Here is a 57,671-nt window from a genome sequence, read left to right as displayed (position 1 = left end):
GGAAATCGGCCGGGTGCTCGGTGGTCTCGGTTTTGCGGAAAAAGACTGGCAAAAACCCTGCGAAGCGTTTTCCGGCGGTTGGCAGATGCGCATTGCGACGGCCAAGCTGCTGTTGCAGCGCCCCAATCTGCTGCTGCTTGACGAGCCGACCAATCACCTCGACCTGCCGGCACGGGACTGGCTTGAAACTTATCTGGCCGAGTATCCCTTTGCCGTGGTTCTGGTATCCCATGACCGGTTTTTTCTTGATCGGGTGGTCAACCGCATTGTGGAATTATGGAATGGCGCCTTGACGGAGTATTCCGGCAATTACAGTTCTTACGTGGTCGAGCGAGAGCAGCGCATCGGTGCCTTGCGTGCCGCCCGCCAGCGCCAGGATGAGGAAATCGCCCGCATTCAGTCTTTTATCAACCGGTTCCGCTATCAGGCCAACAAGGCGTCCCAGGTGCAGAGCCGCGTCAAACAGCTTGAAAAGATAGTGCGTATCGAAGTGCCTCCCGAGCGCAAGCGCATCACCTTCAGGTTTCCCGCGCCTCCCAAAGGAGGCCGCTCGGTTATGGAGCTGGAAGGCATCGAACATGGTTACGGCGACCTCCGCGTGTTGCGGCAGGTCGATCTGAGCATCGAACGCGGTGAGCGCATCGCGCTGGTCGGGGCCAACGGCGCCGGCAAGTCGACCCTTATGCGCCTGCTTGCGGGGGTGGAAACACCCCGCAGCGGAATTCGACGCGAGGGGCATCAATTGCACCTGGCCTACTTCGCTCAGGACCAGGCAAAGGTCCTGACCCCTGGCCGAACCGTGCTGGAGGAATTGACAGCCGCCGCGCCTTTTGACATGGTGCCCCGGGTGAGGGATATTCTCGGGGCGTTTCTGTTCTCCGGTGACGATGTGCATAAACCGGTGTCGGTTCTGTCGGGCGGTGAGCGCAATCGGTTGGCTCTGGCCATTTTGCTGCTGCGTCCGGCCAATCTGCTGTTGCTGGACGAACCGACCAATCATCTCGATCTTCAATCCAAGGATGTGCTGTTACAATCCCTGAAGGCTTATGAGGGTACGCTGGTATTTGTCTCCCATGACCGCTATTTCGTCGACGCCCTGGCGACCCGGATCATAGAGGTCGGCGGCGAGCGGGCCGTTTCGTACCTCGGTAATTACGAGGACTTTCTGCGGTGCAGGGCTGCGGTCGGGGATGACAGCCATTGCGCTGAAAGGGTTGAACAGCGGCGGGCGGCTGTTGCCGCCGGAAATGAAAAACCGCTTGAGCCGGCGGCGGGGTCTTACGAAGAACGTAAAGCCGTGCGGCGCGAGGAGCGTCGGCGGCAGAAGTTGCTGGCTGAAATTGAGGCTGTTATCGAATCATCGGAAGAGAACCTGGCCCGGATGGAGTCGGCTCTGGTCGATCCCGGCTTGTACGACGACCCGAAAAGGGCCAGGCAGGTAGCCGAGGAATACCAGATGCTGCAGGGAGATATTGCCGAGCTTTACCGGCGCTGGGAAGCACTGCAGTTGGAAGAGACAGCCTAAGCCGTCTGCGGGCGGCGAGGGAGTTGATGTTGGATCATGTTTTTTGGAGGGGGTATGATTGTCTTGCCGCGGGGAAAGCCGGTTAAGGAAGATGTCGCTACCGCCGGGATGAACTGGCGGGAAGTTCTGCAGAAATTGCATGATGGCCGGTTTACCGGCTATCTGAATTTTGTCTGTGATGCCAACCGCGGCCTGCTGCTGTTTTATCACGGTCAGCTTGCGGCGATAAGATATGGCCGCGGCGCAGAGTTTGTCGGCGGCGAAAATGCCATGCAGCATATCCTGTCGGCGTCACGGACAAGCGGGGCGTATCTCGATATCTACCGGCTTGAAGCCGATCTGGCGCTCGCAATCTGCAACCTGGTCGAGGGTCAGCCCTTCTGCAGGGAACAACACCTTGCCCTGCTTGATCTTCCACATCTGCTCGCTTTGCTGAAACAGGAAGGTTTCAGCGGCGGGCTGCATGTTTATGACGACCGGAAGGCGACGGTCATACTGATGGAAAATGGTTCGTATCTCGGTTTTTTCCACGATGGACAGGCCGGGATTGTGACATCTGCCGACCCTTCCGCGTCCGTGGCCCGTAACGCCGGGGCCCGCCTCGATGTTATCGGTTCTGCGAAAATCCCCGCATCAAACGTGCCGGATTATCTGGAACAGGCCGATCTGTTTGCTCTGTGGGAAAAGGAAACGGTGACTGCCGTCGAGGGCCTTTGATGAAACATTCCGGAAAGGAGACTGCCATGCAGGAGAAATTCGGCCGGATCGAGTTGCTGTTGGGGGATATTACCCGGGTCGAGGTTGATGCTGTCGTCAATGCGGCCAATCGCAGTCTTCTCGGTGGCGGCGGCGTCGATGGCGCCATCCATCGCGCCGCCGGACCGTCGCTGCTTGAAGAGTGCCGTGCGCTTGGCGGTTGCGAAACCGGCGATGCCCGTATCACCGCGGGTTACCGTCTCCCCGCGCGGCATGTCATTCATACTGTCGGTCCCGTCTATCATGGTCGTCCCGATGATCCGGTACTGCTGGCTTCCTGCTATCGCCGCAGCCTGGAACTCGCCCGCCAGCACGGACTGGCCAGCATCGCTTTTCCCGCCATCAGCTGCGGCATCTACGGTTACCCCATTGAGGAGGGCAGCCGCATCGCCATCGACACGGTTCGCGATTTTCTCGATACCAACCCTTTGCCTGAAAGGGTCTTGTTTGTGCTTTTTTCCAACGAATTTTTCCGGGTTTATCGGGAATATCTGCAGCGGGTAACGGCCTGAAGTCTGTTGCCGGCCTTGTCTTTTCATCGGGCCGGGGTGTCAGCGATCTGCTGGTTACCCTGTCCTGATCCAGCTCGTTCCATTGCAGATGGCGCAGAGCCATTTATTGCCTTGCCGCCGCCAGGGCGGATGCGGCGTTCTTTCACTTTTCGAGCACATATCGCATGGCTGCTCATATCATCGCGGGGAGTGTCGCCATCATGTAAAAACGCCCCTGTGTCCCGGTAAAGCTGCTATAATAGGCTGTCTTGCGAAATAACTGACAGAACGGTTTGCCATTGGAGCAGCAATGAACGACGAATTCGACGAATTTTTCTATGAGTCCGGCGACGAGCAGGATCCTTTGGAAATGGCGCAGATCGCCTTCCAGCGGAATGAACTGGCCGAGGCGGTTGAATATGCGGAAGCCTGGCTGGAGGAGCATCCTCTGGATGTGGAGGCGCTGCATGTCTGTGCCCTGGCCTGCGCTGGCCTGGGGGATGATGCCAAGGCCCTGGCGCTGTACCGCAAGGCCCTGAGTCTGGCCCCCGGCCACGGTCTGCTGCATCATAACATCGGAGCCTTGCTTGAAAAGCGAAAGCACTACGACCAGTCGTTGCATCATTTGCGGCAGGCCATGGCTTTGCAGCCGGATTTCCCCGAGACCTACATCAATCTTGGCAATGTGCTTGACGCCATGGGGCAGGGGGAAGAGGCGCTTCGCATGTATCGCGAGGCATTGCGGCGCCTGCCGGATACGGCCGATGTCTATTTCAATCTGGGCTGTACGCTCAATCGTCTCGGGCGCTTCCAGGAGGCTCTGGCCAGCTTCCGAACGGTACTGACAAGCGAACCGGGCAGTGCTGCCGCACTGAACGGGCAGGGACTGGCCCTTGCCGGCCTGGGGCGCGGGGACGAAGCTGTAGCCGCATTGTCGGCCGCTGTTGAAGTCGCCCCGGAAGCTCCACTTTACCGGTATAACCGGGCATTGGCGCTGCGCTCGCGAAACCGTTTACAGGACGCGCTTGACGATCTGGATGAAGTGTTGCGGATCGATCCCTGTTTTCTCGAGGCGTTTTTGCAGAAGGCTGAGATATTCCAGATACTTGAGCGTTGGCAGGAAAGCCGGCGGATGCTGGCGGCCGCCGAGGAGTGTTATCCCGCGCACCCGGATATTTTGTGCTGCCGGGGTCTTCTTCTTAAAAATCAGGGTAGCGTCGATGACGCTCTGGCGGCGTTGAATCAAAGCCTTGAGAAAGCGCCGGATCATCGCAAGGCCCTGTCGCTCAAAGGCCTGCTCCTGATGGAAATGGGGTCCCTGGAGGAAGCGGTGTCCTGTTTCAACAGGGTTCTCGAACAGGGCGACAATCCCGATATTGCCTACCGTCGTGCCTGTATCTATGCCCGGCAGGGCCAGATACGCAAAGCCGCGCAATCCCTTGGGCAGGCTGCCGCCCGCGATCCGGGAAAGCTGTTGGCGGCCAAGACCGATGAAGCTTTCGATGCGGTACGCGAAACGCCTTCATTCCGACGTCTGTTTAAAAAGTTCCATCTTTTGTGAGGGTGCGGAGGTTTTTTCATGTCACAGGACAGCACGGGTCTGACGAGGACCAGTTTTGGGGTGCGGGGCATGCACTGCACTACCTGCGCCCGTACCCTGGAAAAGGCGTTGTCCCGGCTTGATGGCGTTCAGTCCGTGCGGGTCAATTTTGCCGCGGAAAAAGCGTCGGTGCACTATCTTGCCGATCGGCTGGAAAAAAGACAGATATTCGACGCCGTGCGTGCCGCGGGTTTTCGCCCTCTCGCCGCCCGAAGCGCCGCCGACGAGGCGCGTCAGGAGAAGTCCGACCGTTTCTGGCTGCTGCTGGCAGCGGCCCTGACCCTGCCCATCATGCCGCTCATGTGGTGGCACCCTTTCGGGTCGCGGACCCTTTATGTCATCGTGCTTCTGGCGACGGCGGTGCAGTTCAGTGCCGGACTTACGTTTTACCGCGGCGCCTGGCAGGCCATCCGCAATCGTTCTGCAAATATGGATGTGCTGGTGGCCCTCGGCATCACAGCTGCCTGGGGATATTCGATGCTGGCCGGATTTCATCTGTTCGGAATGACCGGCGAAGTGTTTTTCGAGACCGGCGCCATGCTTGTCACCTTTATCCGTTTCGGAAAATGGCTGGAAGCCCGGGCGCGGGGCCGTGCCGGTCAAGCTTTGCAGAAACTGCTGCAACTGCAGGCCGACCGTGCCCTGCTGCTGACCGATTCGGGCGAGCGGCAGGTGCCCGCCAGCCAGCTGCAACCCGGGGACCTGGTGGTGGTGCTTCCGGGTGAAAGCGTTCCGGTTGACGGGGTGGTCGAAACCGGTCATTCGGCAGTCGACGAGTCGATGGTAACCGGCGAATCCCTGCCGGTTGAAAAACAACCGGGCAGTCCCGTGACCGGGGCAACCATAAATCGTGGCGGCAGGCTGGTGGTGCGTGTCCAGCGGGTTGGCGAGGAGACGGTGCTTGCCCAGATCGTGCGTCTGGTGGAAGACGCCCAGGCCGACCGTGCCCCGATTCAGCGGCTGGCGGATGCCGTGGCCAATGTCTTTGTGCCGGTTATTGTGGCCGTGGCGGGGTTGACTCTGGTGCTGTGGTATTTCTGGGCCCATGCGGATTTTGTTTTTGCGTTTCGCATGGCCATCGCTGTGCTGGTTATCGCCTGCCCCTGTTCGCTTGGCCTCGCGACGCCGACCGCCATCATGGTGGGCAGTGCCGAGGGGCTTTCTCTCGGCATTCTGTTCAAAAGACCTTCGGTGCTGGAGAATATCGCGCGCCTCCAGGTGTTGCTGCTGGACAAAACCGGCACCCTCACGACCGGGGATTTCAGCGTTGTGGATCAGGTGCCGCTGGTGCCGGACAATGAGGAATGGCTGCGGGTCGCCGCTGCCGCGGGAGCTTCCAGCAGTCATCCCCTGGCGCGGGCCGTTTACCGTTTTGCAAAGGGCATGTCGTACGACATGCCGGCCCTGGAAGGCGTGGAGGAAATCGGCGGACACGGCCTTGCCGGGCGGTTTGGTGAACAAAAAGTTCTGTTCGGCAATGCGCGCCTGATGGCGCGCGAAAACGTCGATATCGCTGCTGTGGCCGGACGGGCTGATCAGCTCGCCTCAGCGGGGAAGTCACTGCTGTACGTCGCCGTGGACGGGCGGTTGCGCGGTCTTCTGGCCCTGGCCGACACCCTCAAGGATTCGGCTGCCACTGCCATCACCCGATTGCGCGGTCTGGGCTTGACCACCGTGATTATCAGCGGAGACCGGCGGGAGGTTGCCGAGGCGGTGGCTTCCAGTCTTGGCGTGGACGGCGTCGAAGCTGAAGTTCTGCCCGACCAGAAGCAGGCCGTGGTGCGGCGTTACCAGGCCGATGGCCACAAAGTGGGCATGGTCGGGGACGGAATCAACGATGCTCCGGCGCTTGCGGCCGCCGATGTTGGCATTGCCATCGGCAGCGGCACGGACGTGGCCAAGGAAACCGGTGACGTGATTCTGGTAAGAGGAGATGTCCTCGATGTGGCGCGAGGCATTCTTCTGGGACGCAAGACCCTGTCGAAAATCCGGCAGAATCTGTTCTGGGCTTTTTTTTACAATCTCATCGGCATCCCTGTCGCGGCCGGGCTTTTTTATCCGTCCTTCGGCCTGTTTCTGAAGCCCGAGTACGCGGGGCTGGCGATGGCCTTGTCCAGTGTGTCGGTGGTAACCAACAGTTTGTTGCTGCGTGGGTGCGGTGAGCGTCTACGCCGTCACTCTGGTTGAGGTGAAAGCATGCGTCAACGGATGATCGGGGTTATCGGCGCAGGTCAGGCCGGTTGCGCTGCCTGTGAAACCGCCCGACAGGTCGGCAGGCTGATTGCCGCGTCGGGAGCGGTTCTGATTTGCGGTGGCCTCGGCGGCATCATGGAAGCCGCCTGCCGCGGGGCCCGGGAAGCGGGCGGTCACACCCTTGGTATCCTGCCCGGCGCGGATGCCGAGCAGGCCAATCCCTGGGTGAGCCTGGCGATTCCGACCAACCTCGGGCATGCGCGCAATATGATCATTGCCCATGCCGCCGAAGCGCTTATTGCCGTTGCTGGGGAGTTCGGCACTCTGTCGGAAATGGCCATCGGCCTCAAGCTTGGAAAACCGGTGATCGCCCTGGGCAGCTGGCCGGGCCTGCCCGATGTTGTGTATGTCGATACCCCGGAAGAGGCCGTGGCTGCCGTTATGGCCGAGCTGAAATGATGTCGCTGTTTTCGAAAGGGTGGCCATGATTGCGGAAACCACGGTGGATCTGGCGCGAACTTTGGATTTCACCGATAAATTTCTCGGGTGGATGCGTGGTCGCGGTGCGGTACTGATCGTTACCCACGATCACCCGGATCCAGACTCTCTGGCCGCCGCCATGGCACTCAAACACCTGATTACCGTGAAAACCGGCCAGCCGGCCACGGTGGCTTTCGGTGGCATGATCGGCCGGGGAGAGAACCGGGTCATGGTGCGGAAACTGGAGATCGACCTGGTACCATTGAACACCCTGGATCTGGATCGTTTCCCCGTGGTCTGCATGGTCGACAGCCAGCCCGGCACGGGCAACAACTCTTATCCATTTGATCGGCGTGTCGATCTGGTCATCGATCACCACCCGCTTCGGGAATCCTGCCGGAATGTCCGGTGGGTCGATGTACGGGAAGAGTACGGTGCCACCGCCACCATGCTGTTCGAATACCTCGAAGCGCAAAAGGTTTCCTATGGGACCAAACTCGCCACCATTCTGTATTACGCCATCAAATCAGAAACCCAGGATCTCGGCCGGGACTGGATTCGTGCCGACCGCCGCGCCTATCTGCATCTCTTGCCCCTGGTGAACAACAGCATTCTGTTCGATATTCTCCATGCGGAAGTGCCTCGCGCCTATTTTGCCCACTTCAGCCATGCGATTCGTAATGCAATGATCTACAACGAGGTGCTGGTGTTCAATCTGTTTGAGATCGATACCCCGGACATGGTCGCCGAACTCGCCGATTTTCTGTTACGGGTTGACGAGGTGAAGATCGTTCTCGGCATGGGGCATTACAAAGATGGCGTGGCTCTGTCGTTTCGCACGCTGCGTAACGACCTCAATAGCGGCGAAATCATGCAAACCCTGGTTGCCGGTTTCGGTACCGGCGGCGGTCATGACATGATTGCCGGCGGCCAGATTCCGGATACCCCGGCAGACCGGGATACGTTGGTGCGCCTCGAGCAGACCCTGACGCAGCGCCTGTTGCAGACCCTTGGCTGTTACCCCGTTCCCGGCCTGCCGCTGGTGGCCGAGTAGGTCGGACCGGTGTGCCACGGGTCCGGACCACCGGATCGGGAGTAACGGATTGCACCATGGAGGAATTCCAAATGCGTTTTTTCGTCATTTTGTGGATGATTGTACTGCCTGCCTCGGGTTTTGCCGCCGTGGAGATTACCCCGGACGGGAAAACACCCATGCGCATCGAGGAGGTCTATCACCGCAACGGCACCGCCTATCTTGCGGTTGACGATGTATTGGCGACAGTGGGGCTGCGCGGGAGCTGGCAGCCGGTCGAGCATGTTTACGAGATTATCACCTTGCAGGGTAAAGCCATTATTTCGCCCGGCAGTCATTTTCTGCGTTCCGGCGGCCAGATCATGCCTCTCGACCAGCCGCCGAAATTCATCGATGGCCGTCTGCGCGTTACGGAGAGCTTTGTGCAAAAAACCCTTGCGGCATTAACAGGCCGGTCTATTGGATTCCACAATCTGAACCCCGGCGATACACGCGATCCCCAGCCCGGCTCGGATCTGGATCGCCTGTTTGCCTTCTTGCTGCGGCGCGGTTCCGGGCAAGCACCGGGTTTGGAGGCTGTTTCCAGGATTGCCATCGATCCGGGGCATGGCGGCCAGGATCCGGGAGCCATCGGTGTTGAGGGGGCCAAGGAAAAAAATGTGACCCTGGAGGTTGCCCGGAGGCTGGAAAAACAGATCAAGATGCAGCTCGGCATTCCCGTAACGCTTGCCCGCAACGCCGATTATGCCCTTGACGCCGAACAGCGGCTGCAGCATCTTTCCCGATCCCATGCCGATCTCTTGCTGGTGCTGCATGCCCAGGCATCACTGAGCTCCGCCGTACATGGTGTCGTGCTTTTTGTGCGGCCATCGGAACGGGCGGCCGGGGAGAGGGCTTCCGGCAAGGATGACAGCATGCGGCTGGCCATGACGCTGCAATCTTCCCTGCGCTCCATGGGGGTGCCGGTTGCCGGCATCGTGCAGGCGCCGCTGCTGCCGTTGGGGCGTGGAGATCTTCCGACCGTTCTGGTGGAAATGGGGTATTTGAGCCATGTCGGGGATCAGGCCCGGCTTTCCCTTGCAAAGGGACAGCAGGCCATGGCCTCTGCCCTGTTTGAAGGGCTGAATTCATTTATTGAACAAAAGCAGGAGGAAGTGCTGTGAGTGATCCCGTTTTGCGTCGTGCCGACGGCCGGACACCTTGTGAATTGCGCCCCGTTTATTTCAGCCGGGGTTTTACCCGCTATGCCGAAGGGTCGGTGCTGATGTCTTTCGGCGAAACCCGGGTGCTGTGCAATGCGACGGTCGAAGAAGGTGTGCCCGCCTTTCTTCGCGGGCAGGGGCAGGGCTGGATTACCGCCGAGTACTCCATGCTGCCGCGCGCAACCCAGGTGCGCTCGCCACGTGAAGCGGCACGGGGCAAGCTCAGTGGCCGCACCAGCGAAATTCAGCGACTCATCGGCCGTTCGCTGCGCGCCATATGTGATCTCGAAGCTCTTGGGGAGCGCACCATCCTTATCGACTGCGATGTTCTGCAGGCCGATGGCGGCACCCGTACCGCCGCTATAACGGGAGCCTATGTCGCTTTGCACGATGCCGTCTTTGGACTGATTCGCCAGGGCCAGCTGAACGCTTCGCCCCTGCGCGACAGCGTCTCCGCTGTAAGCGTCGGGCTGGTGGACAATCACCCGATGCTCGATCTGGACTACGCCGAGGACTTTCGTGCCGCCGTGGATATGAATTTTGTCGTTACCGGTTCCGGGCTGTTTGTCGAAGTGCAGGGCACCGCGGAAGAACGGCCTTTTTCCATGCAGGAACTCGATGATTTGCGCAATCTGGCGCTGACCGGGTGCCGCGAACTGCATCGCATGCAAATGCGAACCCTGGAGGCCTGAGCATGGAGCTGCTGGTCGCCACGCGTAATCAGGGAAAATTGAAGGAAATCGCGAACCTTCTCGGCGATGCAGGGATCCTTGTCAAAGGACTTGACGCTTTTGAGTCTTTGCCCGAGGTGATAGAAGATGGGGACAGCTTTTCTGCCAATGCCCGGAAAAAAGCCGAAACCGTCGCCCGGTTGACCGGATGTGTTACCCTGGCGGATGATTCAGGGCTGGTGGTCGAGGCGCTTGGCGGGCGGCCGGGCATTCACTCGGCCCGGTATGCCGGGCCTGCCGCGACGGATGCTGACAATAATCGCACATTGCTCCAGGAAATGGCGTCACTTCGCGCCGATCAGCGTCAGGCTGCTTTCGTCTGTGTGATGGCACTGTGCAGGCCTGATGGAACCTGCCGGTTTTTTGAAGGCCGTCTCGAAGGCATCATTCTGACGGAAGGCAGGGGGAGCGGCGGTTTTGGATACGATCCGCTGTTCCTGGTACCCGAATACGGCATGACTCTGGCGGAGTTGCCGATGCAGATTAAAAACCGCATCAGCCATCGCGGGCAGGCCCTCAGGCAACTTGCCGACAGTCTCCGCTGCTTTGGCGCGCCCTTGTCAGCATAGATCTATAGCCCGTGGTGTTTCGCTGCCTGCCCGCTGTGATGGTTATCCGCCGTAGCGTCCCGTGTTGCATTGCTGGCTGTATGCTGCATAATTAAGACCATGGCCGTACCTTCGGAAAGTTCGGGTTATGCTGCGAAATATCATCATAGTGTTAATTGCCATGACTGTGGCCGGATGCAGATTTCCAACGGATTCTCCCCGTGTCGTCGCCAATGTGGACCTGCATCGCTACGTCGGAACCTGGTACGAAATAGCCCGTTATCCCAATCGTTTCCAAAAGGGCTGCAGTCATGTTACCGCCACCTACAGGATGCTTGACGATGGGCATCTGGAGGTTGTAAATCGCTGCCGGCGCGACGATCGGGAACAGGCGGTGGCTGAAATTACCGGCCGCGCCAGAGCTGCCGGAGACTCGGGTGACGGCAAGCTGAAAGTTACTTTTTTCTGGCCGTTTTATGGACACTACTGGATCATCGACCTGGCTGAAGACTACAGCTGGGCCGTTGTGGGACATCCTCGCCGGAAGTATTTATGGATTCTCGCCCGTCAGCCGTACCTGGCCGGAGAGGTGCTCGAACAACTTCTTCGGCGTCTTGAGGGGCAGGGCTATGATGCCTCGCGCCTGATATTTACCGACCAGGGTACCTCGTCGGGACCGTTTGACAAACACAGGTAGTCATGCTTAATTAAACACTCTAACCCAAAGGAGGTGGAACGATGCAAAAATGGCAGATCGTGCTGGGTGGCGCCGCTTTGTCGGTTATGGTATTGAGCGGCTGTTCGGCTCAGATGAGCGCAACCGACCGGGAACTCCTCAATCAGGCCGTGCAGTCGGGGCAGATGGCTGCTGAACAGGCCCAGAAAGCCCAGGTATCCGCCGGAATGGCAAGCGATGCGGCCGCGCGTGCCGAGGACTCGGCCCAGCGCGCCGAAGCCGCTGCCGCTCAGGCCGCGCAAAGTGCCGCCGATGCCCAGGCCAGCGCTCAGAAAGCTGAGCGCGCTTTTGAAATGTGTCAGAAAAAATAACCATTGGTGGTTTTCATCACAGCCCTGCAGTATCTGCTGCAGGGCTTTTTTTGCCGGTTGGCCTGATTCGCTGGCGTTATTCCCCGCCCACCAGGGTCGGCACGCCCCGTCCCAGCGCAATTTCCCGCCGAATGGCCTCCAGATTTATCGTGCCTCGCCAGGGCATTCGGGCTACCTGTTCGAGAGCCTCCCTATACAAGGCCTCGCTGTCCGCCTCCTGCGGGCGGTGAACTTCCATGAACAGGCGGTTGTCCCGGTGTGCGAACTTGAGGGGACGGTTGATGATATACACGGCGGTGCCCGTCTCGACACGTGCAAACAGGTCCCGGATATCCGCAGGGTAAAGGCGCAGGCATCCGTGACTGATGCGCCGTCCAACTCCATAGGGTTTGTTGGTGCCGTGGATACCATAACCGTCCCTTGAAAGACCGAGCCAGTATTCTCCCAGGGGATTGTCAGCTCCGGGAGGGATGCGCGACGGCAGCTGAGGGTTTTCACGGCGCAGGGAGGCGGGCGGATTCCATGCCGGGTCAACGATTTTCCGGGTGATTTCAAATTTCCCTTCGGGGGTATCCCATCCGGATCTGCCGATGCCGACAGGATATACCCGCACGTGCGTGCCATGCGTTTCCCGCCACAGGTAGTACAGGCGCATTTCGGCCAGGTTGACGGTTATTCCGGGTTGAATACCTGGCGGCAGCAAAAAGGCATAGGGCAAAAGGACGGTTCCTCCTGTCGGAAGCAGCCAGGGGTCGGCGCCGGGGTTGGCACGGAGCAGGGCAAGAAAACCCAGGCCCGCCTTTGGGGCCAGTTCGACCAGGGTGTCTCCGGCACGCACCTTGTAAAGCTGGTTCTGGCCGATAACCGGATCGGCAGACGTGCCGGGTAGTCGGCTCTGCGTGGGATAAGGCGGATACCAGGCGTAAGCCGGGGTACAGGTCAGAATAGTCACGGTGATCAGATATAACGTCATATATTTCATGGGAAACGTTATACATCAACCCGCCAGAGAGGAAAAGGGCCGTGCTCCTCAAATCGGTCCGGATACCGGTTCCTGCCATCAACTGGAGTATGTTGTGCAATTTTATTTTTTTTAAAAAAAAGATGACCACCTCAGAAAATTGTTTTTTTTTCTGTTAGTATGGGTAGTTGATTTATTGTGAATCGCATGCCGTGTTGAGAGGGATGCCGCCTGTTTCATTTCGACCTTCAGGTTTTCTTCTTTTCCCAACTGCCACCCGGAGTCCCATTCTTCACGCATACAATACTTCCGGCCGTTGATGCTTCAGGTCAGCGCGCGATCTCCGGTTTTTTCAGACGGAGGTTTGGCGGCTGGTGGACGGCCAGGGAAGACAGTGTACTGAACAGCGGCGTTGTTGCGCGTGGCACTCTTTCCGGTGGGTCAAATGGACAGCAATTTCCATCAGAATCTTTCATTGCATAAATTTCAGGCCCTGTCCCAGGCTTTCGACGGCGTTGTCTATGAATTGCACCACCCGGGGGGCAAGCTTGACTGGTCCGATCAATGCAGCCGGCTGTTCGGTTTTTCGCGGGATGAAATGGGCAGCGACCTGCAAAGCTGGGCGGCTCGCATCCACCCGCAGGATCGTGGCGATGCCCTGCAGGCAATGTACCGCATTCTGCGTTCGGACCAACCGGTGCGGATTGAATACCGCGTATGCCATCGGCAAGGACACTACCTTTGGGTCCGGGATTACAGCTATATCTGCGGCCGGGGGGCGGACGGTTCCTGTCACATCATTGGTTTTCTGCAGAATATTGACGAAAGCCGGCAGCGTCAAAAGGACCTCGAACTGGCCCGGCGCGCCATAGACTCTTCCATCAACGGCATTGCCTTCACCGATATGGGAGGGTTGCTGACTTATGTCAATCAATCCTTTATCGACCTTGTGGGATATCAACACCCCGAGGAGCTGCTCGGCCGCCAGGTTGGAAGCCTTTGGAAAAACCCCAAAAAAGCTCGGGTAGTGTTGCGGAGTTTACAGAAATTCGGGGACTGGAGTGGCGAGGTTGCGGCGGTTCGACCCGATGGGCAGCCGGCTTATTTTGAGGTCTCGGCGCATGTTGTGGAAAATCCCGAAGGCGAGGCGCATTGCTACATGGCTTCGTTTGTCGACGTGACCGAACATAAGCAGGCTGTGCAGGAAGTGCTGGAATCCGAAGAAAAATACCGGCTTTTGTTTTCTTCTTCTTCGGATGCGATCGTGATTTTCGAGTCGGCATCCTATCGTATTCTCGATGTCAACCGGGCGGCGCTCGATCTCTATGGCTATACGCGGGAAGAGTTTTTGTCTCTCGACATGCTGGATCTCGGCGAAGAGATCGAGCAGAGCCGGTTTCGCATGCAGCAGGTCATATCCGGCGACCTTCGACATTTTCCGCAGGTCAGGCATCGCCGGAAAAATGGCGATGCTTTGGATATCGAGGTGTCCATCGGATGCTTCAACTGGAAAAAACACCGGGTGTTTGCCGCCTTTTTGCGGGATGTCAGCGATCGCAACCGTATCGAGCAGCTCAAGGACGATATGCTGTCGGCGGTCAGTCACGAAATGCGCACGCCCCTGACGGCGATTCTGGGGTTCACCGACTATCTCCTCAAGTCGGAGGAAGTTCTGGCGGGGCAAAAAGATTTCCTGCAAATCATCCATCAGCAAAGTGAACGCCTCAAGGATCTGGTGGAAAATCATCTCAACCTCCAGCGTCTCAGAGCCGGCTGCGGCGTCGGTTCCATTCACCCCGTCGAGGTTTTTCCCCTGCTGCACGGAGCTGTGAGCATGTTTTCCTCCGATCGCGGCCGGGATCGCATACATATTCAGTGCAATCAGGCTTTGCCCGCCGTCCGGGGCGATGAAAACCAGCTGTACCGCGCGCTGTACAACCTGCTGTCCAATGCCATCAAGTATTCTCTCGACAATGAAGCGATTGTTGTGGGTGCCTATGGGGAGGTCGACGGCGTTGTGCTTTATGTGAAGGACCAGGGGGTAGGAATCCCCGCCGAACACCAGGAGTCGATTTTCGATCGTTTTTTTCGTGTGCCGTCCGATTATCACACCATGAGAGGTACCGGTCTCGGGCTATCTCTGGTGCGGGAAATCGTCAAGGCCCACAACGGTCGGGTCTGGCTTGAGAGCAAACCTGGCTGCGGGAGCTGTTTCTATATGAAGTTGCCCCTGTACCGTTGACGACGAGCAGTGCCTTTCCCGGTTTATCCATATGTTTTTCCGGCATGTTACAGCAGGTGTTTGTTGCAGGCAGATCGGGGAAACGGTTGACAGTCCGGTTTTCGCGTTGTATTAAGGATCAGGCTGTTTTGCGTTTGTTGCAGGATGATCCGATCTGTCGGGAGGCAAAGATGATCAAGATCGACTTTGAAAAGATGGGCGGCCTGGTGCCGGCCATTATTCAGGACTATCAGACCAACGAGGTTCTGATGGTGGCATTTCTGGATGAGAAAGCCCTCAATCTGACCCTGGAAACCGGCAAGACATGGTTTTTCAGTCGCAGTCGCAACAAGTACTGGATGAAAGGCGAACAATCCGGAAATACCCAGGAAGTCAGGGAAGTTTTTACCGATTGCGATGCCGATGCTTTGGTCATCAAGGTCAAGCAGAACGGTGGTGCCGCCTGCCATACCGGCAACCGCAGCTGTTTTTATGTCCACTGGGAAAACGGAGCATGGGTGGAGCACTCCGAACCGCTGTTCGACCCCGATGAAGTCTACAAAAAATGAGCCGGCTACTTAAACTGGGCATCCCCAAAGGCAGCCTGGAGCAGGCTACCGTCGATCTTTTTCGCAAGGCCGGATGGGATATCCGCATTGCCTCCCGCAATTATTTTCCTGCAATCGACGACGATGAAATCAGTTGCAGCCTGATCCGCAGCCAGGAAATGAGTAAATATGTGGAGCGGGGCACCATCGACGTCGGCATCGCCGGGAGGGACTGGGTCGTGGAGAACGACTCGGATGTCGAAATCATCAGCGACCTGGTGTATTCCAAGGTTTCCCGACGCCCGGCCCGCTGGGTACTGGTGGTGACGAACGACTCGCCGGTACGGAAACTGGAGGATCTCGGGGGGAAGACCATTTCCACCGAGTTGGTCGGCTTTACCCGACGCTATTTCGCCGACAGGGGCATCGACGTTAATGTAGAGTTTTCCTGGGGGGCTACCGAGGCCAAGGTCGTCGAGGGTTTGTGCGATGCCATCGTCGAGGTAACCGAAACCGGTTCGACCATCCGGGCCAACAATCTGCGGATTGTTGAAACGCTCATGGAGTCGACGCCTGTGATACTGGCCAACAGGCAATCCTGGCAGGATCCCTGGAAGCGCTGCAAGATCGAGCAGTTGCATACCCTGCTAGAGGCCGCCTTGCGTGCTGAAAAGATGGTGGGCCTGAAAATGAATGTTCCCCACGATCGGGTGGAAGACATCATCCGTATTCTGCCGAGCCTCAATCGGCCCACGGTGGCCAATCTTTATCGTTCGGAATGGGTTTCTGTTGAAACGGTCCTGCACGAAAAAGAAGTGCGGTGCATCATTCCCGAACTCGTCAGGCTGGGTGCTCAGGGGGTTATCGAATATCCCTTGACAAAGATTATCTGAAACCTCTGCATTTTGCTTCAAGGGCACGGGGATTGTCTGTGCCGGATTTCAGTCTCACGGAGATTACCATGGAAAGAACCCTGGCTATCATCAAACCCGATGCCTTTGCCGCCGGTCACGCCGGACATATTCTTGCGCGAATTTACGAGGAGGATTTTCAGGTTGTCGGCCTGAAAAAACTGCATCTCTCCGAGCAGCAGGCTGCCGGGTTTTACCACGTGCATGCCGATAAGCCTTTTTTTGACGATCTGAAAGGATTCATGAGCAGCGGACCCTGCATTGTCATGGTGCTGGAAGCCGAGGCTGCGATTCGCAGATGGCGGGATCTGATGGGGGCTACAAACCCCACCACAGCTCCTGCCGGGACGCTGCGCAACCAGTTTGGAACTTCGCTCGGGCGCAATGCGGTGCATGGTTCCGATGCGCCGGAAACCGCCCTCTTCGAGGTTGGCTATTTCTTTTCCGGCATGGAACTGCTGTAGAGCTGTTTGGCCCGATGCGGGCCTCGCAGGATAGGATAGTTCAGGATAGGGCCTTGTGCCCGGGGAGCCCTTCGGATACAATCTGGAGGGTTTTTTATTGAGAATCTGCTGGCTTGCGTAGCCGTTTGGAATACAGCATGAACAACGCTTCCCTGATTGATCTGAAGAATCTCACCCTTGAGGAACTGACAGAATTTCTTGCCGGCATGGGCAAGGAGCGTTTCCGTGCCCGCCAAATCATGCGCTGGATGTATGGCCGTCTGGCTCAGGATTTCGAGGCCATGAGCGATCTGTCCAAAGAGTTGCGGTCCCAGTTGAGCCAGCGTGCGCGTATATCGCATCTGGTGCCCGAAACCGTTGAAGAAAGCCAGGACGGCACCCGAAAATATCTGTTTCGCCTGGAAGATGGCGAAACCGTCGAAACGGTGCGTATTCCCATGGAGGATCATCGCTGCACACTGTGCATTTCGACGCAGGTGGGATGTGCCATGGGCTGCGTATTTTGTCACACCGGCAGCTTCGGGCTGGTGCGCCATCTCGCGCCGGCGGAAATCGTCAATCAGGTGTGTGCCGCCATGGCCGAAGCTCCTGTCAACAACATCGTGCTCATGGGAATGGGTGAACCACTGCATAACCTCGACAATGTCGTCAAAGCCCTACAGATCCTCTATACCCCCGAAGGGTTTGATTTCAGTCCCAGAAAAGTCACCTTGTCGACAGCCGGCCTGGTGCCCGAAATGCTGGAGCTGGGACGCCGTATTCGCGTCAATCTGGCGGTGTCGCTCAATGCTACCACCGACGAGGTGCGCAACCGTCTGATGCCGATAAACCGCCGCTATCCTCTCGCTGAACTGATGAAGGCCTGTCGGGAATATCCTCTGCAGCCCAGGCAACGCATCACCTTTGAATATATTCTCATCCGGGACACCAACGATTCGGAGCAGGATGCCCGCCGACTGGTAAAGCTTTTGCATGGTATAAAGGCCAAGGTCAACCTCATTCCTTATAACGAGCATCCTGCGTCTCCCTTCAAGGCGCCCGCGGAGGAGTCTGTTTCCCGGTTCCAGGGGTATCTGCTGGACCGCGGTATGGTGGCGGTGCGCCGGGCCAGCAAGGGGCAGGATATCGCCGCAGCCTGCGGCCAGCTCAAGGGAAAACTGACGGCGGCACAATCGCGGCAATCCAGCGTTGATTCGTCATCGCCGGAGCATTCCTCAAAGAGAGGTAACAGATGAAGCAGACCATCATAGGGGTTATCGGCGGCAGTGGTCTTTACGATATGGAAGGGCTCAGCGACCTTCGCGAAGTTGCGGTTTCCACGCCTTTTGGTAAACCATCCGATGTATTTGTAGTCGGTGAACTGCAAGACGTGCAGCTGGTTTTTCTGCCGCGTCACGGCCGTGGCCATCGCCTGATGCCCTCGGAAGTGCCCTATCGCGCCAACATCCATGGCATGAAGCAGCTCGGAGTCGAGCGCATCATTTCCGTGTCGGCAGTCGGCAGCATGCAAGAGCACATAGCGCCGGGGCATATCGTCGTTCCTGACCAGTTTTTCGACCGCACCCAGGGCCGGCGCGTTTCCTCTTTTTTCGGAGAAGGCATTGTCGGGCATGTGCAATTTGCCGATCCGGTATGCCGCGACCTTTCCCGAACCCTGGCGGAAGCGGGCCGCAAAGCCGGTGCCACGGTACATGAGGGGGGCACCTACCTCTGTATCGAGGGCCCCAATTTTTCCACCCGCGCCGAATCGAAGATTTATCGCAGCTGGGGTGTGGATATTATCGGCATGACCAACATTCCTGAAGCGCGACTGGCGCGCGAAGCCGAGATCTGTTACGGTACCATCGCCCTGGCAACCGATTACGACTGTTGGCACGAAGGGCACGACGATGTTTCCGTTGATGCGGTGGTGGCCATGGTAAGGCAGAATGTCGCCATGGCACGTCTTATCATTCGCCACGCGGCGGAAATTCTGGCCACCAGTCACGATAGGGCCTGCGCCTGCAAAGAAGCGTTGCGTTACGCCATCATGAACGATCCCGCAGTGATCCCGCCGGCGACGCGCGCCAGGCTCGAACTGCTGCTTGGCAAATATCTCCAATAATCCGTTGATCTGCTCAATGGGGGGCTTCAAGGTGCGTATATCTGGAAAAATCAAGTTTCTGAAATGGTGCCTGCTGATACTGCCGTTGCTGGCAAGCGGCTGCGCGCCTGCCGGCGGCAAGGGTTTGAGTATGTCCGACAATGCGCAGGTACAGTACACTCTCGGCGTGGCCGAGCTGAAAAACAACAACCCGACCTCGGCGTTGGCCAGTTTTCTGGAAGCGGAAAAACTGGACAGGCGAAATCCCGATATCCAGGAAGGACTGGCCCAGGCCTATCACCGGAAAAAAGCTTATGCCGAAGCGGAAAAACATTACCTGAACGCCATTCGGATGCGACCGGATGAACCACGGTTTCATAACAATATCGGCACCTTGTATCTGGATATGCAACGACCGGACGAGGCTCTGACGTACCTGGAAAAGGCAGTGAACAATCTGTTGTTCCCCAGCCCGGAGATCCCCCTGACGGGGATCGGCATCGCGCGCTTTCTTAAAAGCGATTATCTGGGAGCGGTGTCGGCCTACCGGGAAGCCCTGGGCAAGAATCCGCAGTATGTTGAAGCCTACCTGCGTCTTGGAGAGGTACTGAGCGTGTTGGGACAGGTGGACCGGGCGTTGGTTGAGTATCGCAAGGCGCTGGTTTTGTCTCCGCAATACGGCCGCCTGCACTTTCTTATGGGACTGGCTTTTATGAAAAACGGCGATATGCAAAAGGCCCGGCAATCTTTTACCAGAGTGACGGAACTGATTCCCGAGTCTGAACTGGGGCTGCGCGCCGGTGATTATCTCGATATGCTGCAGTGAGGTGAAAGACCATGGATGAAACCACTCAGAAAACTGTTTCCGCTGAAATGCCCGCCTTTCCGGACTTTGGCACGCAGTTGCGCATGGCGCGCGAGGCCCGCGGCCTGACCTTGCATGCGATGGCGGAGCAGAGCCGCATCCGCCAGACTTATCTGCAAGCATTTGAAAACGGCGACTTGGAGAAATTGCCCCCAGCTCCCTATGCGGTTGGCTTTTTGAGACAGTATGCGGTGTTGCTGCAGCTCGACCCTGCGCCGCTGGTCGCTGCCTACCGGCAGGTTCGTCCGGCTTCACAGGCGGATGACGGTCCATCCGAGCCGGATGCTTTGCTCTCGGACCGACGTTTCAGATACCGCGGCACAGGCCGGTTCTGGTGGTATCTTGCGATCGGCGCGCTGCTTTCGGTGGTTATCGGATTGCTGATTATCGGCATCGCCGGCAAGTTTGCTCCAAAAGTCGAGAAATCCGACGGCGCAGAAGCTTCCATTGAAGAAACTGCCGATGAGGCAAGCGGCCAGACCAGCACAAATGTTTCCGTACCGGCCGCGCCGGTTGTTGCCGGCCCCGTGCCGGCCCAACCCCTGATCAGCCCATCCCGCGCAGAGCTGGCCCTGGATTCGCGGATGATCACTTTTCCCCTGGCCGATGGCGGCAGCATTTTCCGCCTGGCCGCGAAGGGCGCCGGATGGTTGGAGATCGAAGCCGATCAACGGCCCCTGCAAAGCTACGATATGCAGGATGGCACTCTTGTCGAGTGGACGATCCGCGAGTCTGCCATCATTCGGCTCGACATTGCCGGTGGCATGCAGGCCTGGGTCGATGGTCGTGAAGTATCTCTGCCAGGCGCATGTACAGTGGTTTTCGCGCGATTGTCGGCTACGGCCGATGCCCCTTCACCGACGGCTGGTTCCGCGGACGTTGAAGGCATGAGCGATGCACCATGAGGAAAACCTTGCTTCCGCGGTTGCGGCGGTGCATTCCGGTTTCGGGGACGAACCGCTTGACCTGGCCATCATTTTGGGGTCGGGCCTTGGCGCGGCAGCGGAGCATGTGGCCGTAACAGGCCTGTGGGATTACCGGGACTTCGATTGTTTTCCCCGCGGTGCCGTAGCCGGACATGCCGGGCGGCTGGTTGCCGGGACCCTGCATGGACGCAGAGTGCTGCTATTTCAGGGGCGTTTCCACCTTTACCAGGGTTTTTCAGCCTGGCAGTCGGCCATGCCTGTAAGGCTTGCTCATGCTCTGGGCTGCCGGCGCCTGCTCTTGACCAATGCCGTTGGCGGCATCCATTCTGACCTGCAGCCCGGCCGCTTCATGTTTGTCCAGGACCATATCAACCTGTCGGGAGACAATCCTCTTCGAGGGATGCCGGGCGATATCTTTATCGATCTCTGCCACCTCTACCGCGGTGATCTTTATCCGGATCTGCACCAGCAGGCCCTGGCGCGGGGCATGACTCTTTACCAGGGGGTGCTGGCAGCCGTAGCCGGGCCGAGTTACGAGACCCCGGCCGAAGTGCGCGCTCTGGGACGACTGGGTGCCGATGCCGTTTCCATGTCGCTGGTGGCGGAGGCCATCATGGCCGGTTATTTCGGCATGGAACTCGTCGGATTGAGTTTCGTAACCAACCGGGCGGCGGGGCTGGCAACCAGAACCCTTCGACATGACGATGTTCTTGCTGTTGGTCAAACGGGCGTCCGACAGCTTGCGGTTTTGCTTGAACTGCTGTGCCGGTTGTGGTGGCGATGATCTTTGCGCCGCGATTTGACTGCTGCTTTTGCCGTTTGTCTCCACATACCCGCAAGTGCCAGCAACCTATTGAAAAAACTGAATAATCCACGATTTGTAAAGATTCAGCAAGCACTTGACAGCCCCTGCGGCGGTGATATGCTTTAGGCAAAAATAAGGAAGGGGGGTGGCACTGGTGCAGAGTCATGAGAAGGTTCTGGTCGTGGATGATGAGGAAAATGCCCGGATCGCCTTGCGCGCCATTCTGCAGGAAGAAGGATACGAGGTTGACAGTGTCGCCAATGGCTATGAAGCTCTGGAATTTCTTCGTCAGCATAAGGTCAATGTGGTCATCAGCGATTTGAGGATGCCCGAAATGAATGGTCTGTCCTTCCTTCGTGAACTGAATCGCCACTACCCCAGCACGCGGGTGATCATGGTGACAGCCTACGGCGGTGTCGAATCGTATCTCGAGGCGATTCAGCTGGGCGCATTTGAATACATTCATAAGCCGGTCAAGGTCGATGAGCTGAAAAACATCATGCACAAGATGCTGGCGGAGAACCGATCGGCCAGAGCGAACTGACTATTTCTGGGGGATAATGAAGGATTTCAAAACGATTCTCTTTGCCACGGATTTTTCTGAAAACTCCGAGTACGCTTTTGGATATGCGCTGGCCATGGCGCGTAAGTACCAGGCTCTGCTCGCCATCGTGCACGTTATCAACGAACCGGTGGATCTCAAGGGATTTTACGTTCCCCACATCTCTTTTGAGTCCCTGGAAGAGGAAATCGAAGAAGGCGCGCGAAAGATGATGGAAAAGTTTTGCGTCATGCACCTGGAAGATTTTGAAAATTACCAGACCTTCATTCTGCCGGGGATCCCGTTTGACGAGATCATCAAAAAGGCCCGGGAGTTGTCCGCCGATCTCATTATCATGGGCACGCAGGGGCGCTCCGGCCTGGATCATGTGCTGTTCGGCAGCACGGCGGAAAAGGTGGTGCGCAAATCCCCGGTTCCGGTCATGACCGTCCGGGTGCCGAACTGATTCCTTCCCGGTTTCAAATGTCTGCGAGGCGACAGGTGGTCGCCTCTTTTTTTTGCCATGCGCAGGGTTGCTGGCCAGTCGGTATTTCCCCCTTGCATTCGCGAATTGGTGAAGGTTATCCTTGAAGGCGTTGTATAAGGGCCGCCCGATGGCGTTACGGCGTTTTTTCAGCCTTCAGTGGAGACAGGTATGCCCAACCGGATTCTGGTGGTGGACGACGAGGCAATAATCCTGCAGTTGGCGAGGATGGTGCTGACCAGTCGCGGCTTTGAGGTGCTCACGGCCCAGAGCGGTCAGGAGTGCCTGAAGATTGTCTCGCGGCAGTCGCCTGCCCTGGTGCTGCTTGACTACATGATGCCTGTTATGGACGGCATGACGACCCTGCGATATCTGCGGCAGCATCATCCCGACACCTACGTCATCATGCTGACCGGCAAAGGCAGCGAGCAGATCGCCGTGGAGGTTATGAAGGCCGGCGCTGCTGATTATATTCTCAAGCCCTTCAAAAACCAGGATCTTGTAGAAAGGATTGAAAATGTCCTTCGTATCCGGCGCATCGAGATACACAATCGGGAGTTGCGTCAGGAACGGGAACGGCTGTTAAACGAAATCGAAAGCTGGAACCTGGAGCTGGAGCGTCGCGTCGCGGAAAAAACCCGAGAACTTGAACTGGCGCATGCGGAAATCCTGCAGGCTGAGAAACTCGCAGCCCTTGGCCATGTTTCGGCCGGCATGGCCCATGAAATCCGCAACCCTCTCAATGCTATCGGCCTGTTCGCCCAGATTCTGAAACCGGTACTGGCCCATGATGCCGAAAAATCCGGCTACATCGATAAATTGCTGTACGAGGTTGATCGTATCGACGCGATCCTGTCCAAGCTTCTGGATGCCAGCAAGGGCCCGAAAGTCACACTCAAGCCTGTCTGCCTGGTCGAAACCATCGATCGTATCCTGGATGGTTTTGACGAGCAGCTGAAATCCTGCCATGTAAAAGTTGAACGACAATATGAACAGGTGCCGCCTCCGATCATGGCGGATATCGGTGAAATCGAGCAGATTTTCAATAATCTTTTCGCCAACTCTCTGTACGAGATGCAGCACGGCGGGTGTCTGGGGGTGACGGTGCGGTACGACAGCAACAAGGTTTCCATAGCGGTTTCCGACACCGGCAGCGGGATTCCGAAAGAAAATCTGACCAAGATCTTTGATCCGTTCTTCACAACCAAGGCCAAGGGCACCGGTTTCGGTTTGTCGGTGGTATTGCGCATCGTCAAGACTTATCAAGGCCATATCAGTGTCCGCAGCACCGAAGGGGAAGGGACGGTTTTCAATCTCGAGTTCCCTCTTGCTGTGTCATGCTGCTGAACAAGGTTACTGCTCCTCAATCCTACTGGACTATCTGAGCATCATGTCCCTGTTGTTACGAGAAATCGCACTGACCCTTGACGAGGGCGAGGGGTTGCTGCCGTTGCGCATCGGCGAGGAACTCGGCGTCGCTCCCGACGCGCTTAAAAACCTCAGGATTGTCCGCCGCGGTATCGACGCGCGGCGGAAAAACCGTATTCTGCGCGTGTTCAATGTTCAGTTCGAGGTAGCCGACGAAGCTGCGCTGCTACAGCGTCATCGCGGTCTTTCCCGCCTGCAAAAAGCTGAAGCGCCGACTTTGCCGCTGATTGTGCCGTTGCTCCGGCCATGGCGGGTGCTGGTCGTAGGCATGGGTCCGGCAGGCCTGTTTGCCGCCTGGAGGCTGGCCCGCAGCGGCGCACGGGTTACGCTGGTGGAGCGTGGCGGTCCTGTCGAGAGTCGGGTCAGGGACGTGCGGCGATTTCGCAGCGAGGGTCACTTTGACCCCGACAGTAACATCGTTTTTGGCGAAGGCGGCGCAGGTACCTTTTCCGACGGCAAGCTGACCACGAGGGTCAGGCACCCCTGGCACAGGGCGGTTCTGGAAACACTGGTGGCATGCGGGGCGCCGCAAGACATTCTCATCGAATCCAAGCCGCATGTCGGAACGGATCGGCTGCGCCTGGTGCTGATCCGGTTTCGTCAGATGCTGACCGAACTGGGGGTCGATATCCGTTACAGGACCCGGCTCAGTTCCCTGGTGGTCCATGAAGGAGGCATCACGGGGGGGATTCTCGACGGAAGGGAGGAAATGCCTTGCGACAGCCTGCTGCTGGCCTGCGGCCATAGCGCGCGGGATACCTATCACATGCTCCGGTCGGCAGGGGTGGCCATGGAGGCCAAGCCTTTCGCGGTGGGTGTGCGGGTGGAGCACCCGACGGAGCTGATCAACCGCATCCAGTTTGGCCATGCACGCTATCCGAGGCTCCCGGCGGCAGAGTATGCCCTGACATGGAACGACCCCCAGACCGGACGAGGAATCTATTCCTTCTGTATGTGCCCGGGTGGCGAGGTCGTGGTGGCTTCCTCCGAGCCGGACGGCATGGTTGTCAATGGCATGAGTTACCTGCGGCGCGACGGCGAAATGTCCAACAGCGCCCTGGTGGTTGCGGTGCGCCCCGATGATTTCGATGACCACGACGCTTTGGCCGGCGTGCGTTTTCAGCGCCGCTGGGAACGGCAGGCCTTCGCCCTGGGCGGCGGGACCTTCCGTGCCCCGGCTCAGAACCTGCTGGCATTTCTCGGCAGTGGCAGCGGCCCTTTGCACTCGACTTGTCGTCCGGGCGTATGCGAAGCGGAGCTCGCCGAGGCGCTGCCCGACTTTGTGACGATCGGGCTACGTCGGGCCCTGCCCCATTTCGATCGGCGCATGCGAGGGTTCATTACCGGCGATGCGACACTGGTAGGCATCGAAACGCGAACCTCGGCGCCTTTGAGAATTTTGCGCGGGAGTGACGGACAGTCCGTTTCCCATCCCGGCCTTTTCCCTGCGGGCGAAGGGGCCGGCTATGCCGGGGGCATCATGAGTGCAGCCCTTGACGGCATCCATATCGGAGAACAAATCATCCGTTCTGTACCAACCGGGAGATGCAGGTGAAAAAAGTTTATGCGGGTCAGATCAGGGACCGGGATATTGTTCAGGAATCCTTCCTGGTACGAGAAAAAATTACCGCCATGGCGCGCAACGGCAAGCCCTACCTCACCATCAAGCTGATGGACCGCACCGGGGAAATCGAAGGGCGTGTCTGGGACCGCGTCGAGGAACTATCAGGAGCTTTTGACAAGGATGACTTTGTGCAGGTGCAGGGTAAAGCCAGTCTGTACCTCGGGAAAATGCAGCTGGTCGTGCAGGATCTGAAAAAGCTCGAGGATTCACAGGTCGATCTGGGCGATTACATGCCGGTGGCCACGCGGAGCAAGGCCGACATGCTGTCGGAACTCGGTGCCTGGATCGAGAGTCTCACCACCCCCTGCCTGAAAACCCTGATGGAGCGGTTCCTTGCCGACGAGTCGTTCATGCATGGTTACGCCAGTGCCCCGGCGGCCAAGGCCATTCATCATGTCTATCTGGGCGGATTGCTGGATCACTCCCTGGCAGTGGCCCGCCTGGTGGATGACATCTGTCGCCACTATCCATCCGTCAACAGGGATCTTCTGCTGACCGGCGCTCTGCTGCACGATATCGGCAAGGTGGCCGAGCTCTGTTATGAGAGGAGCTTCGGCTATACCGATGCAGGCAAGCTTCTGGGGCACATTGCCATCGGGTTTCAGATGCTCGACAGCAAGCTGGCGCAGGTCGAGGATTTCCCGCCGGAAACGGCGCTGCTACTGAAACATCTGCTGCTGTCCCACCATGGGCAATACGAATACGGTTCCCCGAAACGACCCAAGACACTGGAAGCCACCATCCTCAACTATCTTGACGATCTCGATTCCAAGATTAACGGTATCCAGGCACATATCGATAAAGAACCGGACAGCGACGAGTCCTGGACCGGCTACCATCGCATCTATGATCGCTATTTCTACAAGACCGGTTCCGTCGCACCCCTGTTGTTAGATGAGGGTGGCTGCCCCGCCACCGCAGCACCGGAGTGCGGCGTCCCCGCCACGGACACGGCAACGGCCGAAACGAGGCGGCAGCCGGCCGAGCGCCGCCGGAGAGGATTCAATTGCGCCATCGGGGACCAGTTGCGCGGGAAAAACCTGGATCTTTTCAATCTGAACGAGAGGGATGACCATTGAGCGCGTTCTGGCAAGCATCTGTTGTTACGGGACCACTTGGCGTCAACTGTTACCTGTTGGGGTGTCCGCGGACCCGCCAGGCCATTGTCATCGATCCGGGCGGAGACGGTGACCGGATCCTGGCCATGCTCGAAGCGCAGCAAATGGTGTTGAAGACCGTTATCAATACCCATGGTCACTTCGATCACATCGGCGGCAATCGCACTCTTGTCGAGGCAACCAATGCCGAACTGCTGCTGCATTCGGCGGACCTGCCGCTGCTGAGGTCTGCGTCGGAACATGCTGCGGCATTCGGGCTGTCCCGGATCGACCCTTCCCCCGAGCCGAGCCGGTTCCTGCAGGATGGCGAGGTGCTGGAAGTCGGTTGCATGGCCCTGCAGGTCATCCATGTGCCGGGACATTCGCCCGGCAGTGTCTGTCTCAGCTGCGGCGATGCCCTGTTTGCCGGCGATGTGCTGTTCGCCGGCTCTATCGGCAGGACCGACCTGCCAGGCGGCGACCATCTGACATTGCTCAAGGGTTTGCAGGATCGGCTGCTGACGCTGCCCGACCACACCCTGGTCTATCCCGGCCACGGTCCGCAGACGACCATCGGCCACGAGCGGCGCGGCAATCCGTTCCTGAATTATTTTGATTGAGGGAGGCAGGCGATGATGACCGGCAAACAGATCGTCGTCGGGGTTACGGGAGGCATAGCGGCTTATCGGGCCGCGGAACTGGTCCGGCTGTATGTCAAGGCCGGCGCGCAGGTGCATGTCATCATGACCCGCGCCGCTGCCGAATTCATCACGCCGCTGACCTTCCAGACATTGTCGGGCAATCCCGTGCACACCGATTTGTTCAGCCTGATCAGCGAGCGGGAAATTGGCCACATCACACTGGCGGACCGTGCCGACGTGCTGGTAGTGGCGCCCGCAACCGCCAACCTGATTGGAAAAGTGGCCGCCGGTCTGGCCGATGACCTGCTCACAACCACGATCATGGCGACCAAAGCGCCGGTGTTGTTCGTGCCGGCCATGAATAGCAATATGTGGGAAAATCCCGTCTATCAGGGCAACCAGGCGCGGCTGAGGAACCTTGGGTACGGTTTTGTCGATCCGGTCAGCGGGCTTCTGGCCTGCGGTTGGCAAGGGCAGGGCAAGATGGCCGAGCCCGACGTGGTATGGGAGGAAACACTACGGTTGCTGACTCCGCAGGATCTGGCATCGGAAACCATTCTGGTCACCGCCGGTCCGACCCGCGAGGAACTCGATCCGGTGCGCTACCTGAGCAATTATTCGTCCGGCAAAATGGGATACGCCATCGCCCGTGCCGCCAGTCGACGCGGGGCGCGGGTTATCCTGGTGTCGGGACCGACCTGTCTGGCGCCGCCGGCAGGGATCGACGTGCGCAGGGTGTCCAGCGCTCTGCAGATGCAACAGGCGGTCATGGAGTGCCTCCCGGTGGTGACGGTGGTGATCAAGGCAGCGGCGGTTGCGGATTACAGGCCGGAACAACGGGATAAGCAGAAAATCAAAAAGGGGCCTGCAGACAGGATGCAGCTGAACCTGCTCAAGAATCCGGACATCCTGTCGGAATTGGGCCGGGTGAAGGGCGACCGGCTGCTCATCGGCTTTGCCGCGGAGACGGAGAATCTGGAAGAACATGCGTTGCGAAAATTGAAGAACAAGAATCTGGACATGATCCTTGCCAATGATGTAAGTCACCCCGAGGCCGGTTTTGAGGTAGACACCAATCTGGTTCGGATTTTTTATCGCAACGGCACCGCCGAGCAGTGCCTCTTGATGAGCAAAGCCGAACTGGCCGATGTGGTGCTGGACAGGCTGCTGCGCCTGCGATATCCCTCGGCGGCGGGCAACGGGGCAGGTCAGTAGCCCGACAGCAGTTCGAGAAGTTTTTCCGGATGAGTGATTCCGCGGCGCAGCCGCAGTTTGATCTCGCCAAGCAACTGCTCTGCCTGATTGTCGGGCAACTTCCCCTCCAGCCAGAGCAGCCGCAGATTTTTGCGGATGGCCCTGGCGGCGTTAAGGGCCCTTTCTCCAGCGGGATCGGCTTTCCAGTAAGGGCTGTCCTGCATGTGCCGCAACACGCTCATTACGGCTTCATGGGCCAGGCCGAGGTATTCATCCTGATTGTCTTCCTGTAGCGTCCACTTGGAGTGCTCGGAAAGGGAACGTAGCATTTTCTGCCATTGCTGCAGGCGGCTCAACAATAGCAGAGAGTTGAACAGACGCTTGTTGGTGCCAAAGGAGAACAGCGTCGGTGCCAGAGTTTTGCGCAGCATGGTGTCGTCGGCACTCAGATCTTTCTGTGCCAAAGAGCGCGCCAGGGCCCAGCAGGCGGGATTTACCCGGCCTTCGAAGCGCATCTCCCAGTAAGTGTGTTTGTGCATGACGGTATTGAAGGTTCGCACCAGCTTGTAGGGAATCAGATAGGCGTGGGCAATGGTGTCGGCAGCCAGATGGGCGATGTAGCCGTAGGCACAGGCGCGCTGGGCATCGTTCTCGGCGGCTTCGAGGATGCGGCAGCCTACCCGCCAGGAATGGCAGTGCTGCAGGTAATGGGTGAAACGTTTGCCGAGAGTGATGTCGGCGCTGATGCAGCCGTAGAGAAAATCGAAAGGATGCGCGGCGATCAGGTGCCGCAGCGTTTCCGGCAGAAGGTGCAGTTCGCCAAGCACCTGCGAGCCCAGTTGCAGATGGACACCGAGACCCCAGGCCGATGCATCGGCCGGGATAGCGAGAATCGCGAAAAATGTGGTGATGAACAATATGAACGCCATGGATACCTGCGTTGATTTCTGCTGCAAGCATAATCCCGCAGCCAGGGAAATGTAAAGAGATATGCCGGATAAGCTTTACCGTGATGTTTGTGAGACGGTCGGCCAGGTGCGCGGGCTGTTGGAAAACCTCCAATTACTCGGGGTGCGGCATTTGCCGCCTGCCGTGCCGACAGAGGATCTGCCGGTTTGCGTGACCTCCCAGGACTCTGGGGATGGTGCCGGACCGTGCCGACCGGAAAGTCTGGAGGAGATCCGCGCGGATCTGGGAGATTGCCAACGCTGCATGCTCTGCGAAAAACGCGAACACATCGTGTTCGGTTGCGGTAGTGCCGCGGCTCGCCTGGTGCTGGTCGGCGAGGCTCCGGGCCGCGAAGAGGACAAGCAGGGGATGCCCTTTGTCGGCGAGGCCGGGCGCCTGCTGGATCGGATGCTTTTTGCCATGGGGCTGGGCCGGGAGGATGTTTATATCTGCAACGTGCTGAAGTGTCGGCCACCAGGCAACAGGGATCCGCAGTCAGAGGAAATTGCTGCTTGCGAACCCTTTTTGATACGACAGTTGGCGGCCATCCGCCCTCGTGTCATTGTGGGTATGGGGCGTTTTGCGGTCCAGACGCTGCTGCGGGAAAAGCAGGCTGTCAGTCGTCTGCGAGGCCAGTGGCGTGAATACGAAGGCATTCCGCTGATGCCTACATACCACCCGGCTTATCTTTTGAGGAATCCCGCTTCGAAGCGGGAAGTGTGGGAAGATCTTAAACAGGTCATGGGCCGGTTGCGTGGCAGTGATGCCTGAGAAAGCTGTCAAACCTTGCTGAGGCTGGAAAATATCACCAGGGTTCGTCTGCGCCAGGACGGATCGTCCGTGCACATTCTGCGGGATGTCTGCCTGGAGATTGCGGCCGGGGACGCCGTGGTGCTGATAGGCCCCTCCGGTAGCGGCAAGACCACGCTGTTGCGTCTTGTCAATCGGCTGGAAGATCCGACTGCGGGCCGGATTCTGCTTGACGGTATGGATATCGCCTCGATGAATCCTGTGCAGCTGCGCCAGCGGGTCGCTCTGGTGCCGCAGAAAACCACCATGTTCCAGGGGAGTGTGCTGGATAACCTGCGGGCACCGTTTCTGCTACGCAAACAGCAACCGCCGCCGCTGCGTGATCCGCTGTGGCGGGAGGTGCTGGATCTTGCGCAGTTGTCCGGCGAGTTTCTGGACCGGCCGGCCGGTTCCTTGTCTCTGGGGCAGCAGCAGCGGGTAGGATTGGCGCGGGCGCTTGTCGGTCGCCCGGCCATGCTGCTTTTGGACGAACCGACCAGCGCCCTGGACCGACCGGCCTGTGACGGGCTCGCCCGATCGCTTCGCAGCCTGTGTCGCACGCGGGGCGTGACGTTGCTGCTGGCAAGTCATGATTTATGGTTTGTGCCGCGCGTCGCCGATCAGGCCGTGTTCCTCAATGACGGAAAAATCGAGGAGCAGGGGCCGGCTGGGGATCTGTTCAATAATCCTCGCAGCGCGGCCTTGCGCCGTTTTCTGGTACATTCCGACGCCGGGGGAGACCTGCCATGAATCAGGCCGTGATAATCGACCCGAATGCGGCGAATATGGCTTTCGCATATGGCCTGATCCTGCTGGTTGTGGGGCTGGCGCGTCTTAGCGGTGCTGGGCGGGAACGGGCGTTGTTGTGGGCCTCGCTCCGCATGGTGGCGCAACTGGTCGCGGTCGGTTTTCTGCTGCGACTGGTTTTTGCCGTACGCAGCCCCTTACTCACCCTGATGATTCTGCTGAGCATGGTCGCCTTCGCCCTGCAGATCATCGGTGGTCGGATAAAATCGCGGCTGCGCGGTCTGCACCGCATGATCGGCATCGCGCTGCTGTTTGGCTGTGGTTCGGTGACGGCCTATTTCTGTCTGCTGGTCGTAGGTCCTTCCCCCTGGTACGACCCCCGCTACCTGGTGCCGCTGGCCAGTATGATCCTGGGAAATTCCATGAATGGTGCGACCCTGGCGCTGGAGAGGTATCTGTCGGAACTGCGTGACCGGCGCGACGAGATCGAAGTCGCCCTGTGTCTCGGCGCCAGCGCCGCAACAGCAGCCGCTCCGGCCTTGCGGCAGGCGTTTCGCGCAGCGCTCATTCCGGTCACCAATTCGATGGCCGCCGCCGGTCTGGTAACGCTTCCCGGCATGATGACCGGCCAGATCCTCTCCGGTACCGATCCCTTGATTGCGGTCAGATACCAGATTGCCATTATGTGTGCCATTGTCGCCGGCGTCGCCGCCTGCAGTCTTTTACTGCTTTTCCAGTGCCGTCGTGCCTGCTTTACGGATTTTCACCAGTTTCGGGACAATGTGTTTCCCGATGCCTGATGCCGATGACTGCCGGATCTATCCAGAGGTGCCGGGCGTTTTGAGGATTTTCCGGTTTTCCGGAACTGGCTTCCCGCGGTTTTTAACGTAAACTTTCAGTATGAATTTTCGGCAAGCAGGGCAATGCTGCTTGCAAATGTAATCCAAACACCATGGAAGGCTGGCGTTATGAAAATTCCCCTGGGTGAAAGGTTGGTAGAAGAGGGTGTAATATCTCAACAGCAACTCAGCGCGGCGTTACAGCGTCAGAGGCTGCGGGGAGGGCGGCTGGGGCAGAATCTTTGTGCCCAGGGATCGCTCGATGAGAAGAAGCTTCAGAATTTTTTTCGAAAGCCTCCGGAATGCCCGCAGACCATCGAAGATACCGGCCTCGACCTGTTTTTCATTGCCGATCTGGCATTGAAGCATGCCCTGTTCCTTGGAGACTTTACCCTCGCCGACCTGAGCGATCGGGTCAAGCTTCCGGGGCATATTCTCGATCTGGCAGTGGAAGAGCTCCGAAGAGAGCATTTTGTCAAAGTGAAGGGGGCCTCCCTCTATTCCAAAAGCACCTATCAGTATTGTATTACCGAACCAGGCATCCGTCGGGCCTCGGCGCTGCTCGATGTTTCCCGTTATGTAGGACCCGCCCCGGTTGCTCTTGACGATTACCGCGACATGGTGGACCTCCAGACGGTGCGTAGTCTCCTGATAAGCCAGGAAAGGGTGCATCAGGTCTTCTCCCATCTGGTTGTCAGCGATCGGTTGTTGCGGCGTCTGGGGCCGGCACTGAGTTCGGGAAAGGAAATTTTTCTTTACGGACCGCCGGGCAACGGCAAGACCTCCATCGCCGAGGCTGTTGCCGAACTGCTGCCGGGCGGCATTTATATGCCCTATGCATTGTATGTGCGGGGGAAATCATCAATGTCTACGACCCGGTCAACCATCACGCTCTGGAAGTTGAAAACGGAGCCTGTGCCTATGACGAGCGCTGGCTGTTTGTACGGCGGCCGGTGGTCATTGCCGGAGGCGAGCTGACCTTGCGAACCCTCGATCTCGACTTCAATCCGATCACCAAATATTACGAATCCCCCCTTCAGGTAAAGGCCAATAACGGCATTTTCATTATCGACGATTTCGGACGACAATCGGTCGACCCCCAATTGCTGTTAAACCGTTGGATGGTTCCGCTTGACCGGCGTATCGACTTTCTTACGCTGCACACAGGGATGAAATTTGAAATTCCCTTCGATAACCTGGTGATTTTTTCCACCAACATCGAGCCGCAGCAGCTGGTGGATGAAGCCTTTCTGCGGCGCATCCATTACAAGTTCAAAGTCGACTACCCTACAGAGGAACAGTTCGAGAACATTTTCCGTCAGGTCTGTCAACTCAACAGTATTGTTTTTGACAAGGAAGTTTTCGATTACCTGATGAGCAATTATTACAAGCGGCTCGAAATCCGTTACAGCGCCTGTCATCCTCAGGATCTGGTCGAACACATATTGGCCGATGCCTCCTATCACGGCTATCCGCCGGTTCTCAGCAAGGAGACCATCACGGCGGCCTGGGAAGATTATTTCGTCCGTCTTTAAAATTAAATCCATCATTCGGGGCCATTTATAGCCGGGATAAGGCTTGACATGAGGAGGCGAATTTATTAATAGATAGGCGCCTTGAGGGAGTAATCCCGACACAGAACCTGTTTGTTCATTTTTCGCGTTAAGGCTGCTTTCAATGACCACTTTTCTGGCGCCGGCCAAAATCAATCTTTGTCTGCATGTGCTCAGGCGCCGCGAAGACGGTTATCATGACCTGGCCATGCTTATGCAGCGGGTTTCGCTATATGATCAAATTGAGATGGCCATTGTCGAGGGCCCTGGAATCCGGGTCCGATGTGACGGCCTGACCTTGCCAGCAGGCCAGGGAAATATCGCGGCCCGGGCCGCCGAGGCGCTTCTCCGGCGCGCCGGCATGAGCCGGGGAGTGGAGATTGTCATTGAGAAAAATATCCCTGTAGCGGCCGGTCTCGGTGGTGGTTCGTCCGATGCGGCAACGGTGCTGATGGGCCTCAATCAGATGCTGGAGCTGGGATTTTCGCCTGCCCAGCTCATGGAGACGGGGGTTAAACTCGGTGCCGATGTGCCTTTTTTCATTTTCAGGCATGCCGCGTGGGCTACGGGCATCGGTGAAAACCTGGAACGGGTGGTCGGGCTGCCGCCTTTGTGGTATGTACTGGTCAATCCGGGACTGGAAGTTTCAACGGCTTGGGTTTATCAAAATTTGCGGTTGACATCTGGTCGGGATGATCTTAGAATACCTCGGTTTTCCGGCACGGTAGAGGAAATCGTTAATGTGCTGCACAACGATCTTGAGAACGTAACGGCAGCGCGTTTTCCTCTGATCGGGCAGGTCAAGCGACAGCTGATTGATCTGGGGGCCGAAGGGGCTCTCATGAGTGGCAGCGGATCGACCGTTTTTGGTGTCTTCAGCAATGGCGATCGGGCTCGTGCCGCCGCCGAGGAAATGGGTAGACAGCCCGGATTCAGGGCTTTTGCTGTCAAGCCGATAAATGATTGATGTCTTTGACGAAAGACAGGGTTTGTCGGAAAGATATAGAGATTGTGTGTATTGTTGGGGCGTCGCCAAGCGGTAAGGCACCGGATTTTGATTCCGGCATTCCCAGGTTCGAACCCTGGCGCCCCAGCCACCCTACATAGTCGTGCCCCCTTCGGAAGGCTGTTTCGATGGTGGTGCGAGTCGGCAGGCGGACACTTCCGGGGTTCGTCGCATAACAGGTCATGGTTTCCATGGCCTGCAGTTTTTTTCTACTTAAAATCTCTGGGGATCTGTCGTGAACAACCTGAAAATTTTCTCTGGTAATTCGAACACGCCTCTTGCGCGTGAAATCTGTGGTCATCTGGCCGTTCCGTTGGGGGCTGCCAAGGTGCGCCCTTTTTCGGATGGCGAAATCATGGTCGAGATCGGAGAAAACGTCAGGGGGAGGGATGTTTATGTGGTTCAGCCTACCTGTGCGCCCGCCAACGACAATCTTATGGAGTTGCTGATCATGGCCGATGCCCTTAAACGGGCTTCGGCCGCCCGTATTACCGCCGTTATTCCCTATTTTGGATATGCAAGGCAGGATCGCAAGGTTGCGCCGCGTACCCCGATTACCAGCAAGCTGATCGCCGATCTCATTTCTACATCGGGGTTCGACAGGGTGCTGACCATGGATCTTCACGCCGGTCAGATACAGGGTTTCTTTAATATTCCCGTCGATCATCTCTATGCCGCACCGGTGATTCTGCGGGACATTGCCGACCGGTTTTCGGATTCGCTGGTGGTTGTTTCCCCTGATGCCGGCGGCACGGAGCGGGCCAGGGCCTTTGCCAAACGCCTCGATGCCAGTCTTGCGATCATCGACAAGCGTCGCAGCGGCCCCAATGTTTCTCAGGTCATGAACATCATCGGTGATGTCGAAGGCAAAACCTGCATCATCGTGGATGATATGATCGATACCGCCGGAACGCTTTGTCAGGCTGCCCAGGCGCTGAAGGACAAGGGCGCCGGGAAGGTGCATGCCTTTGCGACCCATGCGGTTCTTTCCGGTCCCGCTCTGGAGCGGATCGACAACAGCTGCCTGGAAGAAGTGGTGGTCACCAACACGATTCCCTTGCTGGATAAACTCAAAGCCTGCAAACGGTTACGGCAACTTTCCGTGGCCGAGCTTCTTGCCGAGGCCATTCGGCGCATTAACGGCAGTGAATCGGTCAGCTCTCTTTTTGTATAAAACACCGACAGGGTTCTACATGAACCGTAACAGACTGATGATTGGAGGATCTGATACATGGCACAGACGGAATTGAATGTCAGCCTGCGTGAAGGGCTTGGAAAAGGGACTGCTCGCAGTCTGCGTCGCGAAGGGCTGGTACCCGCCGTCATGTACGGCAAAGGGGTTGCGGCTTGCGCTTTGACCGTGGAACCCAAAAAACTCGCCGCTATTCTCGAGAGCGAAACTGCCTGGAATACGCTGATCACCCTCAAGGGCGAAGGCGACTTTGACGGCAAGGTTGTAATCCTGAAGGACATGCAGCTTGATCCGGTGCGCGGAGTCCCCCTGCATGTCGACTTTCAGGCCCTCAATCTCAAAGAGAAAGCCCATGTTATGGTTCCTCTGGTTGCCGTCGGCAAGTCCGAAGGCGAGAAACAGGGCGGCAATCTGCAGGTTATCCGCCACGAGATCGAACTTGTGTGCCTGCCGACCAATATCCCCGGGTCTCTTGAAGTTGACGTCACCGGGTTGAATATCGGCGATGCGCTGCACGCCAGCGACCTCCGGCTCCCCGCCGGTGTCGAATTGCCCCCGGATGTCAATTTTACCGTGGTGACCGTCACGGGCCGTTCCTCCGAGACGGAAGAATCTGCTGCATCCGTCGAGGAAGAAACCGCGGAATAGGGACGCGGGGATAATCCTTGAAGCTGCTTGTTGGTCTGGGCAACCCGGGGCCGGAATATGCTGTAACAAGGCATAATATCGGTTTTCTGGTTGCCCAGAAGTTTGCTGAAAAAGCCGGCATGTCCCTGAAGCGGCAGTCTTATCAGGCTATCGTGGGGAACGGTCGTGTGGAAGGGCATGAGGTTATGGTGCTGCTGCCCCAGACCTACATGAACCGCAGCGGTATATCGGTAGCCTCCGCCATGAAGTGCAAGGGCCTCGGTGTGGAAGATCTCGTCGTCATCCACGATGAAATCGATCTGCCCTTCGGTTCGGTGCGCATCAAGACCGGCGGGGGGCATGGCGGGCACAATGGCCTGCGAAGTATCATGGAGCTGGTCGGATCGCGGGATTTTATCCGGCTGCGGATTGGTATAGGCAGACCAGTCGGACCGATCGATGTTGCCCGATATGTCCTGGGCCCCTTTTCTTCCGCGGAGAAATCACAACTCGACAACGTGTTGGATAGCTCGGTCAGGGCACTGGAGGTGTTGATGCAAAAAGGTGCACAGCATGCCATGAACGAGTTCAATAACCGGGTGTTTTTAAATTAACAGAGAGGGAAGAACACAAATGGAACTGCAAATGCTTGCAAAGCTTGCACCGATCTTTGGTGCGGTGGGGTTTGTGATCGCCATTGTCATCTACAATGTGATCAAGGCGCAGCCGGTCGGCAATGCGCGCATGAAGGAAATTTCGGACGCCATTCATTCCGGCGCCATGGCCTTCCTCGGACGTGAGTATCGGGTTCTGGCAATTTTTATCGTTCTTGTTTTCTTTCTGATCTTCATGGGCATGAACAAGGAAACCGCCCTGGCCTTTGTGGGTGGTGCCGTCTGCTCGATGGTCTGCGGGTTTATCGGCATGAAAGCCGCCACCCGCGCGAATGTGCGCACCACGGAAGCCGCCCGCCAGTCCGGCCAGAGCAAAGCGCTGCTGGTGTCCTTCAATGGTGGTGCTGTCATGGGCCTGGCGGTTGCGTCCCTGGGCCTGGTCGGCGTCGGCATCGCCTATCTGCTGTTCGGCGATCCCCAGACCGCACAGTACATCAACGGCTTTGCCATGGGTGCTTCGTCCATCGCCCTGTTCGCCCGTGTCGGTGGCGGGATCTATACCAAGGCTGCCGATGTCGGGGCGGACCTGGTTGGCAAGGTTGAAGCCGGCATCCCCGAGGACGATCCCCGCAATCCCGGCGTCATTGCCGATAACGTCGGTGACTGCGTCGGCGATACCGCCGGTATGGGCGCCGACATTTTTGAATCCTACGTCGGTTCTATCATTGCAACCATTGCCATTGCCGCCGCCGCCAGCCCTGCATTGCTGGCCCAGCTCGGATCCGGCGTGAATGTCCAGGCCGCTGCAATGCAGCTGCCTTTGGCCATGGCGACCGTCGGCCTGCTGTTTTCGCTGATCGGCATCGGCTCCATGAAGTTCCTCAAGGGCATCGCACCCGCCAAGGCTCTGCATTACACCACGTTCGTTGCCGCCGGTGGTTTTCTGGTGGCGGCATATTTCCTGATCATGGGTTTAGGCCTGAGCGTAGGTGTGTTCTGGGCGATTCTGGCAGGTACCCTGTCCGGCATCGCCATTGGCCAGGTAACCGAATACTATACCGCGGGCAGCCCCGTTACCCGTATTGCCGAGGCCAGCAAAACCGGTCCCGCCACCAACATCATCCATGGTCTGGCCGTCGGTCTTGAGAGCTGTGCCCTGCCGGTACTGATCATCTGCGTTTCCATTTTTGTCGCCAACTACTACGCCGGCCTTTACGGTATCGGTATCGCCGCGGTCGGCATGCTGGCCACGGTTGGCGTCACCATGACCGTCGACGCCTATGGCCCCATCGCCGACAATGCCGGCGGCATTTCCGAAATGTGCGGTCTGGGACCGGACGTTCGCAAGATTACCGACGGACTCGACTCGATCGGCAACACCACCGCCGCTATCGGCAAAGGGTTCGCCATCGGCTCCGCGGCGCTGACCGCGCTGGCCCTGTTCTCTGCCTATGCCACCACGGTGGGTCTGGAGAAAATCGACCTTATCAATCCCTCCACCATCATCGGGCTGTTCATTGGCGGCATGCTGCCTTTCTTCATCGGTGCTTTGACCATGACCAGCGTTGGTCGTGCCGCTGGCAAGATGGTTGATGAAATCCGTCGTCAGTTCCGCGAAATTCCCGGGCTTCTCGAAGGCAAGCCTGGTGCCAAGCCTGAACCGGAAAAATGCATTGATATCTCCGCCCGTGCCGCTCTGCGCGAAATGGTGCTGCCCGGCATGGTCGCCGTCATAGCTCCGGTTCTGGTCGGATTCGTAATCGGCAAGGAAGCCCTCGGGGGCATGCTGGCCGGTGCGACCCTGGCCGGCGTAATGCTGGCGCTGATGATGTCCAACGGCGGTGGTGCCTGGGATAATGCCAAGAAATTTATCGAGAAGGGTGAGCTTGACGGCGAAGTCAAAGGCGGCGAGGCTCACAAGGCGGCCGTTGTCGGCGATACCGTTGGCGATCCGTTCAAGGATACCTCGGGTCCTGCCATGAACATCCTTATCAAGCTGATGAGCGTTGTATCGCTGGTTATTGCACCGCTGCTGGTTTGATTCGCAGCGTCAGAATCTGACATCGTTAAAATCGATAGCCGGGATCTCTTCCCGGCTATCGTTATTTAGGCAGGATATTTTCATGGGATTCAAATGTGGCATCGTTGGCTTGCCCAACGTCGGTAAATCGACCATTTTCAACGCCATCACCTCGGCCGGAGCCGAGTCGGCCAATTACCCCTTCTGTACCATCGAGCCGAACGTGGGCGTGGTTTCCGTGCCTGATCCGCGGCTCGATGCGCTGGCGGCAATCGTCAAACCTCAGAGGGTGTTGCCTACCACCATCGAGTTCGTCGATATCGCCGGACTGGTCCGCGGCGCCAGCCGTGGAGAGGGCCTTGGAAATCAGTTCCTGGGACATATCCGCCAGGTTGACGCCATTGCCAATATCGTACGCTGTTTCGATGACGACAATGTTGTGCACGTCGATGGGTCCGTCGACCCCTTGCGGGATATCGAAGTCATCCAGACGGAACTCAACCTGGCCGATCTGGATACCCTTGAGAAGCGCCTGTCGCGGATTCAAAAGCAGGCCAAAAGCGGCGACAAGGAACTCAAGGCGCAGCAGGAGGTTCTGGAAAAAGTACGAGAGGTTCTCAATGCCGGAAAACCGGCGCGGGCGGCAGGCCTGTCCGACGAAGAACGCGGTCTTGTCTACGATCTGCATCTTATAACCGCCAAGCCGGTACTGTACGTTGCCAATGTCGCCGAGGACGATCTGCAGGGTGAACATCCGCATGTCGCCAGGGTACGGGAGCTCGCAGCCCGCGAAGGCGCAGAAGCCGTGGCTATCTGCGGCAAGATCGAAGCGGAGATTGCCGAACTCGACGGAGAGGAAAAACAGGAGTTTCTCAAGGAAATGGGGCTGGAGTGCTCCGGCCTCGATCGTATGATCCAGGCCGGCTATCAGTTGCTAGGCCTGATTACCTATTTCACGGCAGGCGTCAAGGAGGTGCGTGCCTGGACCATTCGTCAGGGGGACCGCGCTCCTCAGGCTGCCGGTGTTATTCACAGTGACTTTGAAAAAGGATTTATCCGGGCCGAAGTAATAGCCTACGATGATTTCGTGGCGTGCCGCGGCGAAGCAGGCGCAAAGGAAAAAGGCCTGCTGCGTCTGGAAGGCAAGGATTATGTCGTGCAGGATGGTGACGTTATGCATTTTAGGTTCAATGTATAGGTTGCTTTTACGTTTTCCAGGTGGCCGATCGCCTCTTGGGAATTTTGTGATGGATTGCGCCCTTTCTCTGACTGACGCAAACTTCCAGACTCCTGACGGCTTGACGATCTGAAAAACATTGAAATAGACCGATTTATATGATAGTAAATCATGTTCTGGTTTGTGGCAGGCACTTGGTGCCTACTCCTTGTTCCGGCGGGTGCCGGGGCTAAACACTCGAGAGGAGAGAGATAAATGCGTACCTACGAAAACATTATGATCGTGCATCCGGAAAAAGTGGGTGACGAGTACAACGCCGTTGTCGAAAAATTCAAGGGCGTTCTCGGTGACCTGAACGCCAACCTCCTTAAAGTCGATGAATGGGGCGTGCGCAAGCTTGCCTATCCGGTCAGGAAACAGGGCCGCGGCAGTTACGTTCTGACCGTTTTCGAAGCCGATCCGAGCATTATTGACGAGTTCGAGCGCCGACTGCGCCTCGACGAAGCCGTTCTCAAATTCCAGACAGTTCAACTGGAAAAAGGCTTTGTGGAAGAGTCTTCCTCCGCCGCTGCTGAGGAAACCGCTGGTTTCGAAGAAGAAGAGTAAACCGGAATCGGGCAACTGGCCCATCGCATCGTACTGAAGGAGGAATTGATCATGAATGAAAGAAATACTACCGGCGCTCCCGCAAAACGTTCTGTCCGCCGTCGCTTTTCGCGGCGCAAGGGCTGCCGGTTTTGCGCTGACAGCACCCTCAAAATCGATTACAAGGAAGTGCGCAATCTGCGCTATTTCGTCAGCGAACGCGGCAAAATCGTACCGCGCAGGATTTCCGGCAATTGTGCCGAACATCAGCGCAAGGTTCGTGAAGCGATCAAGCGGGCGCGCAACATCGCCCTGCTGCCCTTTACGGCCGGTCATTCTCTCGATTAAACCGGGAAAGCCGCTTTGAGGATCACGCAAAGGCTTTTGTCGCTGTCTTGCACGGTAGTGCTAACCATCGGTTTGCAGGCGATGGTGGCCGGCCTTATTTCACAGGCACAAAACAGCCTGCTGACCCTTATGGGTAGTGTCATGGCGCTTTGCGTATCGTGGCCCGTGGCACTGCTGGTTGTCCGGCAAGGCGTCGCGGATGGCATTGCGGCGGTGCTGGCCAGCGCGGTGATCCTCGGAGGCTGGGCAGGGTGGCCCTTTGGTGCCGCTTACCTGTGCCAGTTTGGATTGGCTTCTCTGATCGTTTCCGGTTTGCTCCATAAGGGCTGCCGGTGGGACCGGGTGGTGGCCATCGGCACGGGCACCATCATTGCCATTGGCAGTCTAGGGATGACCGCTTATGCGGTCCGCATCGGGAAAAACCCGCTGCAACTGGCGGACGAATGGGCGAATCGTGAGGTCAATCGGGCTCTGGAGGCCCTGAAAACCGCCGATCTGCCACCTGAAATGGTTCAGCAGACACAGGCCTTGTTCCGTGATCTGGGCCACAGTCTCATTGCGCTGTATCCGGCCGTAATCATTTTGACGGTGGCTGTGATGCTGCTGGCTACAGTGTGGTTTCTGAACCGCAGGACGGGCGCATTGCTCCCTGAACAAGTTGCGTTTTGCGCCTGGAAGGTGCCTGAAAACCTGATCTGGGTTTTGATTGCCGGGGGTGTCGGGACCACCTTTCTGCAGGGAGGTTGGCAGCGTCTTGCGTGGAATGTTCTGGTGGTAGTGCTGGGCATTTATTTCCTGCAGGGGTTGGCCATCCTGAGCCACTATTTCAGGGTGAAACGATTTCCGCCAGCGTTCAGGGCGATCGGTTATTTTCTGGTTGTTGCGAGTTTTCCCTTGCGGGTGCTTGCAACGGGGGTTGGAATATTCGATCTCTGGATCGATTTTCGCAAACCTGGAAAACACAAGGATTAGATCCTTTTTGGAGGAACTCAATGGATATCATCTTGATGGAAAACGTGGAAGGACTGGGCCAGATCGGTGATCTCGTCAAAGTCAAGCCCGGCTACGCGCGCAACTTTCTTATTCCCAAAAAATTTGCGGTAGAAGCCAATACCCGCAATATCAAGGAACTTGAGCATCAGAAACGCCAGATGGAACACAAGGCCCAGAAAATGCTCCAGGCTTCGGAACTGGTCAAGGCTCAGATCGAAAAGGTGTCCTGTGCTTTTGCTCTGCGCGCCGGTGAAGACGGCAAGCTGTTCGGTTCCGTTACCAGCATGGAAATTCAGGCCAAGCTTGCCGAGGCGGGTATCGAGATCGATCGCAAGAAGATCCAGCTCGATGAGCCCATCAAGGCACTCGGCGATTACGAGGTTGGCGTCAGGCTGCCCGCCGGCATCGTCGCAACGGTGAAAGTGGCCGTAACCGCTCTTGATTAAACTTGCGGCCGGTATCGGGCATGCCCCGGTACCGGCTGTTTCAGCGTAGTAAGTTGTTTTTTATGACCGAGATTTCGGTGACCAAGCTTCCCCCGCAATCCCTGGAAGGCGAAATGTCCGTTCTGGGGGCATTCTTCTTGAAAACGAAGCCCTCAACAAGGCTTTGGGAATTCTGCGTCCGGACGACTTTTACCGGGAAAGCCACAGAAAAATTTTTGCCACCCTCGTCGAACTGTCCGATGTCGGTGAGCCCGCCGATCTGGTGACCCTGACCGCGGCACTGCAGAAAAAGGGCGAACTCGATGCGGTTGGCGGAAGCTCCTATCTCAGCACCCTTGTCGATTATGTTCCGACCGCTGCCAACATCGTTTATTATTGCCGGCTGGTAAAGGAAAAGGCCCTGACCCGCCATCTTATTTCCGTGGCGACGGAAATCGCAACGCGCGGCTATACCGGTGGCGATGTGGAGGCTTTGCTCGACTGGTCGGAAAAATCCATCTTCGAAATCAGCGGCATGAAAAACCGTCCTTCGTATTTTTCCACCCGGGAAATCATGAAGGACACCATCCAGATTATCGAGGATCTATACCATCGCAAGGAGCTGGTAACCGGCGTCACGACCGGATACAAGGTCCTGGACGAAATGACCGCCGGATTGCAGCCCTCGGACCTCATTATCGTTGCCGGTCGCCCCTCCATGGGGAAAACCGCCTTTGTCCTTAATCTCGTGGAAAATGCCGCGGTCCATGGTGCCAAACCCGTTCCAACGGTCATTTTTTCGCTGGAGATGAGCAAGGAGTCGCTGGTTCAGCGTATGCTGTGCTCCCTTGCAAGGGTAGATGCCGGCCGCCTGAGGACCGGCAATCTGGTCGAGTCCGACTGGCCGAAGCTTATCGAGGGGGCCAGCAAGCTCTCCGAAGCTCCCATATTCATCGACGATACGCCGGCCATTACCGTCATGGAACTGCGGGCCAAAGCCCGTCGACTCAAGGCAGAACACAATCTTGGCATGGTTGTGGTTGACTACCTGCAGCTCATGCAGGGGCACAATCCCGAGAGCCGCCAACAGGAGATTTCGGAAATTTCCCGTTCGCTGAAGGCGCTTGCCAAGGAAATCAATGTGCCTGTGCTGGCGCTGTCCCAGTTGAATCGTTCTCTGGAAAACCGCACCGACAAGCGCCCCATCATGGCGGACCTGCGTGAGTCAGGCGCCATCGAACAGGACGCGGACGTGATCATGTTCATTTATCGTGAAGCGGTTTATTGCGACGATTGCCGCAGTAAAGAGCGTACCTGCGAAAAAGGGCACGACAAGGATGCGGAAATCATTATCGGCAAGCAACGCAACGGTCCCATCGGTACTGTGCATCTGACCTTTTTCGGTCAATTCACCCGTTTCGAAAATCAGGTTCGACGTGAGGAACCCTACTGATGCGGTGGCTTTGGCAATAATCAGCAAAAACGGCTCCGGGACATGTGCTCCGGAGCCGTTTTTGCTAGTGATCGGTTGCGGGCCCGGCAGGTTACAGTTCCTTCAGGTCAATATCCAGCGTCTGAATTTTTTTGCGCAAGGTATTGCGGTTGATACCTAGAATTTCCGCCGCGCGCACCTGATTGCCACGGGTTTTTTCGAGAATGATGGTGATCAGGGGGCGTTCCATCTGATGCAGCACCATCTGATAAAGATTATTGAGCTCATTGACATCCATGGGCGCAAAGGTGGTTGTTAGCTTGTTGGCGATCAGTGCTTCCAGGGATTCCTCGGCTTCCTTGCGGGCCGGTTCCGGAACCAGCCCGGGAAAGTCACTGGGGGTGAGCATCTGGTCTGAGGATAACAGGGCTGCACGCTTCAGGGTGTTTTCCAGTTCCCTGACGTTGCCGGGCCAGTCATGGCGCTTCAGGTGTGCCATGGCCTCCCTGGTGCATCCCTGAACGCCGACATTGAGATCCTCGCGGGCACGGTCGAGAAAAAACTCCACCAGCAGGGGAATATCGTCCCGCCGCTCTCTCAAGGCCGGAATGGCGATGGGGACGACATTCAGTCGGTAGAACAGATCCTCGCGGAATTCGCGGGCGGCGACTTTTTCCCGCAGGTTCTGGTTGGTGGCGGCAACGATGCGCACATCAACGGGTATGGAGCTGCTGCCGCCGGTGCGGGTGATCTCCTTCTCCTGGAGAACGCGCAGCAGTTTGGCCTGCAGCTCAAGGGGCATGTCGCCGATTTCGTCGAGAAACAAGGTTCCGCCGCTGGCCTGCTCGAATTTGCCTATCTTGCGATCGGTGGCACCGGTAAAGGCGCCTTTTTCGTGACCGAACAGCTCGCTTTCCAGCAACTCTCCGGGGATGGCGGCACAGTTCAGCGCCAGAAAGTCCTTGCCAACCCGGGGGCTGTTGTAGTGAATCGCCCGGGCGACCAGCTCCTTGCCGGTGCCGCTTTCGCCGGTGATGAGCACCGTGACGTCCGTGGGCGCCACGCGGCCGAGGATTTTATAGATCTCCTGCATCGGTTTGCTCTTGCCGATGATGGCGCGATCCAGGGGATATTGTTCTTTCAGCTCGGTTTTGAGGCGATGCACTTCCTCGGCGGCCGCTGCTGCTTTTTGGGCCTTGACGATAATGGCTTCGAGGGCATCCAGGTCGAAGGGTTTGGTCAGATAATCATAGGCGCCGAGTTTCATGGCCTCCACCGCATTTTTCATGGAGGATTCGGCAGTGATGATGATGACCAGCATTTCCGGGCGCTGTTCCTGAAAGTAGCGCAGCAGATCCAGTCCGGAAGTATCCGGCATCTTGATGTCCAGGATGGCCAGATCGTAGTGCCGTCGCCTGAAAAGATTTTTGGCTTCGCCACCATCGGCGGCAAGGTCCACATTAAAACCCTGTTTGCTCAGCGCCTTGCGCAGCACCCAGCGGATACTTTCTTCGTCATCGGCTACCAGAATGCGTTGAATGGACATGCTCGATCCTGCTTGTGAGGTTTAGGGCTGCATTACTGCAGTCGGCTAAAATCGCGATGATCCGGTGTGGTGCAGACGGTTGGTCAACCTCTTTTCAGGGGCAAGGAGATGGTGAAAGTCGTGCCCTGATCCGGCCGGCTGTTGACCCGCAGCGACCCCTGATGCTCGTTGATGATTTTCTGGCAGATGGCCAGTCCCAATCCACAGCCACGGGTTTTGGTGGTGAAAAAGGGTGTAAAGATGCGGTCGATCTGGTCTTCGGGGATACCCGGTCCGTTGTCCTGGATCTCTACCGTGACCATCGGTACCGGTCGTTCGCCGGGTTTGTTGAAAAGATATTGCCCGGCGATGCGCGAGGTTACCGTAATCAACCCCTTGCTTTCGATGGCCTCGCCGGCGTTTTTCAACAGGTTCAGGAACAGCCGTGAAAGCAGGGCTTCGTCGCCCCGTATTGTCGGGATGCTGGGGTCGAGTTGCAGTTGATAGCTGATCTGCTTGTCCGGATGGCTTTGTTTCTGCAGTAAAACCTGGTCGGCCAAAATGCGTGACAGATTGACTTCGCCGAACTGTGTCGGACGAGGTCGCGTCAGGTCAAGAAGCTCTTCGATGAGATCATTGACCCTGTTGACTTCGCGGGTCATGACCCGGGTGTATTCCCGCAAAGGGTTTTCGGGAGGCAATTCGAGGTTCAGCAATTGAGCCGCTCCTTTAATGCCGCCAAGGGGGTTTTTTATTTCATGGGCCAGGCCGGCAGCGAGGGTGCCGAGCATGGCGAGCCTGTCCGCCTGACGGACCGTCTCCTCCAGTTCCCGGATTTGGGAATGATCACGCAGGATCAGAACCGCTCCTTCCTGCTCGCCATCATCGTTGAACAATGGAGAAGCCGACACGCCGACCGGCAGCGGCGTAGCGCCACTGCGGCTGAGCATGATATCCTCATGACTGGTGATCGAGCGTCCCGAGCTAAGGGCAGAGCGCACCAGACGCAGCAGGTCGGCGCTCGAGCCGAACAGGTCGCCAAGGAGCCGTTTTAACGCCTGCCGTTCAGAGTATCCGGTGCATATCTGCGCGGCGGGATTGAACAGCACGATGCGCTCGTCATTGTCGATGGCGACCACCGCCTCTTCCATGTTTTCCAGCACCCTCATGTAGAGGGCACGATCCTTTGGCTCCCGGTTTTTCATGAGACCTCGGCGGGCGGTTCGGCGTTCCTGAAAAATTGCTTGACCACGGAGCGCAGTTCCTCCAATTGCTCCACCTTGTTAACGGCGGCCCGGAACTGGGCGGCTCCGCTTAAACCTCTGGCGTACCAGCAAAGATGTTTACGCATGTCCAGCACGGTTTTACGCTCGCTGTTATGACGCAGAAAAGTATCCATGTGCAGCAGCGCGATTTCGCAGCGTTCCTGAGTCGTTGGTGCGTGCGGCACTTTGCCGCCCAGCAGATCGAGAATCTGGCCGGCCAGCCAGGGGTTACCATAACAGCCGCGCCCGAGCATCACGGCGTCGCAGCCGGTTTCCTCCAGCATGCGCAGGGCATCACGGGGTGTAAAAACATCACCGCTGCCGATGACCGGGATTTTAATTTGCTGCTTCAACGTGGCAATCAGGGTCCAATCAGCGCAGCCGGAAAAACCCTGACTGCGGGTCCGCGGGTGCAGGGTTACGGCATCGGCTCCTTCCTGTTCGGCGATGTGCGCGATCTCCAGGAAATTGATGCAGGCCTGATCCCATCCAGCGCGGATTTTGACTGTCAGAGGCCGGCTGGTTGCTTTGCGCATGGCAGCGACGATTCCGGCTGCTCGCGCCGGATTTTTCAACAGGGCGCTGCCGGCGCCGCTGCGTACGACTTTTTTTACCGGGCATCCCATATTGATGTCGATGACATCACAATGTTCCTCGATCCGGCGGCAGGCCTCGGCCAGAATTTCGGGATTTTCGCCGAACAATTGGATGCCGAGAGGCCGGTCCTCGGGTACGGATATCAGCAGATCTTTTGTTGCCTCGCCACCCAGAACCAGGCCATTGGCACTGACCATTTCCGAAAAAGCAAGGCCGATACCGAACGGGCGCATGATCAGCCGGCAGGCAAGATCGGTGATCCCCGCCATGGGCGCCAATAATAATTTGTGTTTAAGGTGTAGCGATCCTATTTTCATTTGCACAATTTTTATGCAGTTTAAACACGACCCGACCAGATTGCAAGGGAAAATCCGGTGAGCTGAAATTTAACTGTATTTACAAGATGTTGAGCATGCGATACATTGAAAGCCAATGATGCCGTTTCGGATGTGTTCCCCCAGGTTACAGAGTTACAAGGATTTTTTCCAGGATCCTTGCAGCACTTGTGCCGAACACGCACCCCGGCCGGTCAAACGGCTGTGCAATTGCTATCCGGTGTTTATCCTGGCCGTTTTCAATATGCAAAATGCACTATGTTCAAGGAGTTGCCGATGCCCAGGCTGAAAGACGTTCTGTTCAAAAAAATTGAGGAGCAGCGTCCCCGCGTGACCCGTCTGCTCAAGGAGTTTGGCCGGGTAGAGCTGGACAGGGTCTCCATAGCGCAGGCCATCGGCGGTGTGCGGGGAGTAAAGTGTCTGGTCAGCGATATTTCCTATCTCGACCCCGAGGAGGGCGTGCGGTTTCGTGGAAAAACCATAGCCGAAACCTTCGCAGCCCTGCCCAGGGTGCCTGGGTCCGAATATCCCTTTGTCGAGGGGTTCTGGTACTTTCTCCTGACGGGGGAGGTGCCGACTATGGATCAAACCCTCCAGGTCGTCAAGGATTTTCAGGCACGGCGGCCTGTGCCGGGCTACGTTTTCGAGGCTTTGCGAGCCATGCCTCGTGATCTGCATCCCATGGCCATGCTCTCCGCTGCCGTTGTCGTCATGCAGCGCGAATCGCTTTTTTCAAGGCGATACAATGAAGGCATGAGCAAGGGCGACCTCTGGGATCCCATGTATGAGGATTCCTGCAACCTGCTGGCCAGGCTGCCTGCCATTGCCGCGTTTATATATCGTCTCAAATACAAGGGTGATACTCCCATACCCTCGGATCCGGAGCTTGATCTTGGCGGGGATTTCGCACATATGATGGGGATTGCGCCGCCCTACGACGATGTTGCGCGCATGTATTTCATTCTGCATTCCGACCACGAGTCGGGCAACGTCTCGACCCACACCACCCGCCTGGTGGCTTCAGCTCTGGCCGATGCCTATTACAGCTTTTCCGCCGGCGTCAACGGTCTTTCGGGGCCTTTGCACGGTCTGGCCAATCAGGAGGTGTTGCGCTGGATTCAGGGGAAGATGGAAAAGCTCGACGGAAGAATTCCCACTGAAGAAGAGTTGGCGGCTTATTTGTGGGAAACCCTGAACAGCGGCCAGGTTATCCCGGGTTACGGGCATGCGGTCTTGCGGCGCACCGATCCGCGGTTTGAGGCGCAGATGGAGTTCTGCGAAAAATATCTGCCTGATGACAAGTTATATCGGTTGGTCAAGATGCTTTACAAGGTGGCGCCGAATGTGCTGCGGGAACATGGCAAGGCCCGGAACCCCTGGCCGAACGTCGACGCCCAGTCCGGCGTGATCCAGTGGCACTATGGTATAACCCAATATGAATACTATACCGTTTTGTTTGCCGTCGGTCGGGCGATAGGCGTGCTGGCCAATATTATCTGGGACCGGGCTCTTGGCTATCCTCTGGAACGGCCCAAATCCGTAACCCTGGACATGATGGAGGATGTGGCGGGGATTCGCTGAATCTTTGCCAGGAAGGCTCGCATGCGAAGGTCGACGATTGTCGCCAGCAGATTGCAGCACACCAACGGACTCTTACTGTGCGAGTAAGGGTCCGTTGGTGTTTGAATCGTTTTTTTCGATGCCTGTGACGTTTCAATGCCGGAAGCGAGAGACGAGTCGGTGCCCGGCAGATTGTTCAGGACCAGTCGCCCTGACCGGATAAACTGAAAGGAAGAGGCTTTCTATGGATGAGGTTGCAACAAATGACTTTACCTATATCAGGTGTCTTACAATTGAAGATCAGAACAAGATCAAGAAAATCCCGTTTTTAAATATTGATTCAATTCTCATCCCTTCACCTTTTATCAAGGACAAATTTCTAGAAATCGATTATGAGCACAGTTACGTATGGGACGAAGAGGGAGAATTTCTTGGATATATTCTCGTTTATTCAAATCCGGACAAGACAAAGTTTCAGGTATATAAACAGGTTACTTCACCTTTTGGACGAGGCAAAGGCATAGGTTCAACCTTTATAAGAAAACTTGCCAAAGACGTTCCTGGTGAATCCTATATTTATTTGTTCGTATGGGAAAAACTTGTAAGCACGATAGACTTTTTTTATAGCAACGGTTTTAATCTTGAAGAGTCCACGGTATATCGTAAAATGCGTTTCTACCTTATGTCCGCTACCGCAAAATCAATCCTGGAAAAAGGTATATCGCTCAAGGATAAAGATGTATCGGTTCTGGAGGAGTTGAGCAAGGTCCGGCATGATGCGAAAAAATCCCTCAAAGTTCTATCGGATATGGTTTCCATCATGTCTGTTGATAACTTCAATAATATTATCGAAGATATCAATCGGGAAAATACGGCACTGCTCAATACCTTGAGTATGTATGAAGATAAAATCAAAGCTTCTCACGAAGTCAATATCAAGGAAATTCTCACCAACAGGGTGATACCTTTCATTGAAGCTTCCAATGTCCCCTGTGAGGTTCGCCTCGTGCTGGGAGCAAGCATACCCCCTGTCATCGGCGGTTACATGGATTACAGCCGGGCGCTGATCAATCTGACTTCCAACGCCATTGATGCCATCGAAGAGGCTGGCAGAAGCGGGCTCATTCAGATCATGATTACCCGCAAGGAAGGGAAGGTGGTGCTGATCATCCAGGACAATGGAGTCGGCATTGGCGCGGAGCGGTTGCAGCTCGACAATCGCAACCTTCCGCTATTCGTAGGCAAAACGACCAAGGCGGACAGGGCAGGGGAGGGTGTCGGAACCCGACAGGTTTTTTCGACGTTTGGTGCGGGGAATATCAAGGTCGAAAGCCGCGAGGGCAAGTTTACCCGCTGGACCATCACCCTGAATATCAGCACCAAGAAAAAAACCGACCGCCTTGGCTTGCTTGAGACGCGCTTTATCGGGTTCATGAAGGCGACCGAGACGCTGGAGTTGAGTGATAAAAGCGGCCGGACCGAAGTGGCTTCCCTGATCTGGCATTTAAGGCGGATGGAAATCTTCAGTTATGATCTGATTCAGTCTTTCAGTAATTACAATAACGTCCGTGATATCTTCAAACTTATTCTGACCTATCGGTATGGAAAAACCAGTTTCAAACAGATTAAAGAAGAAATTGAGAAATATCGAGTTGATCACGAAATCATTAAATTCTGGCTGCTTGGCATGATCAATCGTATCAAAAAGAATGAAAAATTTCTTCTGAATACATATGATTTTGAGGATTACAAGGGCATATATTTTAAAAGTTACGGACAGGCCATCAATAAAACCATCATCTTTACGCTTGATCCGGATACCGGGAATTTTTATGCTGCCGACCGGCGATTGGCCGAGCACCTGGATTTCGTACCGCTTTTAAACAGGAAAAGAGATCAGCTCATTCGCGGTGAATTCAAGGGCGATGTCAAGAACATAGACAGCCCCATCTATCTCGGTGTCTGGACTGTTGCCGACAAGGATGACTTGTACGGTAAAATAGTGTTGTTGCAGCAAGGTTGCCGGCAACTGCTGGCGATGGGCATCAAACCGGAGAAAGCCATTGCTTTTTACCATGTAACCAGGAACATGAGCAGCTTCGATTTCGATCCTTTCAAGATCATCCCCCTTGGTGAATTGGCAACGCTCGCCAGGAAGAATTTCGATCAACTGATTACGGCAACCGACGATGATTTCGATGGGCTGGTTTTTACTGATTAGATTGAGGTGTTTGTGAAAACCTGGACGTCCAGGCAAAAAATTCGTCCTGCAGGGCTTGGGGTTTTTCAGGGGTGAAGGCATGTTTGTCGTGTGTTCTGGTGGTAAAAAACGCCGTAACGCTGTAGAACGGATTTTTTGCGGCACCATCGGATTTGTAAATTGTGCTTCGCGAGGGACGCAACCTCTGCCGTGATTTTTTATAAAGCGTTCTTCCCCGGAAAGTGGCATGTTTCGCCCCGGCTGAAACAGCCCGGAGACTCATTCATAATGGTGAATACATCCGCACTCGATGCCATCGCCTTGCGATACCGGCATCTTCTGGAGACAGTGGACGCCTGGTTTGCCCAGTGCAAAATGCAGGTTGGGGATCGGATCCGCTGCGGTGAGGGTTGTTCTGCATGCTGCAGAGGGTTGTTTGACATCACCCTTCTTGATGCCTATCTGCTCCAGCAGGGTTATTCGCGGTTGCCTGCTGGTCGCCGCCGGCAAATCGCCGGACGGGCCCGAAGGCAATTGCAGGCTTTGCAGCAGCAGTGGGCCGATTTCCAGCCGCCCTATCTGCTGAACAACCTGCCGGATCATCTATGGACAGATATGCCCGAGGATGATCCTACCCCTTGCCCGTTTCTGGACGAGAACGGTGCTTGCCTGGTGTATTCCTGGCGACCTTTGATATGCCGCCAGCACGGCCTGCCGAACATCGATCTGTCGGGAACTGTTTTCTCCGAGCTTTACTGCAGTCTTAATTTTGTCGGAGAGAATCCCTTTGAATGCCCGGAATTGAGATGGGATTTTCGGGGGCATTTTGTGAAGGAAATGGCGCTTTTCGGCGCCTTTACCACCGAGTTGTTCGGCACGCCGGTCAATGAGGCGGATACTTTTATTCCTGCCGTGTTATTCATCGATTTTCACTCTTTCCCTGGAGATGCTGACGTCTGAAGCGTTGTTTGTAAAGGCTTTTCCAAGGTTTTAGTATCTGCATTTTTCGCCGACCAGGAACCTTGCATACAGGTACCGTGGGGTTCGATTTCCGGAGTGCGCATGGCCTGCCGCTTGTCCTTTCGCTATCTTGAGCCAACCTTTTTTGCCGGTCTTCTGGATGATCCGGTGTTGTGGGTCAAAGTGCGTCCCTGGGGCCGCTCCTTGTTATTCGATTGCGGTCAGTTGCACCATCTGGCCAAGCGGGTGCTGAAATCCGTCGCTGCTGTTTTCATCAGCCACGCGCACATGGATCATTTCATGGGATTCGATACCCTGGTGAGGCAGGTGCTTGTATCGCCCCGCACTTTTGATGTCTTTGGCCCTCCCGGACTGGCCGACAAGGTAGAGCACAAACTGGCGGCCTACGACTGGAATCTGCACGAACATTTCTGGTGCAGCTTTCGTGTGCACGAGCTGTCCGGCGACAGGGTGCATCGGTGGATTTTCCCCGGGCCGCAACGCTTTATCCGCTGTTTTGAGGGGCAGGATGACCGTGTTGGAGGGACGATTTTTGAAAACCGCTGGGTCAAAGTAGAGGCCCGGCAGGCCAGTCACCGGATCCCGGTTCTGGTGTATCGCCTGACCGAAAAGGCAGGTTTTTCACTGGATGCGGAGCGCATTGCCACGCAAGGGTTGGTTGGTGGTCCCTGGATCGATGTTCTTAAACATCAATTTTATCACGGTTTGCTGGGCAGGACCCCGCTGAACGCGACGCGTTTTGACGAAAATGGTCATACGATTGCCTGTCTGGTGGAAAATACCCGCGAGTTGTATGAAAACATTTGCCGCCGCCAGTCAGGTGCGTCCATTGGCTACCTGACGGATATCGGTTTTTCAAGGCAGAATCAGACTGTGGTGACCGCATTGCTCAAGGGAGTCAGATTGCTTGTGGGGGAATGCGCTTTTCTTGCGGACCACAAGCAAAAGGCCCGCCGCTCATTTCATCTCTGCACCCGGGATATGAACCGGCTGCTGGCCGAAATACAGCCGGATTTCTATATGCCTGTGCACTTGTCCAAATCCTGCAGCCACAGAAGCGGGGATCTGTACCTGGAATTGTGCCCGCCACCGGAAACCCGTCTGGTGTTTTTGCCGGACCGGCTGCTTCACCGGCCCTTCCTGCCTTGCGAAGTTCCAATGGATTGCATGTGAAAAATCAGCGCCCTGCGTATTTGACTGAAGTAACTAGTTTCCATCCGGAAACGGCCCTTTTCCGCCATGGCGGCGTCAATCCGCAGGCTTGCTTGTGCGGCGTACCGATGTACGCCTCCGCGCAACCCCTTGATTTCCTTGCCACAACGAAAAATTGATCGTTTCCCATATGAAAACTACGCTGTATCCATCCGGAGTTTCCGGACGGACACTAACTATAAAAAACGCCCGGCCATCCGTTCATGGAGGCGGGCGTTTTCATTTTCCGCTAAGGACTGTCCGTCAGGAAATATAGCTCATGTCCATGGCCACTTCGGGGTCGCAGCCGAGCCGCAAGGCTCCCCAATGCTTTCCTTTGATGAATATGGGCATGGCGAATTCGCTCAGGATCTCTCCATCGTCGCGCTGGTAGGTGTGCAGCAGCACCGGATCGGTATTGCGCGCGGCGGTCAGGCTGCTGGGATCATCAAAGATGCGCTGGTCACGGCTGTGTATCGCATCGATTTCCGGATCGCCGGTCACAGGTTGCGAGCAGAAACTGTTGTGGGTCCCCGCATAGCCATTGACATCGACGCAGACGGCAAATACGCCGCCTTTCAGGTCGTTGACCAGTTTGTCATAAATCGGCTGAAGATCTTTGCCAAAAGCGTCGGTGTAGGCAGTGCGATATTTCGCGGGATCGGTCCCCGGCACCGGCTGATAATCACGATCAAAAATATCGATGCCGCGCTCCAGCATTTTCTCCAGGTTTTTGCGAACTTTGTTACGGGCATTACGTAATTCGCCGACGATATACTCGCCATATCCCCTGCCGGTTTTGAAACGGGCATTCATGCGCTGCAGGTTTTCCGTGATCTGGTAGAGGTTTTCCGTCGAGGTTTTGGCCTCCTCCATGGTGTCCGACACTTCGCGGCTGATCTGATTGATATGCGTGACCTTGCCGTGCACCTCGTTGTTGGCGGCTGACAGTTCCTCCACCGAGGCGGTAATGCTTTGCAGTTGATCATCGCTTTTTTCAAGGTCGCTGATCATGGTTTTGAAGCCGTTGCAGGATTTGCTGACGGCTGCCTGGGTTGCCTTGGCGACGTTGCTGATATCCTCGGTTTCACTGATGCAGGTTTCGATGTGGGAAAGCATGTTGTTGATCTTGCCCGCAATGTCCTCGCTGGCGCCATTGACCTGCTCGGCCAGTGCCTTCACTTCATCCGCAACAATGGCGAAACCCTTGCCGGCCACTCCGGCTCTGGCTGCTTCGATGGCTGCGTTGAGGGAAAGCAGGGATGTCTGGGTCGCGATCGATTTTATCAGGGACACGATTTTTTTGATTTCCTGCGATTCACTGTCCATCTTGTTGATGGTTACGGTGTAGCCGGCAATCTTTTCCGTCATGCTGTTGATGCTGGCATTGGTCGCCATGAGTTCCTGAAAGGAGGTTTGCGCCGTATCGAGGTTGTTCGATGTCGAGGCGCATATTTTCTGGGTGTTGGCCGAGATTTCACCATGCGCGGCATTGGTTTCCTGGCTGCTGGCAAAAATGTCCTGCGCCAGGATTCCCTGCTCCCTGCTGTTGTGCGAGGACATCTCCACCTGGGACGACACCTTGAGGGTATTGACGGCGATCTGCACGCCCATGGTGCGGATATTGAGGAACATCTCGCGGACATTGTCGAAACATTCGTTGAGAGCTTTGGCCATGCGTCCGATTTCATCTTTGCGGTCCAGATCCAGGCGCAGGCTGAAATCACCCTTGCCGATCTTCTCCATAATTTCAGTGGATTCGTTCAGCGGCCGTGAAATGGATCGGGTGACGAAAAACACCAGACCCATGGAGCAGGCGATAACCAGCAGCAGGATGCCGAAGGTAGTGTAAAACAGCCGGGCAAGCACCGCTTCAATGTCGTCGAGGTAGAGACCGGCGCCGATGACCCAGTCCCAGCCCTCGACCTTTTTGACAAAGGAAATTTTGCCGACAGGTTTGCTGAAGCCGTCCTTGTGCCATGCGTATTCGACGAAACCCTCGCCATTTTCACGACAGAGTTCGGTCATTTTGACAAACATCCGCATGCCGTTTGAATCTTCCCTGGTCGCCAGAGAGGTGCCGTTGAGCTCCGGATCGAGGGGATGCAGGACCATGGCTGGCTGCATGTCATTGATCCAGAAATAGTTGTCGCCGGCAAAACGCAAATTTTGGATCACGGCCTTGGCCTGTGTCTGTGCCTGCTCAACGGGCATCTGCCCGGTTTGGGCCACACGGGCGAAGTGCTCGACCTGCCCCCATGCGGATTCGACCACGTGACGGATTTCGTTGCGGCGCGCTTCCATGATGTTGTCGCGGAACTGGATATAGAGCCATGACGCAACCAGGGTGAAAACCAGGACGATGCTGCCACTGAGCAGAAAAATTTTTGCAGAAATCTTAAGATCCTTCACGAGTTGCTCCCTCCCTCTGTCGGCCTATGGAATGCCCGGCAAAGCCGGACCTTGTCACCGGGGTGAAACAAATGACCGGAAATATCAAATATGTCACCGGTAGAAATACAAATCGACTGCAAAGGTTGTACCGTAAAGCGGGGGGATACGCTAGCCCCAGGCTCATGCAATAAAAATCAGTTGTCGCGGCCGGCGGTTTATGGCGTGGCCCTTTTGTCATGATATTGACGAAGGTTGAATTTTTTTGTATGGCCCATTTTGGCCCCCCCGGACAAACGGTGTCCTGGCTCGGGGCGCCTTTGCTCCGGGGCGGCACGGCGAGACTTTCCCATGCTATTGGCCGCTCGTGGCCGGGCGTCACCGGTTGCTCTCGACAGCCTGCTATTGACAAAACAGCCTCAAAAGGTTAAATGGCGTAAGGTCGCCGTCTTGCTCTGCGGAGGTGATTCCAGGCATCGAATGCCTGGCGGCGAATACAGCTGTTGCTACTTTCAGGGGAGCCGGTTTTGAGTGTGCGGATATCTGAAAGCGATCTTTTCGAGGCTTGTCGCGCCCTTTTCGGGAATGATGTCCAGCTTTCTCCGGATTTTTTTTCCTACCTTCAGCCCAGCGGGGCCAAATCCGCCTATCGTCGCAAGGTCAAGGAAACCCATCCGGACCTTTTCGGTAACGAGGGAAGCACCTTGCAGCGCTCCCGTACCGAGGTCTTTCAGAAACTGCGATCTTCTTATGAGACTGTTTGCGATTACTTCAAGTTGCGCGACAGCGGATTATGGGCGCCCGCTTGTACTCCGCGGCAACCTGCGGCTCAGCAGCGGACGCACTCCGGCGGTCGATACGCCCACCAGCGACCTCCCGGCAGGGCGGAAACAGCTGCCTCCGGTTTTTTGCCGAGGCAGGTTCTGCAGATCGGCCTGTTTCTCTATTATCGGAGGCTGATCGATTATCGGTTGCTGATGGAGGCGTTGTTTTGGCAACGCCGGCAACGTCCCAACCTCGGGGATATCGCGCTGCGCTGGGGATGGCTGAGCGAGGACGAGGTTAACTGTATCCTGGGGGTTCGCGGCGCCGGAAGACGGTTTGGCGAAAAGGCCGTGCGTCTAGACTATATCAGCCAGAAACAGTTGCAGACCCTGTTGTTTTATCAACGCTCACGGCAGCAGAAGCTCGGCCGTTTTTTTGTGGAAAATGCCCTTTTCAGTCACGAAGAGATGGAAGAACTGGCCCGGCAGCACCGGGAGCACAATCAACTCTATGGGGACGGATCGATGTTCCGGTGGTAGCAGCGGATACTTCTGTCTTTGAAGCGATAGGCGGGCAGGACAATGAATCCTGCCCGTTTTGCATGGGGGCGGCGGATGAGAAGCGCTGAGTCCGACAGCTGTCCGGCGACAGAAATGTTTTGACAAGTATTGCGCTAATTTCTAGGATGCATCGAATCTGATGGCGTCGTTATAGCTTTGTCCTGCGGCGATACGGCCCTTTTACGACCTCGACAGATTGGATATATGACTTCCTTTCTGAATAAACACTTGTCTTTGAAGGATGATATTTTTCCTGGCCCACTCACAAGCGGGCGCTTTCGGTCAAACAACGTGCGGTAGCCGGGTGATTACCCGATGAAAGGATATGGGGATTTGCATGCAGTTTGACCGGGAGTGGCTCAAGGAGGATCTGGACCGCGTCGAAAAGAGCCTTCGGCAACATCTGACTTCCGAAGTGCCGTTGGTGCGGCAGATGAGCGATTACATTCTGGCCAGCGGGGGCAAGCGCATACGGCCGATTCTTTTGCTGCTCTGCGCGCGTTTGTGTGGTTATGAAGGGGAATCCAGGTATCCGCTTGCCGCCGTTATAGAATTTCTGCATACCGCAACCTTGCTGCACGATGACGTGGTTGACAGCGCCACCCTG

At 56.7% G+C, this 57,671-nt stretch carries 55 protein-coding genes, 1 tRNA gene and 1 pseudogene (2 of these 57 running past the window's edge); 51 read left to right on the top strand and 6 right to left on the bottom strand.

Going from position 1 to position 57,671, the window contains the following annotated elements; genetic code table 11:
* From A6070_RS09015 to A6070_RS08960, 12 genes are all read left to right on the top strand, one after another.
* Positions 1-1,525 carry the 3' portion of an ABC-F family ATP-binding cassette domain-containing protein gene (locus A6070_RS09015; RefSeq protein ID WP_072502067.1) on the top strand. Its footprint begins 404 nt before the window's first position, so the window shows 1,525 of its 1,929 coding nt (coding positions 405-1,929); its start codon lies off the left edge, out of view; the stop codon is at positions 1,523-1,525.
* 54 nt (positions 1,526-1,579) lie between these two features.
* Positions 1,580-2,242, top strand: coding sequence for a DUF4388 domain-containing protein (locus A6070_RS09010; protein WP_145926321.1), 663 nt, complete (start codon positions 1,580-1,582; stop codon positions 2,240-2,242).
* Positions 2,243-2,268: 26 nt separating this feature from the next.
* Positions 2,269-2,793 (top strand): O-acetyl-ADP-ribose deacetylase, encoded by a 525-nt coding sequence (locus tag A6070_RS09005; RefSeq protein ID WP_072287945.1) that lies wholly within the window; start codon positions 2,269-2,271, stop codon positions 2,791-2,793.
* A gap of 289 nt (positions 2,794-3,082) precedes the next feature.
* On the top strand, positions 3,083-4,333 hold the full coding sequence (locus A6070_RS09000; RefSeq protein ID WP_072285447.1) for a tetratricopeptide repeat protein: 1,251 nt from the start codon (positions 3,083-3,085) through the stop codon (positions 4,331-4,333).
* Positions 4,334-4,351: 18 nt separating this feature from the next.
* Positions 4,352-6,559 carry a heavy metal translocating P-type ATPase gene (locus A6070_RS08995; protein ID WP_072285446.1) on the top strand — a complete coding sequence of 736 codons (2,208 nt, stop codon included), beginning with the start codon at positions 4,352-4,354 and terminating at the stop codon, positions 6,557-6,559.
* 9 nt (positions 6,560-6,568) lie between these two features.
* Positions 6,569-7,024, top strand: coding sequence for a TIGR00725 family protein (locus tag A6070_RS08990; protein ID WP_072285445.1), 456 nt, complete (start codon positions 6,569-6,571; stop codon positions 7,022-7,024).
* A 25-nt stretch (positions 7,025-7,049) separates the two neighbouring features.
* Positions 7,050-8,099, top strand: a complete 1,050-nt coding sequence (locus tag A6070_RS08985) for a DHH family phosphoesterase (protein WP_072285444.1) — start codon at positions 7,050-7,052, stop codon at positions 8,097-8,099.
* A gap of 71 nt (positions 8,100-8,170) precedes the next feature.
* Positions 8,171-9,241 (top strand): N-acetylmuramoyl-L-alanine amidase, encoded by a 1,071-nt coding sequence (locus tag A6070_RS08980; RefSeq protein WP_158513956.1) that lies wholly within the window; start codon positions 8,171-8,173, stop codon positions 9,239-9,241.
* Positions 9,238-9,972, top strand: a complete 735-nt coding sequence (gene rph / locus A6070_RS08975) for a ribonuclease PH (protein WP_145926320.1) — start codon at positions 9,238-9,240, stop codon at positions 9,970-9,972. Before A6070_RS08980 ends, rph begins: the two co-directional genes overlap by 4 nt.
* A gap of 2 nt (positions 9,973-9,974) precedes the next feature.
* Positions 9,975-10,580, top strand: coding sequence for an XTP/dITP diphosphatase (locus A6070_RS08970; RefSeq protein WP_072285442.1), 606 nt, complete (start codon positions 9,975-9,977; stop codon positions 10,578-10,580).
* Between the two features lie 127 nt (positions 10,581-10,707).
* Complete coding sequence (locus A6070_RS08965) at positions 10,708-11,256, top strand: lipocalin family protein (RefSeq protein ID WP_083558401.1); 549 nt, start codon at positions 10,708-10,710, stop codon at positions 11,254-11,256.
* Positions 11,257-11,297: 41 nt separating this feature from the next.
* Complete coding sequence (locus tag A6070_RS08960) at positions 11,298-11,606, top strand: hypothetical protein (RefSeq protein WP_072285441.1); 309 nt, start codon at positions 11,298-11,300, stop codon at positions 11,604-11,606.
* Positions 11,607-11,682: 76 nt separating this feature from the next.
* Here the strand turns inward: A6070_RS08960 and A6070_RS08955 are convergent, their stop codons facing one another.
* Positions 11,683-12,579: a L,D-transpeptidase family protein gene (locus A6070_RS08955; RefSeq protein WP_235605437.1), complete on the bottom strand. Its 897-nt coding sequence runs from the start codon at positions 12,577-12,579 to the stop codon at positions 11,683-11,685.
* 433 nt (positions 12,580-13,012) lie between these two features.
* Here A6070_RS08955 and A6070_RS08950 point away from each other — a divergent pair, with 433 nt between their 5' ends.
* From A6070_RS08950 to coaBC, 16 genes are all read left to right on the top strand, one after another.
* On the top strand, positions 13,013-14,809 hold the full coding sequence (locus tag A6070_RS08950; RefSeq protein ID WP_072285439.1) for a sensor histidine kinase: 1,797 nt from the start codon (positions 13,013-13,015) through the stop codon (positions 14,807-14,809).
* Between the two features lie 170 nt (positions 14,810-14,979).
* Positions 14,980-15,357: a phosphoribosyl-AMP cyclohydrolase gene (gene hisI, locus A6070_RS08945; protein ID WP_072287942.1), complete on the top strand. Its 378-nt coding sequence runs from the start codon at positions 14,980-14,982 to the stop codon at positions 15,355-15,357.
* A complete protein-coding gene (hisG, locus tag A6070_RS08940) occupies positions 15,354-16,229 on the top strand; it encodes an ATP phosphoribosyltransferase (RefSeq protein ID WP_072285438.1) in 876 nt (291 codons plus the stop codon). Before hisI ends, hisG begins: the two co-directional genes overlap by 4 nt.
* A gap of 68 nt (positions 16,230-16,297) precedes the next feature.
* Positions 16,298-16,711, top strand: coding sequence for a nucleoside-diphosphate kinase (gene ndk, locus A6070_RS08935; RefSeq protein ID WP_072285437.1), 414 nt, complete (start codon positions 16,298-16,300; stop codon positions 16,709-16,711).
* A gap of 137 nt (positions 16,712-16,848) precedes the next feature.
* Positions 16,849-17,946 carry a dual-specificity RNA methyltransferase RlmN gene (gene rlmN, locus A6070_RS08930; RefSeq protein WP_083558400.1) on the top strand — a complete coding sequence of 366 codons (1,098 nt, stop codon included), beginning with the start codon at positions 16,849-16,851 and terminating at the stop codon, positions 17,944-17,946.
* Positions 17,943-18,815, top strand: a complete 873-nt coding sequence (mtnP, locus tag A6070_RS08925; protein WP_072285436.1) for an S-methyl-5'-thioadenosine phosphorylase — start codon at positions 17,943-17,945, stop codon at positions 18,813-18,815. Before rlmN ends, mtnP begins: the two co-directional genes overlap by 4 nt.
* 31 nt (positions 18,816-18,846) lie before the next feature.
* A complete protein-coding gene (locus A6070_RS08920; protein WP_072285435.1) occupies positions 18,847-19,620 on the top strand; it encodes a tetratricopeptide repeat protein in 774 nt (257 codons plus the stop codon).
* An 11-nt stretch (positions 19,621-19,631) separates the two neighbouring features.
* Positions 19,632-20,564, top strand: coding sequence for a helix-turn-helix domain-containing protein (locus A6070_RS08915; protein WP_072285434.1), 933 nt, complete (start codon positions 19,632-19,634; stop codon positions 20,562-20,564).
* Complete coding sequence (locus tag A6070_RS08910; protein WP_072285433.1) at positions 20,554-21,369, top strand: purine-nucleoside phosphorylase; 816 nt, start codon at positions 20,554-20,556, stop codon at positions 21,367-21,369. Before A6070_RS08915 ends, A6070_RS08910 begins: the two co-directional genes overlap by 11 nt.
* Before the next feature lie 172 nt (positions 21,370-21,541).
* Positions 21,542-21,934: a response regulator gene (locus tag A6070_RS08905; protein WP_072287940.1), complete on the top strand. Its 393-nt coding sequence runs from the start codon at positions 21,542-21,544 to the stop codon at positions 21,932-21,934.
* A gap of 16 nt (positions 21,935-21,950) precedes the next feature.
* Complete coding sequence (locus tag A6070_RS08900; protein WP_072285432.1) at positions 21,951-22,397, top strand: universal stress protein; 447 nt, start codon at positions 21,951-21,953, stop codon at positions 22,395-22,397.
* Between the two features lie 189 nt (positions 22,398-22,586).
* On the top strand, positions 22,587-23,762 hold the full coding sequence (locus A6070_RS08895; protein ID WP_072285431.1) for a response regulator: 1,176 nt from the start codon (positions 22,587-22,589) through the stop codon (positions 23,760-23,762).
* A gap of 43 nt (positions 23,763-23,805) precedes the next feature.
* A complete protein-coding gene (locus A6070_RS08890) occupies positions 23,806-25,398 on the top strand; it encodes an NAD(P)/FAD-dependent oxidoreductase (protein WP_072285430.1) in 1,593 nt (530 codons plus the stop codon).
* Positions 25,395-26,546: a 3'-5' exoribonuclease YhaM family protein gene (locus A6070_RS08885; RefSeq protein WP_072287939.1), complete on the top strand. Its 1,152-nt coding sequence runs from the start codon at positions 25,395-25,397 to the stop codon at positions 26,544-26,546. The genes A6070_RS08890 and A6070_RS08885 overlap by 4 nt, the downstream gene beginning before the upstream one ends.
* Entirely contained in the window at positions 26,543-27,184 is a 642-nt protein-coding gene (locus A6070_RS08880; RefSeq protein ID WP_072285429.1) for an MBL fold metallo-hydrolase, read from the top strand. The genes A6070_RS08885 and A6070_RS08880 overlap by 4 nt, the downstream gene beginning before the upstream one ends.
* Positions 27,185-27,196: 12 nt before the next feature.
* A complete protein-coding gene (coaBC, locus tag A6070_RS08875) occupies positions 27,197-28,420 on the top strand; it encodes a bifunctional phosphopantothenoylcysteine decarboxylase/phosphopantothenate--cysteine ligase CoaBC (RefSeq protein ID WP_072285428.1) in 1,224 nt (407 codons plus the stop codon).
* On the opposite strand, the gene A6070_RS08870 is transcribed toward coaBC, so the two are convergent.
* Positions 28,414-29,328 (bottom strand): zinc dependent phospholipase C family protein, encoded by a 915-nt coding sequence (locus A6070_RS08870; protein WP_072287938.1) that lies wholly within the window; start codon positions 29,326-29,328, stop codon positions 28,414-28,416. The two genes, coaBC and A6070_RS08870, sit on opposite strands and share 7 nt — an antisense overlap.
* A 61-nt stretch (positions 29,329-29,389) precedes the next feature.
* Here A6070_RS08870 and A6070_RS08865 point away from each other — a divergent pair, with 61 nt between their 5' ends.
* The 17 genes and pseudogenes from A6070_RS08865 (at position 29,390) to dnaB (ending at position 43,715) form a co-directional block, all read left to right on the top strand.
* Entirely contained in the window at positions 29,390-30,118 is a 729-nt protein-coding gene (locus A6070_RS08865; protein WP_072285427.1) for a uracil-DNA glycosylase, read from the top strand.
* Positions 30,119-30,133: 15 nt separating this feature from the next.
* The gene (locus tag A6070_RS08860) at positions 30,134-30,886 is read left to right on the top strand and encodes an ABC transporter ATP-binding protein (RefSeq protein WP_083558398.1); all 753 of its coding nucleotides are present in this window, start codon (positions 30,134-30,136) and stop codon (positions 30,884-30,886) included.
* Positions 30,883-31,683: an ABC transporter permease gene (locus A6070_RS08855; RefSeq protein ID WP_072285426.1), complete on the top strand. Its 801-nt coding sequence runs from the start codon at positions 30,883-30,885 to the stop codon at positions 31,681-31,683. Before A6070_RS08860 ends, A6070_RS08855 begins: the two co-directional genes overlap by 4 nt.
* A gap of 168 nt (positions 31,684-31,851) precedes the next feature.
* Positions 31,852-32,700, top strand: a complete 849-nt coding sequence (locus A6070_RS16105) for an AAA family ATPase (RefSeq protein WP_236718880.1) — start codon at positions 31,852-31,854, stop codon at positions 32,698-32,700.
* 2 nt (positions 32,701-32,702) lie between these two features.
* Positions 32,703-33,257, top strand: coding sequence for a hypothetical protein (locus tag A6070_RS16100; protein WP_236718879.1), 555 nt, complete (start codon positions 32,703-32,705; stop codon positions 33,255-33,257).
* Between the two features lie 142 nt (positions 33,258-33,399).
* Positions 33,400-34,242 carry a 4-(cytidine 5'-diphospho)-2-C-methyl-D-erythritol kinase gene (ispE, locus tag A6070_RS08845; protein WP_072285424.1) on the top strand — a complete coding sequence of 281 codons (843 nt, stop codon included), beginning with the start codon at positions 33,400-33,402 and terminating at the stop codon, positions 34,240-34,242.
* A gap of 55 nt (positions 34,243-34,297) precedes the next feature.
* Positions 34,298-34,372, top strand: a tRNA-Gln gene (locus A6070_RS08840).
* Positions 34,373-34,516: 144 nt separating this feature from the next.
* Entirely contained in the window at positions 34,517-35,455 is a 939-nt protein-coding gene (locus tag A6070_RS08835) for a ribose-phosphate pyrophosphokinase (protein WP_072285423.1), read from the top strand.
* A gap of 57 nt (positions 35,456-35,512) precedes the next feature.
* Positions 35,513-36,121, top strand: coding sequence for a 50S ribosomal protein L25/general stress protein Ctc (locus A6070_RS08830; protein WP_072285422.1), 609 nt, complete (start codon positions 35,513-35,515; stop codon positions 36,119-36,121).
* A gap of 17 nt (positions 36,122-36,138) precedes the next feature.
* On the top strand, positions 36,139-36,714 hold the full coding sequence (gene pth, locus A6070_RS08825) for an aminoacyl-tRNA hydrolase (protein WP_072285421.1): 576 nt from the start codon (positions 36,139-36,141) through the stop codon (positions 36,712-36,714).
* Positions 36,715-36,733: 19 nt separating this feature from the next.
* Entirely contained in the window at positions 36,734-38,755 is a 2,022-nt protein-coding gene (locus A6070_RS08820) for a sodium-translocating pyrophosphatase (RefSeq protein ID WP_072285420.1), read from the top strand.
* Between the two features lie 82 nt (positions 38,756-38,837).
* Positions 38,838-39,932: a redox-regulated ATPase YchF gene (gene ychF / locus A6070_RS08815; RefSeq protein WP_072285419.1), complete on the top strand. Its 1,095-nt coding sequence runs from the start codon at positions 38,838-38,840 to the stop codon at positions 39,930-39,932.
* A gap of 234 nt (positions 39,933-40,166) precedes the next feature.
* Complete coding sequence (gene rpsF, locus A6070_RS08810; RefSeq protein ID WP_072285418.1) at positions 40,167-40,517, top strand: 30S ribosomal protein S6; 351 nt, start codon at positions 40,167-40,169, stop codon at positions 40,515-40,517.
* Between the two features lie 51 nt (positions 40,518-40,568).
* Entirely contained in the window at positions 40,569-40,844 is a 276-nt protein-coding gene (gene rpsR / locus A6070_RS08805) for a 30S ribosomal protein S18 (protein ID WP_145926319.1), read from the top strand.
* A 15-nt stretch (positions 40,845-40,859) separates the two neighbouring features.
* Positions 40,860-41,816 carry a YybS family protein gene (locus tag A6070_RS08800; RefSeq protein ID WP_145926318.1) on the top strand — a complete coding sequence of 319 codons (957 nt, stop codon included), beginning with the start codon at positions 40,860-40,862 and terminating at the stop codon, positions 41,814-41,816.
* A gap of 20 nt (positions 41,817-41,836) precedes the next feature.
* Positions 41,837-42,283, top strand: coding sequence for a 50S ribosomal protein L9 (gene rplI, locus A6070_RS08795; RefSeq protein ID WP_072285416.1), 447 nt, complete (start codon positions 41,837-41,839; stop codon positions 42,281-42,283).
* A gap of 62 nt (positions 42,284-42,345) precedes the next feature.
* Positions 42,346-43,715, top strand: a pseudogene (dnaB, locus tag A6070_RS08790) (replicative DNA helicase).
* A 91-nt stretch (positions 43,716-43,806) separates the two neighbouring features.
* Here the strand turns inward: dnaB and A6070_RS08785 are convergent.
* The 3 genes from A6070_RS08785 to dusB all read right to left on the bottom strand — a co-directional run bounded on the left by A6070_RS08785 (position 43,807) and on the right by dusB (position 47,398).
* Positions 43,807-45,240 (bottom strand): sigma-54-dependent transcriptional regulator, encoded by a 1,434-nt coding sequence (locus A6070_RS08785; RefSeq protein ID WP_072285415.1) that lies wholly within the window; start codon positions 45,238-45,240, stop codon positions 43,807-43,809.
* A gap of 83 nt (positions 45,241-45,323) precedes the next feature.
* Positions 45,324-46,424: a two-component system sensor histidine kinase NtrB gene (locus tag A6070_RS08780; protein WP_072285414.1), complete on the bottom strand. Its 1,101-nt coding sequence runs from the start codon at positions 46,422-46,424 to the stop codon at positions 45,324-45,326.
* Entirely contained in the window at positions 46,421-47,398 is a 978-nt protein-coding gene (dusB, locus tag A6070_RS08775) for a tRNA dihydrouridine synthase DusB (RefSeq protein WP_072285413.1), read from the bottom strand. Before dusB ends, A6070_RS08780 begins: the two co-directional genes overlap by 4 nt.
* A gap of 294 nt (positions 47,399-47,692) precedes the next feature.
* Between dusB and A6070_RS08770 the strand changes: the two genes are divergently transcribed.
* The 4 genes from A6070_RS08770 to A6070_RS08755 all read left to right on the top strand — a co-directional run bounded on the left by A6070_RS08770 (position 47,693) and on the right by A6070_RS08755 (position 53,330).
* On the top strand, positions 47,693-48,997 hold the full coding sequence (locus A6070_RS08770) for a citrate (Si)-synthase (protein WP_072285412.1): 1,305 nt from the start codon (positions 47,693-47,695) through the stop codon (positions 48,995-48,997).
* 223 nt (positions 48,998-49,220) lie between these two features.
* Complete coding sequence (locus A6070_RS08765) at positions 49,221-51,197, top strand: GNAT family N-acetyltransferase (protein WP_072285411.1); 1,977 nt, start codon at positions 49,221-49,223, stop codon at positions 51,195-51,197.
* Between the two features lie 267 nt (positions 51,198-51,464).
* The gene (locus tag A6070_RS08760; RefSeq protein ID WP_072285410.1) at positions 51,465-52,136 is read left to right on the top strand and encodes a YkgJ family cysteine cluster protein; all 672 of its coding nucleotides are present in this window, start codon (positions 51,465-51,467) and stop codon (positions 52,134-52,136) included.
* A 102-nt stretch (positions 52,137-52,238) separates the two neighbouring features.
* Positions 52,239-53,330 (top strand): ribonuclease Z, encoded by a 1,092-nt coding sequence (locus tag A6070_RS08755; RefSeq protein ID WP_072285409.1) that lies wholly within the window; start codon positions 52,239-52,241, stop codon positions 53,328-53,330.
* Positions 53,331-53,612: 282 nt separating this feature from the next.
* On the opposite strand, the gene A6070_RS08750 is transcribed toward A6070_RS08755, so the two are convergent.
* Positions 53,613-55,760 carry a methyl-accepting chemotaxis protein gene (locus tag A6070_RS08750; protein ID WP_072285408.1) on the bottom strand — a complete coding sequence of 716 codons (2,148 nt, stop codon included), beginning with the start codon at positions 55,758-55,760 and terminating at the stop codon, positions 53,613-53,615.
* Between the two features lie 506 nt (positions 55,761-56,266).
* Here A6070_RS08750 and A6070_RS08745 point away from each other — a divergent pair.
* Positions 56,267-57,043, top strand: coding sequence for a J domain-containing protein (locus tag A6070_RS08745; RefSeq protein WP_072285407.1), 777 nt, complete (start codon positions 56,267-56,269; stop codon positions 57,041-57,043).
* A 358-nt stretch (positions 57,044-57,401) separates the two neighbouring features.
* Positions 57,402-57,671, top strand: partial view of a polyprenyl synthetase family protein gene (locus A6070_RS08740; RefSeq protein ID WP_072285406.1) — the 5' portion only. Its footprint extends 699 nt past the window's final position; only the first 270 of its 969 coding nucleotides appear in the window; the start codon lies at positions 57,402-57,404; its stop codon lies off the right edge, out of view.

Origin of the sequence: Syntrophotalea acetylenica (assembly GCF_001888165.1) — a bacterium.
Taxonomy (GTDB): Bacteria; Desulfobacterota; Desulfuromonadia; order Desulfuromonadales; family Syntrophotaleaceae; genus Syntrophotalea; species Syntrophotalea acetylenica.
This window is presented reverse-complemented; position numbering and strand designations above follow the sequence as displayed.

What these genes read in the sequence shown, in the direction of transcription:
- A6070_RS08830 (WP_072285422.1), top strand. Translation starts at nt 35,513, where the DNA reads ATGGCACAGACGGAATTGAATGTCAGCCTGCGTGAAGGGCTTGGAAAA.
- A6070_RS08960 (WP_072285441.1), top strand. Translation starts at nt 11,298, where the DNA reads ATGCAAAAATGGCAGATCGTGCTGGGTGGCGCCGCTTTGTCGGTTATG.
- A6070_RS08765 (WP_072285411.1), top strand. Translation starts at nt 49,221, where the DNA reads ATGGATGAGGTTGCAACAAATGACTTTACCTATATCAGGTGTCTTACA.
- A6070_RS08900 (WP_072285432.1), top strand. Translation starts at nt 21,951, where the DNA reads ATGAAGGATTTCAAAACGATTCTCTTTGCCACGGATTTTTCTGAAAAC.
- A6070_RS08995 (WP_072285446.1), top strand. Translation starts at nt 4,352, where the DNA reads ATGTCACAGGACAGCACGGGTCTGACGAGGACCAGTTTTGGGGTGCGG.
- A6070_RS08965 (WP_083558401.1), top strand. Translation starts at nt 10,708, where the DNA reads ATGCTGCGAAATATCATCATAGTGTTAATTGCCATGACTGTGGCCGGA.
- A6070_RS08870 (WP_072287938.1), bottom strand. Translation starts at nt 29,328, where the DNA reads ATGGCGTTCATATTGTTCATCACCACATTTTTCGCGATTCTCGCTATC.
- A6070_RS08895 (WP_072285431.1), top strand. Translation starts at nt 22,587, where the DNA reads ATGCCCAACCGGATTCTGGTGGTGGACGACGAGGCAATAATCCTGCAG.
- rlmN (WP_083558400.1), top strand. Translation starts at nt 16,849, where the DNA reads ATGAACAACGCTTCCCTGATTGATCTGAAGAATCTCACCCTTGAGGAA.
- A6070_RS08780 (WP_072285414.1), bottom strand. Translation starts at nt 46,424, where the DNA reads ATGAAAAACCGGGAGCCAAAGGATCGTGCCCTCTACATGAGGGTGCTG.
- hisG (WP_072285438.1), top strand. Translation starts at nt 15,354, where the DNA reads ATGAGCCGGCTACTTAAACTGGGCATCCCCAAAGGCAGCCTGGAGCAG.
- dusB (WP_072285413.1), bottom strand. Translation starts at nt 47,398, where the DNA reads ATGAAAATAGGATCGCTACACCTTAAACACAAATTATTATTGGCGCCC.
- ispE (WP_072285424.1), top strand. Translation starts at nt 33,400, where the DNA reads ATGACCACTTTTCTGGCGCCGGCCAAAATCAATCTTTGTCTGCATGTG.
- coaBC (WP_072285428.1), top strand. Translation starts at nt 27,197, where the DNA reads ATGATGACCGGCAAACAGATCGTCGTCGGGGTTACGGGAGGCATAGCG.
- A6070_RS08855 (WP_072285426.1), top strand. Translation starts at nt 30,883, where the DNA reads ATGAATCAGGCCGTGATAATCGACCCGAATGCGGCGAATATGGCTTTC.
- A6070_RS08980 (WP_158513956.1), top strand. Translation starts at nt 8,171, where the DNA reads ATGCGTTTTTTCGTCATTTTGTGGATGATTGTACTGCCTGCCTCGGGT.
- A6070_RS08990 (WP_072285445.1), top strand. Translation starts at nt 6,569, where the DNA reads ATGCGTCAACGGATGATCGGGGTTATCGGCGCAGGTCAGGCCGGTTGC.
- A6070_RS09010 (WP_145926321.1), top strand. Translation starts at nt 1,580, where the DNA reads ATGATTGTCTTGCCGCGGGGAAAGCCGGTTAAGGAAGATGTCGCTACC.
- A6070_RS08820 (WP_072285420.1), top strand. Translation starts at nt 36,734, where the DNA reads ATGGAACTGCAAATGCTTGCAAAGCTTGCACCGATCTTTGGTGCGGTG.
- A6070_RS08985 (WP_072285444.1), top strand. Translation starts at nt 7,050, where the DNA reads ATGATTGCGGAAACCACGGTGGATCTGGCGCGAACTTTGGATTTCACC.
- rplI (WP_072285416.1), top strand. Translation starts at nt 41,837, where the DNA reads ATGGATATCATCTTGATGGAAAACGTGGAAGGACTGGGCCAGATCGGT.
- A6070_RS08785 (WP_072285415.1), bottom strand. Translation starts at nt 45,240, where the DNA reads ATGTCCATTCAACGCATTCTGGTAGCCGATGACGAAGAAAGTATCCGC.
- A6070_RS08915 (WP_072285434.1), top strand. Translation starts at nt 19,632, where the DNA reads ATGGATGAAACCACTCAGAAAACTGTTTCCGCTGAAATGCCCGCCTTT.
- A6070_RS09005 (WP_072287945.1), top strand. Translation starts at nt 2,269, where the DNA reads ATGCAGGAGAAATTCGGCCGGATCGAGTTGCTGTTGGGGGATATTACC.
- A6070_RS16105 (WP_236718880.1), top strand. Translation starts at nt 31,852, where the DNA reads ATGAAAATTCCCCTGGGTGAAAGGTTGGTAGAAGAGGGTGTAATATCT.
- A6070_RS08955 (WP_235605437.1), bottom strand. Translation starts at nt 12,579, where the DNA reads ATGACGTTATATCTGATCACCGTGACTATTCTGACCTGTACCCCGGCT.
- rpsR (WP_145926319.1), top strand. Translation starts at nt 40,569, where the DNA reads ATGAATGAAAGAAATACTACCGGCGCTCCCGCAAAACGTTCTGTCCGC.
- A6070_RS08865 (WP_072285427.1), top strand. Translation starts at nt 29,390, where the DNA reads ATGCCGGATAAGCTTTACCGTGATGTTTGTGAGACGGTCGGCCAGGTG.
- A6070_RS08950 (WP_072285439.1), top strand. Translation starts at nt 13,013, where the DNA reads ATGGACAGCAATTTCCATCAGAATCTTTCATTGCATAAATTTCAGGCC.
- hisI (WP_072287942.1), top strand. Translation starts at nt 14,980, where the DNA reads ATGATCAAGATCGACTTTGAAAAGATGGGCGGCCTGGTGCCGGCCATT.
- A6070_RS09000 (WP_072285447.1), top strand. Translation starts at nt 3,083, where the DNA reads ATGAACGACGAATTCGACGAATTTTTCTATGAGTCCGGCGACGAGCAG.
- rpsF (WP_072285418.1), top strand. Translation starts at nt 40,167, where the DNA reads ATGCGTACCTACGAAAACATTATGATCGTGCATCCGGAAAAAGTGGGT.
- ychF (WP_072285419.1), top strand. Translation starts at nt 38,838, where the DNA reads ATGGGATTCAAATGTGGCATCGTTGGCTTGCCCAACGTCGGTAAATCG.
- A6070_RS08770 (WP_072285412.1), top strand. Translation starts at nt 47,693, where the DNA reads ATGCCCAGGCTGAAAGACGTTCTGTTCAAAAAAATTGAGGAGCAGCGT.
- mtnP (WP_072285436.1), top strand. Translation starts at nt 17,943, where the DNA reads ATGAAGCAGACCATCATAGGGGTTATCGGCGGCAGTGGTCTTTACGAT.
- A6070_RS08970 (WP_072285442.1), top strand. Translation starts at nt 9,975, where the DNA reads ATGGAGCTGCTGGTCGCCACGCGTAATCAGGGAAAATTGAAGGAAATC.
- A6070_RS08755 (WP_072285409.1), top strand. Translation starts at nt 52,239, where the DNA reads ATGGCCTGCCGCTTGTCCTTTCGCTATCTTGAGCCAACCTTTTTTGCC.
- A6070_RS08760 (WP_072285410.1), top strand. Translation starts at nt 51,465, where the DNA reads ATGGTGAATACATCCGCACTCGATGCCATCGCCTTGCGATACCGGCAT.
- A6070_RS08890 (WP_072285430.1), top strand. Translation starts at nt 23,806, where the DNA reads ATGTCCCTGTTGTTACGAGAAATCGCACTGACCCTTGACGAGGGCGAG.
- A6070_RS08910 (WP_072285433.1), top strand. Translation starts at nt 20,554, where the DNA reads ATGCACCATGAGGAAAACCTTGCTTCCGCGGTTGCGGCGGTGCATTCC.
- ndk (WP_072285437.1), top strand. Translation starts at nt 16,298, where the DNA reads ATGGAAAGAACCCTGGCTATCATCAAACCCGATGCCTTTGCCGCCGGT.